Source organism: Streptomyces brasiliensis, assembly GCF_014647875.1.
Taxonomy (GTDB): domain Bacteria; phylum Actinomycetota; class Actinomycetes; order Streptomycetales; family Streptomycetaceae; genus Streptomyces; species Streptomyces brasiliensis.
Genome location: NZ_BMQA01000019.1, coordinates 57,258 through 113,743, shown reverse-complemented (window position 1 = coordinate 113,743; position 56,486 = coordinate 57,258). Strand labels below are relative to the sequence as shown.

53 protein-coding genes (2 of these 53 cut by a window edge) are annotated in these 56,486 nt (G+C 69.0%); 20 read left to right on the top strand and 33 right to left on the bottom strand.

Annotated features, from left to right (window positions below; all coding sequences use genetic code 11):
- Positions 1 to 1,010: the 3' portion of an NAD(P)/FAD-dependent oxidoreductase gene (locus IEZ19_RS26470; RefSeq protein ID WP_189313795.1), read on the top strand. 178 nt of this gene lie to the left of the window's left edge; 1,010 of the gene's 1,188 nt are visible here — the last part of the coding sequence; the start codon falls outside the window, past its left edge; its stop codon occupies positions 1,008 to 1,010.
- A 169-nt stretch (positions 1,011 to 1,179) separates the two neighbouring features.
- Here IEZ19_RS26470 and IEZ19_RS26465 read toward each other — a convergent pair whose 3' ends face one another.
- The 11 genes from IEZ19_RS26465 to IEZ19_RS26415 form a co-directional block, all read right to left on the bottom strand.
- Positions 1,180 to 1,941, bottom strand: coding sequence for an SDR family NAD(P)-dependent oxidoreductase (locus IEZ19_RS26465; RefSeq protein ID WP_189313794.1), 762 nt, complete (start codon positions 1,939 to 1,941; stop codon positions 1,180 to 1,182).
- The gene (locus IEZ19_RS26460) at positions 1,938 to 3,170 is read right to left on the bottom strand and encodes a cytochrome P450 (protein WP_189313793.1); all 1,233 of its coding nucleotides are present in this window, start codon (positions 3,168 to 3,170) and stop codon (positions 1,938 to 1,940) included. Before IEZ19_RS26460 ends, IEZ19_RS26465 begins: the two co-directional genes overlap by 4 nt.
- Positions 3,163 to 4,284, bottom strand: a complete 1,122-nt coding sequence (locus IEZ19_RS26455) for a thiolase family protein (protein ID WP_189313792.1) — start codon at positions 4,282 to 4,284, stop codon at positions 3,163 to 3,165. The genes IEZ19_RS26460 and IEZ19_RS26455 overlap by 8 nt, the downstream gene beginning before the upstream one ends.
- Positions 4,281 to 4,658, bottom strand: coding sequence for a PhlB family protein (locus tag IEZ19_RS26450; protein ID WP_189313791.1), 378 nt, complete (start codon positions 4,656 to 4,658; stop codon positions 4,281 to 4,283). The genes IEZ19_RS26455 and IEZ19_RS26450 overlap by 4 nt, the downstream gene beginning before the upstream one ends.
- A gap of 29 nt (positions 4,659 to 4,687) precedes the next feature.
- Complete coding sequence (locus tag IEZ19_RS26445; protein WP_189313790.1) at positions 4,688 to 5,458, bottom strand: SDR family NAD(P)-dependent oxidoreductase; 771 nt, start codon at positions 5,456 to 5,458, stop codon at positions 4,688 to 4,690.
- Between the two features lie 2 nt (positions 5,459 to 5,460).
- Entirely contained in the window at positions 5,461 to 6,603 is a 1,143-nt protein-coding gene (locus IEZ19_RS26440; RefSeq protein ID WP_189313789.1) for an acetyl-CoA C-acyltransferase, read from the bottom strand.
- A gap of 48 nt (positions 6,604 to 6,651) precedes the next feature.
- Positions 6,652 to 7,077, bottom strand: coding sequence for a MaoC family dehydratase (locus IEZ19_RS26435; RefSeq protein ID WP_189313788.1), 426 nt, complete (start codon positions 7,075 to 7,077; stop codon positions 6,652 to 6,654).
- Positions 7,074 to 7,511: a hypothetical protein gene (locus IEZ19_RS26430; protein WP_189313787.1), complete on the bottom strand. Its 438-nt coding sequence runs from the start codon at positions 7,509 to 7,511 to the stop codon at positions 7,074 to 7,076. The genes IEZ19_RS26435 and IEZ19_RS26430 overlap by 4 nt, the downstream gene beginning before the upstream one ends.
- A gap of 118 nt (positions 7,512 to 7,629) precedes the next feature.
- Positions 7,630 to 8,322: a TetR/AcrR family transcriptional regulator gene (locus IEZ19_RS26425; RefSeq protein WP_189313786.1), complete on the bottom strand. Its 693-nt coding sequence runs from the start codon at positions 8,320 to 8,322 to the stop codon at positions 7,630 to 7,632.
- Complete coding sequence (locus tag IEZ19_RS26420) at positions 8,319 to 8,804, bottom strand: nuclear transport factor 2 family protein (protein WP_189313785.1); 486 nt, start codon at positions 8,802 to 8,804, stop codon at positions 8,319 to 8,321. The genes IEZ19_RS26425 and IEZ19_RS26420 overlap by 4 nt, the downstream gene beginning before the upstream one ends.
- On the bottom strand, positions 8,797 to 9,294 hold the full coding sequence (locus tag IEZ19_RS26415; protein ID WP_189313784.1) for a VOC family protein: 498 nt from the start codon (positions 9,292 to 9,294) through the stop codon (positions 8,797 to 8,799). The genes IEZ19_RS26420 and IEZ19_RS26415 overlap by 8 nt, the downstream gene beginning before the upstream one ends.
- A gap of 109 nt (positions 9,295 to 9,403) precedes the next feature.
- Between IEZ19_RS26415 and IEZ19_RS26410 the strand changes: the two genes are divergently transcribed.
- The 4 genes from IEZ19_RS26410 (at position 9,404) to IEZ19_RS26395 (ending at position 13,217) form a co-directional block, all read left to right on the top strand.
- Positions 9,404 to 10,405, top strand: a complete 1,002-nt coding sequence (locus IEZ19_RS26410) for an alpha/beta fold hydrolase (RefSeq protein ID WP_189313783.1) — start codon at positions 9,404 to 9,406, stop codon at positions 10,403 to 10,405.
- A 96-nt stretch (positions 10,406 to 10,501) separates the two neighbouring features.
- A complete protein-coding gene (gene fdxA / locus IEZ19_RS26405) occupies positions 10,502 to 10,831 on the top strand; it encodes a ferredoxin (RefSeq protein ID WP_189313782.1) in 330 nt (109 codons plus the stop codon).
- A gap of 171 nt (positions 10,832 to 11,002) precedes the next feature.
- Positions 11,003 to 12,013: a zinc-binding dehydrogenase gene (locus IEZ19_RS26400; protein ID WP_189313781.1), complete on the top strand. Its 1,011-nt coding sequence runs from the start codon at positions 11,003 to 11,005 to the stop codon at positions 12,011 to 12,013.
- Positions 12,014 to 12,098: 85 nt separating this feature from the next.
- Positions 12,099 to 13,217: an NDMA-dependent alcohol dehydrogenase gene (locus IEZ19_RS26395; protein WP_189313780.1), complete on the top strand. Its 1,119-nt coding sequence runs from the start codon at positions 12,099 to 12,101 to the stop codon at positions 13,215 to 13,217.
- 234 nt (positions 13,218 to 13,451) lie between these two features.
- Here the strand turns inward: IEZ19_RS26395 and IEZ19_RS26390 are convergent, their stop codons facing one another.
- The 7 genes from IEZ19_RS26390 to IEZ19_RS26360 all read right to left on the bottom strand — a co-directional run bounded on the left by IEZ19_RS26390 (position 13,452) and on the right by IEZ19_RS26360 (position 22,560).
- Positions 13,452 to 13,664, bottom strand: a complete 213-nt coding sequence (locus tag IEZ19_RS26390; protein WP_189313779.1) for a hypothetical protein — start codon at positions 13,662 to 13,664, stop codon at positions 13,452 to 13,454.
- 338 nt (positions 13,665 to 14,002) lie between these two features.
- The gene (locus IEZ19_RS26385) at positions 14,003 to 15,223 is read right to left on the bottom strand and encodes an ABC transporter substrate-binding protein (RefSeq protein WP_189313778.1); all 1,221 of its coding nucleotides are present in this window, start codon (positions 15,221 to 15,223) and stop codon (positions 14,003 to 14,005) included.
- A 493-nt stretch (positions 15,224 to 15,716) separates the two neighbouring features.
- Positions 15,717 to 17,168, bottom strand: a complete 1,452-nt coding sequence (locus tag IEZ19_RS26380; protein WP_189313825.1) for an aldehyde dehydrogenase — start codon at positions 17,166 to 17,168, stop codon at positions 15,717 to 15,719.
- 909 nt (positions 17,169 to 18,077) lie between these two features.
- A complete protein-coding gene (locus tag IEZ19_RS26375) occupies positions 18,078 to 18,863 on the bottom strand; it encodes an SDR family NAD(P)-dependent oxidoreductase (protein WP_189313777.1) in 786 nt (261 codons plus the stop codon).
- A complete protein-coding gene (locus IEZ19_RS26370; protein ID WP_189313776.1) occupies positions 18,860 to 21,109 on the bottom strand; it encodes a molybdopterin-containing oxidoreductase family protein in 2,250 nt (749 codons plus the stop codon). Before IEZ19_RS26370 ends, IEZ19_RS26375 begins: the two co-directional genes overlap by 4 nt.
- A 91-nt stretch (positions 21,110 to 21,200) precedes the next feature.
- On the bottom strand, positions 21,201 to 21,950 hold the full coding sequence (locus IEZ19_RS26365) for an SDR family NAD(P)-dependent oxidoreductase (RefSeq protein WP_189313775.1): 750 nt from the start codon (positions 21,948 to 21,950) through the stop codon (positions 21,201 to 21,203).
- On the bottom strand, positions 21,943 to 22,560 hold the full coding sequence (locus tag IEZ19_RS26360) for a VOC family protein (protein WP_189313774.1): 618 nt from the start codon (positions 22,558 to 22,560) through the stop codon (positions 21,943 to 21,945). Before IEZ19_RS26360 ends, IEZ19_RS26365 begins: the two co-directional genes overlap by 8 nt.
- Positions 22,561 to 23,006: 446 nt before the next feature.
- Between IEZ19_RS26360 and IEZ19_RS26355 the strand changes: the two genes are divergently transcribed.
- The 6 genes from IEZ19_RS26355 to IEZ19_RS26330 all read left to right on the top strand — a co-directional run bounded on the left by IEZ19_RS26355 (position 23,007) and on the right by IEZ19_RS26330 (position 33,010).
- The gene (locus tag IEZ19_RS26355; protein ID WP_189313773.1) at positions 23,007 to 23,777 is read left to right on the top strand and encodes an SDR family NAD(P)-dependent oxidoreductase; all 771 of its coding nucleotides are present in this window, start codon (positions 23,007 to 23,009) and stop codon (positions 23,775 to 23,777) included.
- A gap of 169 nt (positions 23,778 to 23,946) precedes the next feature.
- Positions 23,947 to 24,870: an SDR family NAD(P)-dependent oxidoreductase gene (locus IEZ19_RS26350; RefSeq protein WP_189313772.1), complete on the top strand. Its 924-nt coding sequence runs from the start codon at positions 23,947 to 23,949 to the stop codon at positions 24,868 to 24,870.
- Positions 24,871 to 25,040: 170 nt separating this feature from the next.
- Positions 25,041 to 26,726, top strand: coding sequence for an AMP-binding protein (locus tag IEZ19_RS26345; protein ID WP_189313771.1), 1,686 nt, complete (start codon positions 25,041 to 25,043; stop codon positions 26,724 to 26,726).
- Positions 26,726 to 28,672, top strand: coding sequence for an oxidoreductase (locus tag IEZ19_RS26340; protein ID WP_189313770.1), 1,947 nt, complete (start codon positions 26,726 to 26,728; stop codon positions 28,670 to 28,672). Before IEZ19_RS26345 ends, IEZ19_RS26340 begins: the two co-directional genes overlap by 1 nt.
- 180 nt (positions 28,673 to 28,852) lie before the next feature.
- Positions 28,853 to 32,086, top strand: a complete 3,234-nt coding sequence (gene icmF, locus IEZ19_RS26335) for a fused isobutyryl-CoA mutase/GTPase IcmF (RefSeq protein WP_189313769.1) — start codon at positions 28,853 to 28,855, stop codon at positions 32,084 to 32,086.
- A gap of 60 nt (positions 32,087 to 32,146) precedes the next feature.
- On the top strand, positions 32,147 to 33,010 hold the full coding sequence (locus IEZ19_RS26330; protein ID WP_189313768.1) for a 3-hydroxybutyryl-CoA dehydrogenase: 864 nt from the start codon (positions 32,147 to 32,149) through the stop codon (positions 33,008 to 33,010).
- 165 nt (positions 33,011 to 33,175) lie between these two features.
- Here the strand turns inward: IEZ19_RS26330 and IEZ19_RS26325 are convergent, their stop codons facing one another.
- From IEZ19_RS26325 to IEZ19_RS26300, 6 genes are all read right to left on the bottom strand, one after another.
- Positions 33,176 to 34,753 (bottom strand): acyl--CoA ligase family protein, encoded by a 1,578-nt coding sequence (locus IEZ19_RS26325; RefSeq protein ID WP_189313767.1) that lies wholly within the window; start codon positions 34,751 to 34,753, stop codon positions 33,176 to 33,178.
- Positions 34,750 to 35,421 carry a nitroreductase family protein gene (locus tag IEZ19_RS26320; RefSeq protein WP_189313766.1) on the bottom strand — a complete coding sequence of 224 codons (672 nt, stop codon included), beginning with the start codon at positions 35,419 to 35,421 and terminating at the stop codon, positions 34,750 to 34,752. Before IEZ19_RS26320 ends, IEZ19_RS26325 begins: the two co-directional genes overlap by 4 nt.
- Before the next feature lie 20 nt (positions 35,422 to 35,441).
- The gene (locus IEZ19_RS26315) at positions 35,442 to 36,626 is read right to left on the bottom strand and encodes a flavin reductase (RefSeq protein ID WP_189313765.1); all 1,185 of its coding nucleotides are present in this window, start codon (positions 36,624 to 36,626) and stop codon (positions 35,442 to 35,444) included.
- A 9-nt stretch (positions 36,627 to 36,635) separates the two neighbouring features.
- Positions 36,636 to 37,877: an LLM class flavin-dependent oxidoreductase gene (locus IEZ19_RS26310; protein ID WP_189313764.1), complete on the bottom strand. Its 1,242-nt coding sequence runs from the start codon at positions 37,875 to 37,877 to the stop codon at positions 36,636 to 36,638.
- Between the two features lie 100 nt (positions 37,878 to 37,977).
- Positions 37,978 to 38,280 carry a hypothetical protein gene (locus tag IEZ19_RS26305; protein WP_189313763.1) on the bottom strand — a complete coding sequence of 101 codons (303 nt, stop codon included), beginning with the start codon at positions 38,278 to 38,280 and terminating at the stop codon, positions 37,978 to 37,980.
- A complete protein-coding gene (locus IEZ19_RS26300) occupies positions 38,281 to 38,583 on the bottom strand; it encodes an EthD family reductase (RefSeq protein WP_189313762.1) in 303 nt (100 codons plus the stop codon).
- Positions 38,584 to 38,734: 151 nt separating this feature from the next.
- Between IEZ19_RS26300 and IEZ19_RS26295 the strand changes: the two genes are divergently transcribed.
- From IEZ19_RS26295 to IEZ19_RS26275, 5 genes are read left to right on the top strand one after another with little or no spacing between them, the layout of a single operon-like run.
- Positions 38,735 to 39,541 (top strand): SDR family NAD(P)-dependent oxidoreductase, encoded by an 807-nt coding sequence (locus tag IEZ19_RS26295; protein ID WP_189313761.1) that lies wholly within the window; start codon positions 38,735 to 38,737, stop codon positions 39,539 to 39,541.
- Between the two features lie 45 nt (positions 39,542 to 39,586).
- On the top strand, positions 39,587 to 40,378 hold the full coding sequence (locus IEZ19_RS26290; RefSeq protein WP_189313760.1) for an SDR family NAD(P)-dependent oxidoreductase: 792 nt from the start codon (positions 39,587 to 39,589) through the stop codon (positions 40,376 to 40,378).
- Positions 40,379 to 40,414: 36 nt separating this feature from the next.
- Positions 40,415 to 41,662: an LLM class flavin-dependent oxidoreductase gene (locus tag IEZ19_RS26285; protein WP_189313759.1), complete on the top strand. Its 1,248-nt coding sequence runs from the start codon at positions 40,415 to 40,417 to the stop codon at positions 41,660 to 41,662.
- A gap of 9 nt (positions 41,663 to 41,671) precedes the next feature.
- Positions 41,672 to 42,451: an alpha/beta fold hydrolase gene (locus IEZ19_RS26280; RefSeq protein WP_189313758.1), complete on the top strand. Its 780-nt coding sequence runs from the start codon at positions 41,672 to 41,674 to the stop codon at positions 42,449 to 42,451.
- Positions 42,452 to 42,474: 23 nt separating this feature from the next.
- Positions 42,475 to 43,242: an SDR family NAD(P)-dependent oxidoreductase gene (locus IEZ19_RS26275; protein ID WP_189313757.1), complete on the top strand. Its 768-nt coding sequence runs from the start codon at positions 42,475 to 42,477 to the stop codon at positions 43,240 to 43,242.
- 84 nt (positions 43,243 to 43,326) lie between these two features.
- On the opposite strand, the gene IEZ19_RS26270 is transcribed toward IEZ19_RS26275, so the two are convergent.
- Positions 43,327 to 43,950: a TetR/AcrR family transcriptional regulator gene (locus IEZ19_RS26270; protein ID WP_229840791.1), complete on the bottom strand. Its 624-nt coding sequence runs from the start codon at positions 43,948 to 43,950 to the stop codon at positions 43,327 to 43,329.
- Between the two features lie 92 nt (positions 43,951 to 44,042).
- On the opposite strand from IEZ19_RS26270, the gene IEZ19_RS26265 reads away from it, so the two are divergent.
- Positions 44,043 to 44,666 (top strand): TetR/AcrR family transcriptional regulator, encoded by a 624-nt coding sequence (locus tag IEZ19_RS26265; protein WP_189313756.1) that lies wholly within the window; start codon positions 44,043 to 44,045, stop codon positions 44,664 to 44,666.
- Between the two features lie 66 nt (positions 44,667 to 44,732).
- Here IEZ19_RS26265 and IEZ19_RS26260 read toward each other — a convergent pair whose 3' ends face one another.
- From IEZ19_RS26260 to IEZ19_RS26230, 7 genes are all read right to left on the bottom strand, one after another.
- Entirely contained in the window at positions 44,733 to 45,485 is a 753-nt protein-coding gene (locus IEZ19_RS26260) for an SDR family NAD(P)-dependent oxidoreductase (protein WP_189313755.1), read from the bottom strand.
- Positions 45,482 to 46,525, bottom strand: coding sequence for a phosphotransferase family protein (locus IEZ19_RS26255; RefSeq protein ID WP_189313754.1), 1,044 nt, complete (start codon positions 46,523 to 46,525; stop codon positions 45,482 to 45,484). Before IEZ19_RS26255 ends, IEZ19_RS26260 begins: the two co-directional genes overlap by 4 nt.
- The gene (locus tag IEZ19_RS26250; RefSeq protein WP_189313753.1) at positions 46,522 to 47,730 is read right to left on the bottom strand and encodes an acyl-CoA dehydrogenase family protein; all 1,209 of its coding nucleotides are present in this window, start codon (positions 47,728 to 47,730) and stop codon (positions 46,522 to 46,524) included. Before IEZ19_RS26250 ends, IEZ19_RS26255 begins: the two co-directional genes overlap by 4 nt.
- A gap of 279 nt (positions 47,731 to 48,009) precedes the next feature.
- The gene (locus IEZ19_RS26245) at positions 48,010 to 48,804 is read right to left on the bottom strand and encodes an SDR family NAD(P)-dependent oxidoreductase (protein WP_189313752.1); all 795 of its coding nucleotides are present in this window, start codon (positions 48,802 to 48,804) and stop codon (positions 48,010 to 48,012) included.
- Positions 48,805 to 48,864: 60 nt separating this feature from the next.
- Positions 48,865 to 49,920, bottom strand: coding sequence for an ABC transporter permease (locus IEZ19_RS26240; protein ID WP_189313751.1), 1,056 nt, complete (start codon positions 49,918 to 49,920; stop codon positions 48,865 to 48,867).
- Positions 49,917 to 51,461, bottom strand: a complete 1,545-nt coding sequence (locus tag IEZ19_RS26235) for a sugar ABC transporter ATP-binding protein (protein ID WP_189313750.1) — start codon at positions 51,459 to 51,461, stop codon at positions 49,917 to 49,919. The genes IEZ19_RS26240 and IEZ19_RS26235 overlap by 4 nt, the downstream gene beginning before the upstream one ends.
- Complete coding sequence (locus tag IEZ19_RS26230; RefSeq protein ID WP_189313749.1) at positions 51,458 to 52,642, bottom strand: substrate-binding domain-containing protein; 1,185 nt, start codon at positions 52,640 to 52,642, stop codon at positions 51,458 to 51,460. Before IEZ19_RS26230 ends, IEZ19_RS26235 begins: the two co-directional genes overlap by 4 nt.
- A 200-nt stretch (positions 52,643 to 52,842) precedes the next feature.
- On the opposite strand from IEZ19_RS26230, the gene IEZ19_RS26225 reads away from it, so the two are divergent.
- Positions 52,843 to 53,637, top strand: coding sequence for an alpha/beta fold hydrolase (locus tag IEZ19_RS26225; protein WP_189313748.1), 795 nt, complete (start codon positions 52,843 to 52,845; stop codon positions 53,635 to 53,637).
- 206 nt (positions 53,638 to 53,843) lie between these two features.
- On the opposite strand, the gene IEZ19_RS26220 is transcribed toward IEZ19_RS26225, so the two are convergent.
- Positions 53,844 to 55,115: a bifunctional 3,4-dihydroxy-2-butanone-4-phosphate synthase/GTP cyclohydrolase II gene (locus IEZ19_RS26220; protein WP_373297051.1), complete on the bottom strand. Its 1,272-nt coding sequence runs from the start codon at positions 55,113 to 55,115 to the stop codon at positions 53,844 to 53,846.
- A 571-nt stretch (positions 55,116 to 55,686) separates the two neighbouring features.
- On the opposite strand from IEZ19_RS26220, the gene IEZ19_RS26215 reads away from it, so the two are divergent.
- Both IEZ19_RS26215 and IEZ19_RS26210 read left to right on the top strand, forming a co-directional pair.
- Positions 55,687 to 56,148, top strand: coding sequence for a transposase (locus IEZ19_RS26215; protein ID WP_308429009.1), 462 nt, complete (start codon positions 55,687 to 55,689; stop codon positions 56,146 to 56,148).
- A 282-nt stretch (positions 56,149 to 56,430) separates the two neighbouring features.
- A protein-coding gene (locus IEZ19_RS26210) for a SpoIIE family protein phosphatase (RefSeq protein WP_229840787.1) crosses the window boundary here: on the top strand, positions 56,431 to 56,486 show its 5' portion. 2,347 nt of this gene lie beyond the right edge of the window; 56 of the gene's 2,403 nt are visible here — the first part of the coding sequence; its start codon is at positions 56,431 to 56,433; its stop codon lies beyond the right edge, outside the window.

The window sequence follows — 56,486 nt, the reverse complement described above, 5'->3', positions numbered from 1 at the left end:
AACTGCGCCGACGGCCGGACACCGGCGCCGTGGACTGGCGCTTCGGGGTATCGGCGGTCCACGCAGACCTCGAGGCCCGCCGCCTCACCCTGTCCGACGGGAGCGTCATCGCTTATGACGGCATCGTGGCTGCCACGGGCGTTCGCCCACGACGACTGCCGGAACACCTGACGGACAACGGGTTCACGCTGCGCACGCTCGACGACTGCACGGCACTGCGGCCGTTGCTGAACCAGGGCACCCGCCTGGCGATCGTGGGTGCCGGCTTCATCGGCTGCGAGATCGCGGCCACGGCATCGGGCCTCGGGTGCAGCGTCGACGTCATCGCACTCGACAGGACGCCGATGGTCCTGCCGCTCAGTGAGGTCGTCGGGACCGCCATTCGACGGCGCCACGAGGCACGTGGCATCCGGTTCCACCTCGGCCGCTCCGTCCAGGCCGTCGACAGCTCTCCCTCGGGCCACGTCCTGTCGCTCGACGACGGCTCCCGGGTCGAGTGCGACGTCTTCGTCGAGGCCATCGGCTCCCAGCCCTGCGTCGAGTGGCTCGAGGGCAACGGCCTGGACCTGGCCAACGGCGTCGAGTGCGACAACTCGATGCGGATGGGCGGCAGGTCCGGTGCCGTCGCCGTCGGCGATGTCGCCCGCTTCCCGAACCCGCTGTTCGACGACGTGCCGCGCAGGGTAGAGCACTGGCAGATGGCCACGGAGACCGCCGCTCGCGCTGCGGCAACACTGCTCGCCGACCTGTCCGGCACACCCACCGAGCCCAAGCCGTTCCGGCCGCTTCCGTGGTTCTGGTCGGACCAGTTCGAGATGAAGTTGCAGTCCTTCGGCTCACCCGCTCTCGGCGAGCACATCGAGGTGCTCGAGGGCGACCTCGCCGGCGAAGCTGCAATCGGCTACTACCGCGGCAAGCAACTCGTCGGTGTCGTGCTGCTGGGGATGCCCAAGGCCGCTCCGCGTCTTCGCAGGGAGATCCTCGACTCGCTCACGCTGGAGCCTGCCTGAGACAGCGGGCCATCCGGCGACAGCAGGGGAGATCGCCGACGCCACAAGGCGCCGGCGATCTCCCCTTTTCCGGGCCGGTGCCGGCCGACTGCGTGTCATTGCCTCATCACGGCAAAACCGCCCGGCCCCGGCACGTGTCAGGCGTGCGGGGCCGGGCGGTCTGCGTGCGTCAGGCGACGGTGCCACCGTCGACAAGCAGGGACGCTCCACTGATGTACGACGCGGCATCCGACGCCAGGAACACCACGGGTGCGGCGATCTCCTCGGGACGCGCCCACCGTCCCAGAGCGGCCTGCTTGGAGTACAGGGCCGCCATGGCCGGGTCGTCCGCGTAGTGGTCGTGGGCTCCGGAGTCCACGAGGCCCGGCACCACGAGGTTGCAGCGCACTCCGTGGTGGCCCCACTCGCGGGCCATGCTCCTGGTGAGCATCTCCAGGCCCGACTTCGCCACCGCATAGTGGGAAAGACCCGTGAGAGCCTGTTCACCGACGATCGAGCCGATGGTGATGACCGATCCCCCGCCGCGTCTGATCATCCCGGGAAGTGCGGCCTTGGCCAGCACGAGCGGCGCCCTGAGGTTGAGACTCACGGTCTTGTCCCAGCCGGGCAGTTTCATGTGTGCCAGATCCGACACGAATCTCGCGCCACCGGCGTTGTTGACGACGATGTCAGGATCGCCCAGCGCCGCCGCGACGGAGGCGACGGCCGACTCGACCTGGTCCTCGTCGGTCACGTCGCACTGGGCGACGGAGGCCCGTCGGCCGAGGCCGGTCACGAGATCGGCCGTCTCCTCCAGGGCGTCCTTGCGCCGGGCCAGCAAGCCCACATCGGCGCCGGCTTCGGCGAGGGACCGGGCGATGACCCGCCCGATCCCCCCGCTTGCGCCGGTGACGATGGCGACCCGGCCCGCGAGGACCCCCGCGCCCGTCATCGGCGTCCCGTCCGCACGACAGGCATGCTCTTCATGCCGCGGCTCATCATCGTCGGGTGCCAGGTCTCCCCACCCGCAAGGGCGAGGTCCGGCATCGCGTCGATGACCGCGAGATAGGCGACCTGCGCCTCAAGACGCGCCAGGAAGTTGCCGAGGCAGTGGTGCACCCCGAACCCGAACCCGACGTGCGGGTTGGGGTGGCGGGTGATGTCAAGGGTGTCCGGGTTCTCGAAGACATCGGGGTCCCGGTTGGCCGCGCTCTGCACGAGCAGGACGTTGTCGCCGGCGCGCAACCGCTTGCCGCGCAGCTCGACGTCCTCGACGAGCAGGCGGGCTTCCATGCGGGAGGGTCCGTCGAAGCGCAGCATCTCCTCGACAGCGGTCCCGACCAGTGCGCGGTCGGCCTTCAACAGCTCCATCTGCTCCGGATGGAGCAGGAACTGCCGTGTACCGTTCGCGATGAGGTTGGTGCTCGTCTCATGCCCGCCGAACACGAGCAGTGCGCAGGTGCTGAGGATCTCCTCGTCGCTGAGTGGAGGCTCGACGTCACGGGCGGACACGAGCGAGGAGATGACGTCGTCACCCGGCTGCTTGCGGGCCTTCGCGATCATGTCACGCAGGTAGTCGGTGAGTTCGACCAGCCCTTGCTGGGCACGCTCACGGCGATCGGCACTCCCCTCGGCACCGAACACCAGGGTCAGGATGTCGTCGGACCACTTCTTGAACAGGTCGCGTTCCCCGGCGGGGACGCCTATGAGCTCCGCGACGATGATCGCGGGGATCGGGTAGGCGAGGTCCTTCACGAAGTCGAAGGAATCACGGTCCGCGAGCGTCTGAAGCGTCTCGCGGACGACCTCCTCGACCCTGGGCCGCATCCTGGCCACGGCCTTCGGCGAGAAGGCCGGCTGCACCAGTTGGCGCAGCCGCGTGTGCTCGGGCGGGTCGAGGAAGACCATCCAGTGCGACAGCACGTCGAAGGTCGGCTGCCGGGCGGCGCGCTGCTCGTCGGTGAGACGGTCGGCGTACACCGGCCGGACCCGGTCCGAGGAGAACGCCGGGTTGCGCAGTGCCGCAAGGACATCCTCGTGCTTGTGGACGAACCAGGCCCGATACCGCTCGTTCCAGCGCACCGGGTCGGCTTCCCGCACCTGGGCGAAATAGGGGTACGGGTCCGCAAGACGGTCGTCCCGCAGGACCTCGTCGTCGATCGCCGTCGTCGTCTCAACCACCTAGCACCACCACAACACATCCGTTTCCGTCGATACCCGCGGTGCCGCCGCCCATGGTCTCCACGGCTGCGACCCGCGCTCCTTCCACCTGCCGGCCGCCGGCGTCACCACGCAACTGCCACACGGCCTCGGCGATCTGCGCGAGACCGGTGGCGCCGAGGGGGTGTCCCCTGCTCAGCAGTCCCCCGGAGGGGTTGACCGGCTGTCTGCCGCCCAGGGCGGTGTGCCCGGACAGCACGAGATCGGCGCCGCCGCCCGGGGCGGTCAGCCCGAGCGCCTCGGTGGCCGTGAGCTCACCGATGGTGAAGGCGTCGTGGACCTCGAAGAGGTCGATCTCCTCGGGACCGATTCCGGCGTCCTCCCAAGCCGCCGCGGCGACCTCGCCCATCAGCTCGTACCCCCACGGCTGGGTGCTGCGGTGGTCCCACAGCCGGCCCGAGCGCAGCGCGGAGCCGGCGATGCGCACATCTCGGTCATTGCCGCGGGGCACCCCCACGACCGCCGCGGTGGCGGCGTCCGAGATGTCGCAGCACTGGTACAACGTCAGCGGATCGGCCACCATGCGGGAAGCGAGCACCTCCTCGAGAGTGACCTCCTTGCCGTGCTGGGCGCGGGGATTGAACGATCCGTGCCGCCGGTTCTTGACGGCCAGCTGAGCCAGGGCCTTGGTGTCGAGGCCGTGGAGATACGCGTACCGGCTGGCGACCAGGGCGTACACACCCGGCAGAGCGAGTCCGGCACGCCCCTCGCTGTCGGTGACCTCAGGTGTGATGGGGCCGTCGAAGCTGCTCGTCATGGTCTCGATGCCGAGGCAGAGCACCCGCTCGTACCGGCCCGACATGACGGCGTGGCGGGCCTCGTGGAAGGCGGTCGACGAGGTGGCGCACGCATTCTCGAAGGTGAGGACCGGCACTGCCGTGATGCCCGCGTCCTGAAGGGCGCGCTGCGCGGTGCCCGGGGCACCGAAGACGGTGCCGGCGTACACGGCGTCGACCGAGTCGACTCCGGCATCCCCCAGGGCCTCCAGAATCGCCTCCTGGCCGAGGGAGGACCCCGAGCGGCCGGGCTGGCGCCCGAATTTCGTGGTGCCGACCCCGTACACGACGGCGCTCATGATTCCTCCTGCTCGCAGCCCGCGGCGACCAGGTCGCCGTCGGCAGTGATCGACGTGATGACGGCCCGGCTGCCGACCCGGAGCGGCTGTTCGCCCTCGGTGTGGACGAGGACCCGGGGTCCGTCGTCAAGGAGCAGGTAGGCCATCGCGAACGGCGGCTCATGACCGGGTACCCGGATGCGCAGGCACGTCGACGCGAAGACCTCGCCCTGGGGGGAGAAGGCCGCCGCCCCCGTCCCGCCGCGGCAGACCGGGCACCGCAGAACTTCGTGCGTCATCGGGTGGGCGCAGTCGCGGCACCGCCATCCGGCGACCGTGACCGCGCCACCGGACACCACGGCGCGGGGCCGCGGGTCGGCTGTGGCCGAAGACATGCTCTCCACCTCGTTCTCGCGTTGGGGCATCAGCGCGGCGCCATCCGGACGGCCGCGTCGACGCGGATCACCTCACCGTTGAGGTAGGTCGTCTCGATACAGGTGCGGACCACCGCCGCGATGTCCTCGGCGGCGCCGAGCCGCTTGGGGAAGACATTGGCGTCGCGCAGGTAGTCGCGGATCTCCTGGCTGGCCTGCCGGACCATCGGCGTGTCGATGGTGCCGGGGCAGATGGTCATGACCCGCACGCCATGGGACGCGAGGTCCCGGGCGAGCGGCAGGGTCATCGCGACCAGCCCGCCCTTGCCGGCGGAGTAGGACGCCTGACCGACCTGCCCCTCGAAGGCCGCGATGGATCCGATGTTGACGACGAGTCCCCGCTCCCCCTCGTCGCTCGGCTCGTTGCGGGCCATCACACCGGCGACATTGCGCAGGACGTCGAACGCGGCGATGAGGTTGACCTCAATACCCCTGCGGTAGAGGTCGAGTGGGAAGAGGCTGCCGTCCTTGGCGACGACGCGGCTCGCCGGGCTGATACCGGCGCTGTTGACAAGGACGTCGATCCGCCCGAAGCGCTCGACGACCTCGGAGACGGCCGTCTCCACCTGCTGCGGGACCGTGATGTCGAGGGGGAAGAACGCGACCGACGGCCCGAGCTCCTGGGCGAGTTCCGCCCCCTTGCTGCCGGGCAGGTCGAAGATGGCAGCCGAACCGCCATGGGCGACGAGCATCCGTACGACGCCCTCCCCGATCCCCGACGCGCCGCCGGTGACGACGGCGACCGTGTGGGTGAGTTCCATGGTCACACCCGCTCGATGACGGTGGCGTTCGCGAGCCCGCCGCCTTCGCACATGGTCTGAAGGCCGTACCGGCCGCCGGACCGGACGAGTTCGTGGACGAGGGTCGTCATCAGCCTGGCGCCGCTCGCGCCGAGGGGGTGCCCCAGAGCCATGGCGCCGCCGTTGACGTTGACCCGGGAGAGATCCGCTCCGATCTCCTTGGCCCAGGCGAGGACGACGGCAGCGAAGGCCTCGTTGCACTCGAACAGGTCGATCTGGTCCGGTGTCAGCCCACTGCGCTCGAGCGCCCTGCCGGTCGCGGGGATCGGGCCCGTCAGGATGAGCACCGGATCGGCACCGACGACGGTCGTCGTGTGCACGCGTGCCAGCGGCGTGAGTCCGTACCTCTCCACGGCGCGTTCGGAGGCGAGCAGCACCGCCGCGGCTCCGTCGGCTATCTGGCTCGCGAGGGCGGCGTTGTGCATGCCTCCGGGCCGGATCGGTGCGAGCCCGGCCATCTTCTCCTTCGTCGAGTCACGCCGGACGCCTTCGTCCCGACGGACCCCGCCGACCTCGATGATCTCGCGGTCGAAGCGGCCCTCGTCCTGGGCGCGGGCGGCGTTGCCATGGCTGCGCAGGGCGAGGTCGAACATCTCCTCGTGTCCGATCCCCCACTTCTCGGCGATGAGGTCCCCGCCACGGAACTGGTGGATCTCCTGGTCCCCGAACCGGTCCGCCCAGCCCTGGCCCCCGAAGGGGTAGCCGAAACCGAGACCCGGGTCGCCCGAGCTGTTGAGCGGAACGGTGCTCATCGCCTCAACGCCGCAGGCGATGACGAGGTCCTGCTCGCCTGCCTTGATGCCGTACGAGGCGAACGTCACCGCCTGTTGCGACGAGCCGCACTGCCGGTCGATGGTCACCGCGGGCACGTGCTCCGGCAGGCCCGCCGAGAGCCATGCGTTGCGACCGATGTTCCACGCCTGGGCGCCCATTTGCGCGACGCAACCGGTGATGACGTCGTCGACCGCTCCGGGGTCGATCCCGGAGCGGTCGACGAGCACCTTCAGCACGGAGCCGAGCAGGTCGGTCGGGTGCAGGGAACTGAGGCCGCCGCCCCTGCGCCCGGTGGGGGTGCGGACGGCGTCGACGATGTACGCCTCGGTCATATGGGGTCTCCCAGTGTCGTACGGATGTGTGCGTGCGGTGACACGGGCTCAGGGCCGTTCGGTCATGTGCGTGACGTCGACGGTGGCCGTACCGCTCAGTGCCGTGTCCCGCCCCTCGACGAGGAGCTCGACCTCGCAGTCGGCGAGGACACGGCCGTCGTTCTCGCGGACGTCGGTGACGGTGCCTCGGGCGATGACGTGGTCGTCGCCGAGCACGTTGCTGCGGAAGCGCACCGTGATCTTGCGCAGGTGTTCGTGGCCACCCGTCCAGACCGCCAGCATGTTCATCAGGTAGGCGAGGTTGTTCGGGCCCTGGTTGATGGGCCGGTTCCCCATGCCGAGCTTGCGCACCGACTCGAGGTCGAAGTGGATCGGGTTCGAGTCGGCCAGCAGCGCGGCCATCGTCTTCATCTTCTCTCGGGACACGTCCGCGATCTCCCAGGAGGGGATCGCGTCGCCGGGACGGACCGTCATGCCGCTGACCTCCTGGGGAAGACGATGGAGTTACGCGTGCGGGCCGCCAGCGCGCCGTCGGCGCCTCGCAGCTCGACCTCGAAGCCGATGACGTCGAAGACGCCGGTGCGCCTGCCGTCCTTGCGCACGGCCGAGGTGAACCGGCCCGAGACCTTCACCTTCTCGCCGACCTCGAGCGGACGCAGGAGCTCCGTCTCGTGCTCGCCGAACATCGGGCCGTCCGCCGCGGTGGCACCGCAGATCTCGAAGACTTCGTCCCAGGTGACTCCCTTGCCCCGCGCCGTCGCCATGTAGGCGAAGAGGGGGTGCGCCCAGTGGCCGTCGACCACTCCGCCGACGACGTCGTTGAGGAGCCAGTCCACGTACGGCTCGATGACGTACTCCCCACCAGGGAGCGGCCGGCCCACGATGGCGCCGAGTTCTTCTTCGGTCATGCTGCTCCTTTCAACCAATCGATTGTTAGGTTAAATTTAGCCCACGGCAGTCACGGTGCCAAGGGCGAATACGCCGAAGGCCCGGCACCCTCGACAGGTACCGGGCCGCAGTGCGGGATCAGGCCTGGGCGGCCACGTCTGCCCGAGGGGCCGCCCGGATGCTGCGCCGCAACCCCTCGACACCCTCGCCTTGAAGGCCCCGATCGGAGATGACGGCGCTCACCACGGTGCGCGCAAAGACGTCGGCCAGCTGCTCGGGCGTGTACGGGCCGTCCTCCCGGTACCACCGGGTGAGCGCGTTCATCTGGCCGAGAGCGATCGTGGTCATGAGGTCGACGTCCATGCCCGCGTCGAAGACGCCCTGTTCCTGCCCCTGGACGAGGACGTCCCGCATGACCTTGTTGTAAGCGGCTCCGTCGGCCTGGATCTTCTCACGCCGCTCCTGACCGAGCTCCCGCATCTCCCGAAGACGGATCGAGTAGGCGGTGAGGTGACTGGTGGCGAAGCGAACGTGCGTGCCGACGAAGGCAGTCAGCTTGTCGACCGGGCCGGCCTCCATCCGGGCCACCGCTTGGATCTCCTGCAGCGCAACCTGGGTCGCACCGTCGATGATCGCGTAGAGGAAGTCCTCCTTGGACTTCACGTAGTGGTACAGACTCCCCTTGAGCACGCCGACGGCCTCGGCGATGTCCTGGATGCTCGTCGCGCTGTAGCCCTTCCGATGGAAGATCTGCGCAGCGGCATCGACGATCTCGTGGAAGCGCTCAGGGTCCGGACCGCGACGCGGACGTCCTCGCTTGGGTGCGGTCATGTGTGTCGCCCCTTCTGAGGAGAGTCGGACGGCTCGAAGCGCCCTCGATCGGCCATCCACGGAAGAATGTCCCGGTTGCCCCGCGTCCACAGCCCCCGCGTGCGCCGTTCCGCGATCCGCCAACCACCGGCGACCCGGACGATCCGATCGTCGTAGCGCGCGCCGACGGTGAGGCTGCTGCCCCCCGGAAGACCGCGCCTGACGAGGGTCGCCTGCACGTGGCTGCGCACGCGGACGCCGCCGGCCCGGTCGGTGACGAGCACCGAACCGACGAGGTGCTGAGTGGCGTCGAGGCCGGCATGGATGGACTCCATCCGACTGCCGAGCGCGTCGGCGCCACGGCATGTGAACGCCTCGTAGTCCGCGACGACGTCATCGGTGAAGACCTCGCCGAAGTCGGTCCAACGACGGTCGTCGATGAGCCAGGCGTATGCCGCGAGCAGCTGGGGCGCGGCAGACGCCGCCGCGGGGACCTCAGTCACCTTCGATGGCCGCCGGGTACACGGCGCCCTCGAACCACGCCTCGAGCTCGGCGCGCCGGGTCGCGTCGACGATCTCGACGATCGTCCCGTTGGCCATCCGGTGATAGGCGAAGCGCACCGCCCTGCCCGAGCCGTCGTCATAGGTGAGCACCCGGGGGCAGCCCGCCGCCTCGAGTCCCTCCGAGGTCTTCTGGAAGTCGTCGGCCCACACGCCGATGTGGTGCGCGGAACTCGGGCCGCCCACGGGTTGGACCGGCTGCTCCCAGATGGTGCCGGCGACCGGCTCGAGCAGCTCGATGCGAGGCTCTCCGCCCTGGGAGTAGGCGAAGCGCATCTGCGCGAGGACCGGTCCGTCGGGGGTGAGGACGGGCATCTCCCGCTCCTCGACCCCGGTCCATGTCACGCCGAAGACGGCGGTGAACTCCTTCATCGCGCCCTCGATCGAGGGCACGACGAATCCGGCGTGGTAGATGTTCGCCGTCGAGAGCATGACACTCCAAGCAGCTCGGGGCCCACGGCAGGATCCGGCGGGCCAGGCCGCGGTCTCGGGTCGCACGGCTCCACCATACAACCGACCGTCTGTTTGGTAATTTACCATCATGCTGCATCACGCAACCCACTCACCGCCCACGCAGCCGGCACCCGATGAGGGCACCGAGGCCCGATACCTTCCGGACCCCCTGCGCCACGAGGCCACCGACGCCCCGCAGTGGTTCCGGCGCGCCGGCCTGGACGAACCGACGGTCGGGGAGGTGGAACACGAAGGCGCCCGCATCCGCTACCTGCGCTGGCCCGGCGGGCCGGGACCGGCCACGCTCCTCGTCCATGGCGGCAGCGCGCACGCGCACTGGTGGAGCCCGCTCGCGCCGCTGCTCCGGTCCCAGGGGCCGGTCGTGGCGATGGACCTGTCCGGCCACGGCCTGAGCGACTGGCGACCGGACGGCTACACCGTCGCCCAGTGGGCCCGGGAGGTTCGCGCCGTCGCGCTGGCCACGTCCACGGCGCCACCCGTCGTCATCGCCCACTCCATGGGGGGCATCGTCTCGGCCCACCTCGCCGTCACGGCAGGCGACACCATGGGCCGGCTCGTCGTGGTCGACTCTCCGGTGTGGGACAGCGCCCCGGCCCCGGAGGGTGAGATCGCCGCCCGGGCGAACGCACCGACGCGATACCACGCCGACCCGGAGGTCCCCATCTCACGCTTCCGCCTGATTCCACGCCAGGAGTGCTCCAACAACTGGTATATGCGACACATCGCCTGGCACGGCCTCACGGCGACCGCGCAGGGGTACCGCTGGCGCTTCGACCCCCAGATCTTCGCAGGCAACGACGGAGGCGCCGACGCCGGGAACCGGATCGCCCGCTTCGAGGGCTCACTGAGCGACAGCACCTGCCCGTATGCCGTCGTCATGGGCGAGGACTCCTACCTGACCCCGCAGGCCGTCGAGGTCTTCGGGGCAGCCTCGCGGTCGCCGGCCGCCGTCTCCCGCCACGGCAGAACACCACTGGCCCTCGTACCGTCAGCCGGGCACCACGTCCTGCTCGACCAGCCGCTCGCCCTCGTCGCAGCCGTCCGCGGAGTCCTCGCCGCCTGGCGCTGAGGAGCCACAGACACGCCGGACCGAGGGTGGACGCAGCGTCTCGCCGTCGAATATATTCAACCAACTGTTTGCTTGAAATATGAGGGGTGCTGCTGAATGACCTACGTCATCGCCCAACCGTGTGTCGACGTCAAGGATCGAGCTTGCGTCGACGAGTGCCCCGTTGACTGCATCTACGAGGGCCCGCGGATGCTCTACATCCATCCGGACGAGTGCGTCGACTGCGGCGCCTGCGAGCCGGTGTGCCCCGTCGAGGCGATCTTCTTCGAGGACGACGTGCCTGAGGACTTCAGCCACTACGCCTCGATCAACGTCGAGTTCTTCGCCGAGCTGGGCAGTCCGGGCGGCGCGGCCTCCCTCGGCCCCACCGAAAGGGACCATCCCGCGGTGGCCGCCCTTCCCGCGCCGGTGACCGTTACCGACTGAAACTCTGCACACCGGTCCGGCGCGGAGACCCCGGCCTCAAAGCGCCGGACCCCGAGGCCACTCCGGAAACCGGGCAGCGCGCATCTTCGTCATCGCCTGACCGCCCACACGCCTGCCATCGGACCCGGACAGCACGCCTCACCACCCGTGACCCTGGCACCGAGGAGGACCATGCACTCCGCAGCCCGCACCACCGAGCCGTTCGCCATCGGCCTCAGCACGGTCGAGCCCCCTGAGCTCTCCGACGGAGACGTCAGACTGCGCGTCGAGTGCGTCGGCGTCTGCGGCACCGACCTGCATGTCTTCGACGGCTCCTATCCCGTCGACTACCCCGTGGTCCAGGGACACGAAATCAGCGCCCGGGTCGTCGAGGTCTCCCCGTCCGCGGCTGCCCGCCTGACCGTCGGCGACCGGGTCGCGGTGGAGCCGGTCACGTCCTGCGGGCAGTGCCGAGCCTGCCGCAACGGCCGCCGCAACACGTGCCAGAACATGATCGCCATCGGGATCCACCGTCCGGGAGGATTCCAGGAGGAACTGGTCCTACCGGCCGTCAACTGCCACTCCGCAGGCTCGCTGTCCCCCACGGCCACCGCCCTGGCCGAGACGCTGTCGGTCAGCCTCCGCGCGGTGGCCCGGCCCTCCGTCACCGAAGGGGACCGGGTCGTGGTCCTCGGCGCCGGCCCGATCGGCCTCGGCGCGGTGCTCGCGGCCACCGATCGCGGGGCACGCGTACTCGTCGTCGACCAGCACCAGGCACGCCTCGACCTCGCCGTGGAACTCGGCGCCGAGGAGACCGTCCCGGGACTCGCCGAGCTCCCGGAGCGCGTACTGCGCTGGACCGACGGCGACGGGGCCGACGTCGTGATCGAGGCCACCGGAGCACCGACCGTCGCGCGGTCGGCCTTCGAGGTGGTCGCCGTCGGCGGCCGAATCTCCATCGTCGGTGTCTCGGAGCAGGAACTGCACGTGAACATGCGGCTGTTCACCAGCAAGGAGCTCGATGTCTACGGCAGCCGCGCGACGCTCGACTTCCCCGGCGCCATCGCTCTGAGCCGGCGCTACGAGTCGAAGGTCATGAGACTCGTCAGCCACCGGTTCGCGCTGTCCGACACCCAGCAGGCGCTCCGGTACGCCCTGGACGAGCCCCAGTCGGTGGTCAAGACGGTCATCGACGTGACCTGACTGGTTCCTGCAGTACAGGTTCAAGATCAACTGACCGCACCACGGCGAGGCACGGGGCAACGTCGCCCCGGGAGAAGGGAGAAGCATGAAATCACGCGGAGCACTGGTCTGGGGGCCGGGGCCGACCGAGTGGGTCGTCGAGGACCTCATCCTCGACGACCCCAAGGAGGGCGAGGCGCTCGTCCGGCTCAAGGCGGCGGGCCTGTGCCACTCGGACGCGCACCTGTCCTTCGGTGACCAGAGCCGGGAGTCCTACCCCTTCCTCGGGGGCCACGAGGGCGCCGGCATCGTAGAGAAGGTGGGCCCCGGCGTCACGAGCCTCGCGGTCGGCGACCACGTCACGACGACGTTCATGCCGTCGTGCGGCACGTGCGCATGGTGCGTCAAGGGCCGCGGCAACCTCTGCGACCGAGGCGCGGAGCTGATGTCCGGGTACATGCTCGACGGCACTCACCGGATCCACACCGCCGGCGGCGACCCGGTCGGCCCGATGACCTTCCTCGGCACCTTCAGCGAGTACATCGTCAGCCCGGTCGAGTCGCTCATCAAGATCGACAAGGACATCCCGTTCGAGGCGGCCGCCATCACCGCGTGCGCGGTGCCGACGGGCTGGGGCACCGCCGTCAACATCGCTGGCGTCCAACCGGATGACGTCGTCATGGTCATCGGTGTGGGCGGTGTCGGGATGAGCGCGGTCCAAGGAGCCAGGATGGCCGGCGCACGCGAGATCATCGTCGTCGACCCGGCCGAGTTCAAGCGGCAACAGGCCCCGCGGTTCGGCGCCACCCACGTCGCCGCCGACCTCGAGGAGGCCCAGCCGCTGGTGCAGGAGCTCACCCGCGGAGTCGGCGTGGACCGGGCGATCCTCACCATGGGTGTCGTCGACGCCGACCTCATACAGCCGATCCTGAATCACGTCTCCAAGGGCGGCGTCCTGGCCATCGGCGGCGTCTCGGCGGAGACCCAGACCGACGCCAAGCTCGGCGTGCTCGGCTTCGTCCTGCTCGAACAGCAGATCCGGGGCGGGATCTACGGCGGCTGCCAGCCGGCCGTGGACGTCCCCCGCCTCCTCGGAATGTACAAGCGGGGCGCCCTCAAGCTCGACGAGATGGTCACCCGAACCTACAAGCTCGAGCAAATCAACGAGGCCTACAAGCACATGGCTGAGGGCAGCAACATCCGCGGGGTCATCGTCTACGACTGAGGTTTTCCCCGTGCAGCGATCTCCACGAAGTGGCCTGAACCGCCCCGATCGGTACGCATCGGACGTGCGGGGCCTGGCCACTGACAGACGTGAAGCCCCTGGTAGGACAGAGTCTGCCAAGATCACGCCCGTAGCAACCAGGGGCTTCACGTCGGTCAGCTTTGTCGCCACGCTCGACGTCTCGCGCCACGCCGTCGAGTGCCTCGGCCGACGCCGGCCGCCATCCCCGATGCATCAGCGGCGCGCTATGCGCAGCACGTCCAGCACCCGTCGGCGCTTCAGGGTGGCGAAGGGCCGCTCGACTGCGGCGCGGAGCTTGGCCAGGGCGGCATCGGCCCCTTCTCCCAGCCGTCGTGCCGGGGGATGAGGATGCCGCAGCACCGAGTGGCGCTTCGCCGGCGGCGGCCACCGCCTGCTCCAGGATGGGGCCGCGAGCGGGGCCAGCACCTGCACCGCCTCGGTGACGTAGCGCCAGGCGGTGTCGTAGACACTCCGAAGTGCGCACCGAGCTGGGTGAACGCCTCCCCCTTGGCGAACCACACCAGGAACACGGCGGGTTGGTCATAAGAGGCCGCGGCACTCCAGGGCTGCCTGGTTCACTGCTTCGGACAGCGATGAGTTTCCCCAGCAGGAATCCGCGTCCGCAGGAACGTCGAGAGTGCACGACAGCTGACCACAAAGCTCCTTGCTCCGCAGGTTGGTTACACCCTGCGGAGCAAGGAGCTCCGGTGCGTCACGGGCCACCCCATCACCCGACGTCCGCGGTCTCGGGCTGGTTGCCGCTGTCAGCCGAGCACCTTCACCAGCTCGACGTCCGGAAGCTTCGTCGGCGCGACGTCCCCGCCCTTGACCTCGAGGAATCGATAGATCGTGTTGGCTCGCACGCGTGGGAAGGCAGCGGGGCCGCTGGAGCCCGGGCTCCACTCCGTGATGCCTTGGATGCTGACGTTCCGTGCGGCATCGAGGGCCTCAGTCACGCTCTTCGCTGTGATGGCGCCGGTGATCGCGGGATTGCTGCCCTGGCCCTCCAGCAGATCCTTGAAGGCGTACACCGACATCCATGCGTTGATCGCGCCGGGCCGCTTCTGACCGGGCTTGCTGAAACCAGCGGCGTCCATGTCGGCGTTGAACTTCTTGATGCCGTCGCTCTTGTCGTCACTGTACGCCGGCGTCGGGCTGACGAGGAGCAGGCCGTCGCACAGGGCTCCGCACCCACTTGCCTCGTTCGCGCCGAACACATCGGCTTGGTAGGACCAGGTGGCCCGCTGCAGGCCCATGGCACGGGCCGCCTTGATGACCCCTTGCAACTGACCCACCGTGGTGTTGAAGTAGACGCCGTCCCCGCCCATCTCCTTGATCTGCTGCGCATAGGAGGAGTACTCGCTGACACCGCTCGTCGGCACCTTGACGATCCCGCCGAACTTCAGACCCGACTTGATCGCGCCCTTCTTGACGAGCTTGGCGTTCTCGATGGCGGACGGCACGTCAGCCGAGACCGCCACGATGGTGGTGGCGCCGGAGGACTTGAGACCGAACGGCGCGATGTGGGAGGCCGCGGCTGTGCCTCCGTCGAAGGGGAAGGACGACTTCGAGGTGTAGTCGATCGGGTTGCCGAGGGACTCCAGGCCGATGTTCGGGATGCCTGCCTGCTCCAAGAGCGGCAGGGTCTGTGTCGTGAAGTTGTCGAGATAGCCGAGGACGACCACGACGTTCTCCCTCACGGCCTTGCGCGCGCAATTGAGCGCGGTGTTGGGGTCCGAGTTGGTGTTGCAGGTGATGAGCTCCAGTCGACGCCCGTGCACACCGCCGTGGGCATTGATCGCCTTGACGGCCGCTACCGTCCCGTCCTGAACGTCGGGGAAGTTCTGCAGTTCGGTGCCGAAGGCCGTGATGTTCATGACCTTGATCGATCCGGCGGCGCCGGCCTCTCCGTGCGCTTGAGCGCAGCCGGCCAGCACGGCCGTTGTCAGTGAAAGGGCCACGCCGGCCCGCAAAGCACGCGTCATTGCGTTCTCCTGGTCTGGGAAATGACCGAGACTCGCCGCCCGGCCGTTGCTGGGAATGGGCCTCGGGATTCGGCCGAGAGAAACTGTTCATCGGCTGTGGCCTGGGGCTGCCCTGGCCGGCGGAGTGCCGGGAGCGCGCACGCAACGGTTCGCGCGTCCCCAGAGATTCTCAGGCGCATTGTGTGGATCGACACAGGCGGGAGGAGGTGACGAAGTCAGCGCTCAAAGAGGGTGCGGTGCCGATACCGGCGCGGCCCGGATCCCGCCCGCAGCGACGCCGCGGTCCTCGATCTCATCCTGGCCGGCACCTGCGCGGTGTGAGCATCGGGGTCCCTGAGGACAGCCGGCATGAGAAAGAGGTCATCGGCCAACTGGGGCCGGCCCACCGCCCCGCGCATCCCTTGTGGGAACTGCTCCCCTCGCGCCGTTGCGTCCTTGTGCACCTACCCTGCTGACTCCAGGGATGGCCGACCGAGGCACTGCATAACACGCCTCAGGCGTACTGGATCAGCTTGGTCTCCAGAAATGGCTCGAGGCCCTCCACGCCACCTTCACGGCCAAGACCTGACTGCTTGAAGCCGCCGAAGGGCTGGACTACACACATGCCCCAGGAGTTGATGGAGATCTGCCCCGTGCGAATTCGACGAGCGATGCCCTCGGCGAGCTTCTCGTTCTTGGCGTATACGGCTCCGGACAGGCCGTACATCGAGTCGTTGGCGATCCGCACCGCTTCGTCGATGGTGTCGAAAGGAATCACGCAAACGACCGGGCCGAAGATCTCCTCCTGCGCGATGCGCATATTGTTGCTGACATCTGCGAAGATCGTCGGCTCGATGTACCAGCCCTTGTCGCGCTCCTCGGGACGGCCTCCGCCGAACACGACACGGGCCCCCTCCTCCCGCCCCAATCGGATGTACTCCTCGACGCGATCGCGCTGCCGCTCGGAAACGAGGGGGCCGAGCATCGTCTCGGGGTCGTGCGGGTCACCAACCTTGACCTGTGCGAAGGATGCCTTGAGCGCGGCGAGCAGCTCGTCCTGCCGCTCGCGGGGCACGAGGATACGGGTGATCGCCGCGCAGACCTGGCCGGAGTTGAGAATGCCCGCGAATCCCAGGCTCGGCATGACGTCCTCGAGCGGAATGTCGTCGGCGATGATGCCGGCGGACTTGCCCCCGAGCTCCAGCGTGACGCGGGCGATGCGGTCCGCGCAGAGCGCCATGACGCGACGCCCGGCTGCTGTGCTCCCCGTGAAGGTGACCTTGTCGACATCCGGATGCCGGACGAGGTACTCGCCCACTTCCCGGCCCGCCGGCAGGACGCTGATGACGCCCTCGGGCAGCCCGGCAGCCTCCAGAGCCTCGGCGAGCAGGTTGGTGCCGATCGGTCCCTCGGGTGCCGGCTTGAGCACGACGGTGCATCCGGCGGCGAGCGCCGGCGCGATCTTCAACGAGGCAGTGCCGACCGGGCCGTTCCAGGGAATGATCGTCGCCACGACACCGACGGGCTCCCGCACGATCTTGCCGTGCCCACCGTCCCACGTGCGCTCTTCCTCGAACGAGAACCGCTCGTGCAGGGTTGCCCCGTCCTGCCAGTTCTGAGTCGCGAAGCCGAGGAAGCCGCGGCTCAATCCCGTTGGGGCACCGATCTCCTCCGTGAAGGCGGTGATCATGTCCTCGAGCCGCTTACCGACCTCTTCGCCGACTCTGGCGAGGATCGTCGCGCGCTCGGCCGGGCTCATCCGCGGCCACGGGCCTTCGTCGAACGCCTTGCGCGCCGCAGCAACGGCCGCGTCGACGTCCGCCTCCCGAGCCTCGGGGACCGTAGCGATCAGTTCCTCGGTGCTCGGCGAGATGACCTGAATCTTCTTGTCGCTGCTGGGTTCTACCCACTTGCCACCGATGAAGAGCTTGTCGTAGCTCTTGAGCCGGGGCGTGGTGGTAGTCATCGGGTCGGACATCTGGTTCCTCCCGGCATGCACTGCCAGAGACGGTCCGACGCTCCTGCACGAGACAGGTCGGGCACTGCGACTCTGGCGTTGACAAGGATGTCCCATCGATCGATGGGGTGCTCCGAGAATTCCAGCCGGCCGCTACTTCTGTCAACCAACCGTTTGTCTTAATGCTTTCGGGCAACAGTCCCCGGTCACACGTCTCTTGCCGTTCTGTTCACCACACGCGCGGGGCGCACGTACACCAGGCCCAGTGCGCGAAGCGTTGAGGTGGCCCCTCGAACATCCCGGGTCACCCTGATCAGGCAGCAGGGTCCCGGTCGCCGAAGACCCACCGGACGGCAGCCGTGGATGGCAAGGTCGTACTGGTGTCATCGATCGCATGCGCCTCCGGGGTGATGTGCGCCGCCGCCCCGGGCCACCCGCCGCCGGGGCCGGCGCCTACTCCGATCGTCGACGAAGCACGCCATAGGGGGTGCTCCCCGCCTCCGAGCGGGCCGTGGACAGCTACGGACTCTGGCCGCCGGCCCACGTGCACACGATGACGGTCGCCGCATCACGTCGACCAAGCCCGGGTGCTCCAGCATGTGATGGTGCACGAACTCCACCATGGTGTCGCCCCGCTGACCGAGCGCGCAGCGCGAGCCCCGGTCGGTGGCCAAGACGGTGATCGACGTGACCTGACCCGTCTCAGTTCCGGACCGGCCGCTGAGAACTACGGCCGGCCCGCGATGCTCAGTGCGTGACGAGCCCGGTCGTTGATCACCTTCACTACCGAGCTCCGCCGACGACGAGGGGCCGGCCACCCCGCCCCGCGGCACCGGTCGCCGACCAGGGTGAGTCCCCCGGAACGCCGCAGCGGCGGGTGGACACGGCCGCAGCCGTGTCCACCCGCCCACTTGCGTGTCACAATCCGTACCCACCGTCGACATCGATCCATTGACCCGTGACGTAGCGCGCGTCGTCGGAGGCCAGGAACGCCACAGCCGCCGCGATGTCCCTCGCCTTCCCGTAACTGCGCAGCGGTATCCGGGTCAGTGCGTGCTCGAGATCCCCGGGTCGGATGTCGCCGCTGTCGACGAGAACCTGCGTCATCCCCTCGTCGAGGATGCCCACACCGACCGCGTTGGCCCGCACGCCGAAACGTCCCTCCTCCGCGGCCACCGCACGCACGAGAGCCTCGTTCGCCGCCTTGGGGCCCGAGGACAGAACGTCCCGCAGGACGAACCGGCGGTTGGCCACCGTGCTCACCACGACGACCGAGCCCCGGCGCTCCCGCAGCGTCGGGAGCACGGCCGAGACGACGCGGAAGGTGCCGCCCGAGTCGACCGCGAGCTGCTCGGCGTACCGCGCGGGATCGAGTCGGCTCACGTGGACCTGGTGGTTCGTCGGCGACGCGGCCAGGACCACGGTGTGCAGGCCGCCGTGCTTGTCCACCGCGTCCTCGACGACGGCCCGCACCTGGTCGGCGTCTCCCATGTCCATCCTGGCCGCCCGAGCGACGCGGCCCCGGCCTCCGAGACGGTCCGCGAGGGCGTGAGCCCGCTCGGCGCTGCCGCTGTACGTGAGGGTGATGTCGGCGCCCATCTCCGCCAGCCGCTCGGCGACCGCGCCGCCGATGGCACCGCTGCCCCCGACGACCAGAGCCCCGCCCGCACGCCCGCCGAACGCCTCGGCGGCCGACCCGCTCATGGCGTCACCGGCATGACCGCAACAGGCGCCTGGGCGGCCCGGATCCGGCAGCGGGCACCGCGCAGGGGCTGGTCCCCCGCGAAGTTCGAGAGCTTCGGGTCGCCGGGTGTGATGGCATTGGCGTTCGAGACCCAGACACCCGACAAGTGCGGTTCGTTGGGCGCCTGGCTCGGCTCCCACCAGTACCCGTCGGGGTTGATGGTGTCCTTGCGCATCGTCGCGTCGAAGCGGGCACGCTGGCGGATCTCGCCCTCCGGCCGTTGAATGACCATCCACTCGCCGTCGGTGATGCCCCACCGCTCGGCGGTCTCCGGGTGGATGTCACAGAGCGGCTCGGGGTGGAGCCGGTTGAGCCGTCGGCTCTGCCGCAGGTTCGACGCGGTCAGCTCGCGGACCCGGCTGCCGGGGATCATCTGGAGCGGGTACTCGTCCTCCGGCGCGTCCGGGATCGAGTAGGGCGGCCCGGTGTAGACGGGCGAGGGATCGATGTCGAACCTCTCGAACATGCTGGGCACGAGCTCGACCTTGCCCGACGGGGTGGCGAAGCCGTGCTCCTCGTACTTGCGCCACTTCGGCCGGGTGAAGTGGTGGTTGACCTCACCGTCGGCCCACTCCCGGTACGTCCTGCCCGACGGAGCGAGGAACCGGTCGAACATCCCCTCGACCGTCTCGGGCCAGTTGTCGGGGTCCAGGAGCCGACGGCCGAGGCCCGCCCAGAGGTCGTAGTCGTTGCGGCGCTCACCGATCGTCTGCGCGGACTGCTGCCCCACAACGAAGAAGTTGCCGATGCCCCAGTGGGCGCTGAGGTCCGCCCGCTCCATGAAGTCGGCGGCGGGCAGGACGTAGTCGGCCAGCTGCGCCGTCGGCGTCATCCACATGTCCATCGCGACGAGCAGCTCGAGCTCAGGACTCGTGAAGGCCTTGTAGGCGGCCTGACCGGCTCCCATCGACAGCAACGGCTCACCGCACTGGACGATGATCGCGCGGATCGGGTACGGGTCCTGCTCGACGACCGCGCGGTAGATGGCCGGCTGACTCGCGAAGAGGACGTACGCCGTGCCGGTGTGCCCGTCGGGGTAGATCCGCCGAGTGGCCTCCCGGAACGCCTTGTAGCCGGTGATCGAGGTGATCCGGGTCTCGTGGGCGTTGACGCTCTCACGTGTCCGCAGCGGGTGGTCGACCAGCTTCTCGAAGTTCATGTTCTCGAGCCAGGCGAAGTGCGTCTTGTCGTAGGGGTTGCCCAGTGGCTCACCACCGGGGATGTCGAGGTTGCCCGAGATGGCGCGCAGGATGGCCCGGCCGAGGACGGCGGAACGGGATGCGCCCTCACCGAGCTGGGTCGCGGCGACACCGAACATGAGGCGGGCCGGACCGCTCGTGGCATAGATGTGCGCGGCCTCGACGATGTCGGCGGCGGGCACGCCGGTGATCTCCTCGGTACGCTCCGGCGTCCACTTCGCGGCCTCGGCCTGCACCTCGTCGAAGCCCAGACACCACCGCTCGACGAACTCCTTGTCGTAGATGTCGTCGCGGATCATGACATGGATCAACCCGAGGGCGAGCGCGCCGTCCGTGCGCGGACGCAGCTGGAGGTGGAGGTCCGCCCGCGCGGCGGTCTTGGTGCGCCGCGGGTCGACGACGATCAGCTTGGCACCCTGCGCCTGGCACGCCCGGAGCCGCTCGAAGGACGGCGGAGAGGACTCGGCCGGGTTGGAGCCCCAGATGACGAGGCACTTCGTGACGCCCGGGTGCGGCGACTGGTACACGGTGTCCCAGCCGTAGACCGACACCTCGGCGATGTACTCGCCGACACCGCAGTTGCGGCCCTGGCTGACGAAGTTCGGGGTGCCGAAGTCGCACGCGAAGCGCCAGCTCGCCCAGTCACCGGGGGTTTTGTGCGTACCTCCGAGGGTGGCGAGCGCCTCGGGTCCCTCACGGTCGCGGATGTCGGCGAGCTTCTCGGCGATCTCGTCGAGGGCCTGCTCCCAGGAGATGCGCTCCCACTTGCCCTCACCCCGTTCGCCGACCCGCTTCATCGGGTGGTTGAGCCGGTCCGGGTGGTTGTGCACCTCGATCGCGGTGGTGCCCTTGATGCACAGCTTCCCCTTGGCGACGGGGTTGTGCAGGTCACCGTCGAACGCGATCGGGTGGCCGTCCTCGTCGATCTGGATGAGCATGCCGCAGTGCTGCGGGCACAGCGTGCAGAAGGTACGTTTGACGTCTCCGCCAAAGGTCAACTTGGCCACAGTTCCGCTCCCTAATATTCAACCGAACACGTGCTGGCGGGGGCCCTGCCCTGCGACGGGGAGCGAACAAGACCCCGACCGGGCTCAGCGCTCAGAACGCCAGCGACCCCGAGTCGACGGGCAGCGCGACCCCGTTGATGCGCGCAGCGGCGTCCGACGCGAGGAACATGACAACCGAGGCGATCTCCTCGGGCAGCGCCGGGGCCGGCTTGCGCCTGTCGCGCGAGAGCGCCTCGAGCGCGGACGGGAAGGCGTCGGTGACGTCCTGCATACCCGTCTGGATGGATCCAGGGCACACGGCGTTGCTCCGGATGCCGCGGTCCCCCAGGGTCGCGGCGATGTTCTTCGTCAGCCCGACGAGACCATGCTTGGAGACGGTGTACGCCGCCCCGGCGCGGCCTCCGCGTACCCCGGCGACCGAGGCGACGTTGACGATGACGCCGCGCCCGCGCTCCAGCATGCCCGGCAGGACGGTGTTGCAGAAGAGGAAGGGCCCGGTCAGGTTGATGTCGAGCAGTCTGTGCCACTCCTCCACGGCCACCTCGTGCGCCATGCCGAGGCGATCGATGACACCGGCGTTGTTGACCAGGATGTCCACCTCGCCGGCCTCGCCCACGACGCGCCTGACGTCCTCGGCCTTCGAGACGTCGGCCGGCACGCACACGACGTCTGTGTCCGCCTTCAGACGGTCCAGCGCCGCGGTGTCGCGGTCGACGGCCACGACACGCGCTCCCTGCCCGCCGAAGCCGCGCACCAGGATCTGACCGACGCCTCCACCGGCGCCGGTGACGACCACCGTCCGTCCGGCGAACACCTCAGTCTCCGTGGCACCTTCAGTCATGAGACACCCCCTCGATGCGCTGCGGGACGTCATCAAAAGCTGCGCGAACGGCATCGGCAGGCCTCTGGGCGGCGCGGCGCACACAGGGAACGGCACCGCGGAACACCGCGCCGCCCCGCAGCACGGTGTCGAGGTCGACTCCGTCGACGCCCTGGCTCCAGTCGCGAGTGGTGTCGACGAACTGGACCAGGGCGCCCTGGGTGGCCGACGGTCTGACGAACGTCTCTCGCCAGACCGGGTTGGACAGGTCCGTGCCGGTCAGCGGATAGCCCGCGACCGGAAGGACGTCGACGGTCGTACCGAGGTCGTCCACCACGAAGGTCACATGGTGCATTCCCTCGCCGCGCCGATCGAGCGTGTGGGACACGAGCGAGTCGGCACGCAGCGGCTGCATGAGCTCGATCTTGAAACCACCGAGGTGCAGGTGCAGCAGCCGGATGCCGGTCTCGTCGTTGTCCCCGCCGGTGACGAACCGACCGCCGAGAGTCTCGCCGAACATCGCCCAGGCACGGTCGAGGTCCCGGACGGCGAGAGCGACATGATCGAGCCGACGGACCCCGACCGCGTCCCCAACTGCTTCCGGAACCGCGTCCGGAACTGCCTCAGACAAAACCTTCGGCACCGCTGCCTCCCGGGGCGCACCGACCATTACCAACCAACCGTTTGATAGTATCTTAGGGTCCGGCCGCGAGGAGAGACAAGGTGTCGGGCGGCGACGCGACAGCGACCGCACGGGGCCGGCCAAGCAGTCACGCCGGACGCAGCACGTTCTCCGCCACTGCGGCTGACGTGCGGTGCAGACGTGTAAGACCGTCGCCGCCGGCGCGTTGGATCACCTGCTGGACCGGATCCCGGCCCGGCACGGCAAGCGCTTCGCCTGCGGTCCTCGATCCTCATCGACAGCACCAGCCAGAAGCGCGGCTCCCTCCAGCCCGGCAAGACCGTCGCCGCCCTCCCCCGCCCCTGGGCGGCTGAGACGCCCCCGGCCGACGGCTCACCGCGGCCCCGCGCGTCGCCGCGTCCAGAGAAGAACCACCTCACCGAAAGGGCCCAGCCATGGAGACCCCGCCCCGTCGGCCTCGCGTCCTCGTCACCGGCGGTACCGGCGCGATCGGTTCCGAGACCTGCCGGCTCCTCGCCGGGAGCGGCAACGACATCGCCTTCACCTACCGCTCGAACGCGGAATCGGCCCAGCTGCTGGCGGCACAGCTCCACGACGAGACCGGCCGGCCGGTGGAGTCCCGCGCGGTCGACCTGTCCGACACCGACGCCGCCATGCGATGCGTGGCGGAACTGGCGACGGCGCTCGGCGGCCTGGACGCCGTCGTGCACGCCTCCGGACCGCTGATCCCCCAGCGCTACCTGACCGACATCGACGCGGACCTGTTCCGCAGGCACGTCGACGACGAGTACGTCGCCTTCTTCAACCTGGCCAAGGCCGTCCTGCCCCATCTGCGCGCCTCCCGGGGGTCGCTGGTCGCGGTGACCACCGTGGCGGTCCGCCAGTACCCGGTGCGCGACTGCCTGTCGGCGAGCCCCAAGGCGGCTGTCGAGGCCCTGGTCAAGGCCATCGCCGCCGAGGAGGGGCGCTACGGCGTCCGGGCGAACTGCGTCGGGCCCGGAATCCTCGAAGAGGGCATCGGCGGAGCGATCATCGACAACGGCGACTTCGGCGAGCAGGCGCAGGAGTTCGCACTCAAGCGCGTCCCGCTCCGGCGGTTCGGCAAGGCTCGGGACGTGGCGGAGGCGGTCGTCTTTCTCGCATCCTCGCGCGCCCGGTACATCACCGGGCAATGCCTCGACGTGGACGGTGGTTTCAGCGTCTGACGCCCGGGCCGGCCGACGTTCCCGCGGGTGTCGAGTCCACGGGGCCGACGCCCCTGTTGACATTCGATGTCGGATGGACCTAGAAAACATTACACCAAACGGTTGGTCGGACTATTGCGTCGATTCTGCGTGCAGCGTCCGAAGAAACCTCGGCGGAAGAGGATTCCCCATGCAGGGCAGGACCGTCATAGTCACCGGTGCCGGAAAAGGACTCGGCCGCGCCTACGCCGACGCATTCGCCCGCGAGGGTGCCCACGTGGTGGTCAACGACATCGCCACCGACGAGAGCGGTGAGCCTCTCGCCGAGCGGGTGGCGGAGCAACTGCGCGGCACCGGCGCGGCCGCGGTGAGCGCGCCGTACTCGGTGGCCGATCCGGAGGGTGCCGAGGCCGTCGTGGACACAGCGGTCGCGCACTTCGGCAGGGTGGACGCGCTCGTCAACAACGCCGGGATCGTCTACGGAGGTTCGCTGGTCGAGCAGGCCCACGAGGATTTCCGGCGCATGGTGGACGTGCATCTGATGGGCACGTTTCTCACCTCCCGGGCCGCGTTCAGGCGCATGGCCGAGCAGGGCGGCGGGAGCATCCTCAACACCGTCTCCACCATCGGCCTGTTCGGGATGGCGGGGATGGCGTCCTATGCCGCCGCCAAGGGAGGAATCCTCGGCCTGTCCCACGTGCTCGCCATCGAGGGAGCCGAGCATGGAATCCGGGTGAACGCCCTGGCGCCGATGGCGGACACCAATCCGGGGCGCACCAAGGGCGCCGAGGAGTTCTTCGCCCCCATGGGCCGACGGGCCGCAGCGGAGTACGTGGCCCCGTTCGCCGTCTTCCTGGCCGGATCCGACGCGGCGGGTACAGGCGGTGTCTACTCGGCTGCGGGAGGCCGCTATGCGCGGGTGGCCACGGTGCTCGGGGACGGCTGGATCTCACCCGGTCCGAATCCGCCCACGGTCGAGGAGATCGCGGCCGGCTTCGACACCATCCGAGACCTCCGCCCCGGCCACGAACTGGAGCGTATGCAGGAGGAGGTCCGCCTGATCAATCAACGGCTCGCGGAGCTCGGCAACACCCGCGCACTCGTCGGCGAATAGCGGCGCGCGGTCCAGGGAGAAACCCACGCTCTCCCGTCCCTGGTTGCCGGCTGACCGCCCGGCCCGACGTTGGCGCCTGCCGCACGTCGCCGTACCCGCTCACCGGAACGATCAGCGACGTACTCGGCATTGCGCGCCCGGACACCTCAACTGCTGGAAGGAACACGGTGATGACCGAGTTGCCAAGGGCCGACGTCCTGCCCAGTCTGCTCGAGGAGCGGCTGGCGGCCGATCCCGGGGCGGAAGGCCTCGTCTTTCCCGAGGCCAGGCTGACCTGGCGGGAACTCTCGGAACGGGCGGACCGCCTCGGCCGCGCGCTGGTCTCACTTGGTGTCGAGGAGGGCGACAAGGTCGCCGTCATGCTGCCCAACAGTGCGCTCTACGCGGTCGCGATCCTCGGCACCGCCCTGGCCGGTGCCACCAGCGTCCCGATCAACCTGCGGTTCAAGGAGACGGAGCTCGGCCATGTCGTCGCGGACTGCGACGCCAGAGTGCTGCTCACCGCGGGTAGTCCGACGGACGGCCCCGACGCGTCGGCGGCCCACGGACTTTTCCCGTCCGTCTTCCCCGACCTCGCGGAGCAGGACCCGAGGGCGTTGCAGCTGCACGCGGCGCCGTCTCTCACCGCCGTGCTGTGGCTGGACGGAGAGCCCCTGCCCGGAACGGTGCCGCCCGACGAGGTCGCCGCGGCCGCGGAACATGTCGACGGTGCGGAACTGACCGAGCGGCGCGGCCGGATACACGCCGACCAGCCGGCGATGATCATGTATACATCCGGGACCACGGCGAGTCCGAAGGGGGCGGTGCTCACGCACCGCGCCGTAGTGGCGCAGGCTCGCTGCGTCGGCGCACACTGCTACGGGCTGACGCCGGACGACAGGTTCTGGACACCACTCCCGATGTTCCACACGGGCGGGCTCATGTCGTTGCTCGCCTGCCTGTCGGCCGGCGCCACGTACATACATGCCAGGACCTTCGAGGCCGGCCGTGCTCTTCACCAACTGTCGGCAGAGCGTGTCACCGTCGCCATGCCGGTCTTCGAACCGCTCTGGCTTCCGGTCCTCGACCACCCCGACTTCGCGTCCACCGACCTCTCGGCACTGCGGATCGTACAGACCGCCGGTGTGCCGGAGAAGCAGCGCATCATGCAGGAGCGACTGCCGACCGCGGTCAACATGCAGTCCAGCGGGATGACGGAGACGGCGTCGTACTTCGCCTTCAACCGGCCGACCGATCCGCCGGAGATACGGCTCACGACCGGCGGCTACCCGATGCCCACGGTCGAGGTGCGCGTGGTCGACCGTGCCACGGGAGAAGACGCTCCTGCGGGCACGCACGGTGAGACGCTGCTGCGGGGGGCGGGCTGCTTCGTGGGCTACTACAACGCCCCGGAGCTGACGGAGGCGGTGATCGACCAGGACGGGTGGTTCCACACCGGCGACATGGGAGTGCTCGACGAGGCGGGTCGCTACACCTTCGTCGGGCGAATCAAGGACATGCTCAAGGTGGGGGGCGAGAACGTCGCCGCCGCCGAGGTCGAGGACTACCTCAGCCGGCATCCGGCCGTCCGGCTCGTCCAGGTGGTCGCGGCCCCGGACCGCCGCTACGGCGAAGTACCCGCGGCCTTCGTCGAGCTCAACGACGGCACAGTGGTGACCGAGAAGGAACTGATCGAGTACTGCGTCGGCAGGATCGCGACCTTCAAGGTCCCGCGGTATGTGAGATTCGTGACGGAGTGGCCCATGTCGGGTACGAAGATCCGCAAGTTCCGTCTCCGTGAGGAACTGGCGAAGGAGCTGTCCGAGAAGGGAATCACAGAGGCTCCCCGCCTCTCGTCCCGTGCGGGTGTCGCGTGATGGGCGAGGTCTTCGCGGGTGACTCGCGGCCGGAAGACGTGCTGTTTCAGCCTCTGCAGCTCGGCGGTGTCGTCCTGCGGAACAGAGTGATGCTCTCCGCGATGACGACCGGTTTCGGATACGAGGACGGCCTTCCGGACGGCCGGCTGGCCGACCACTTCTCGATGATCGCAACGGATGTGGGCCTCGCCACAGTCGCGTTCGGTGCCGTCCGTCCGGAGGGGCGCGTCGAACGCAAGATCCCCTGGATGTGGGCGTCCGGAGTGGTCGAACGACTTGCGCGCGTCACGGAGGTCATCCACCGGCACGGTGCCCTGGCGAGCCTCCAACTCGGCCACGGCGGCCGCCAGGTGTCCCCCAAGGTCACACGAACCGCACCGGTCGGGCCGTCGGCGATCGCGCCACCCGTCCACGTGTCCGACACCCCCCGGGAACTGTCGACCGCCGAGGTGGAGGAGATCGTCGAAGCCTTCGTGGATGCTGCCGTACGGGCTGCGGCCGCGGGCTTCGACGTCGTGGAACTGCACGGCGGACACGGCTATCTGATCCAGCAGTTCCTGTCCGCACAGAGCAATCAGCGCACCGATCGCTTCGGCGGGGCCGGCCTGCGCGAACGCGCCACGTTCGGCCGTGAACTGATCACATGTGTGAAGGAGCGAGTACCGGGACTCTCCCTTCTGGTCCGCATCAACGGTGACGACCTGGTTCCCGGAGGGATGCGTCCGGACGACGCGGCCGCGATCGGGCAGATCTTCGCCGAGGCCGGGGCCGACGGACTGATCGTCTCGGGAGGCGTGTACGGGTCCGTCCCGTGGACCATTCCGGTCCTCGACGACCCCGAGCCGGCGTTCCTCCACGCAGCGGAGGTCGTCAAGCGAGCCGTGGCCGTGCCGGTCGTCGCCGTCGGCGGGTTCCGTGATCCGATGACAGCCCGGGCCGCAATCTCCGCCGGCTCCTGCGACGCGGTCGGCGTGGGGCGCCAGTTGCTCGCCGACCCCAGGTGGGTCGCGAAAGCGCGCGCCCGGCAGGACGCCGCCATTCGGCCGTGCGTGGGAACGCTGCAGGGTTGCGCGGGACCGCTCCAGATCGGCGGTGAGATCTCCTGCACGGTCAATCCGGACATCGGGCGTCCGCCGGGACTGCGCACGACGGCTGCCACGCACAGGCGGAGGGTGGCCGTCGTGGGTGGTGGACCAGCGGGGATGGAGGCGGCCCGGGTCGCAGCCGAGGCCGGCGACCACGTGACACTGTGGGAAGCGCGTGAGCGACTCGGCGGCGCCGCCGCGCTCGCGGGCATGACGCCTCCCATGGCCCACTTCGGCGAGTTGGCCGCATGGTACGAACGCGAACTCGCACGCCTCCGGGTCGACGTCGTGCTCGGGCGGGAGGTCCGCCCCGACGCGACCGAACTCGCCGACGCGGACCTGGTGTTGTGCGCGGTCGGCGCCGAGACCCTGATCCCACCGCTGGACGGCTACGAGAAGTTGCAGGCCTGGGTCGTCGACGACCTGTTGGCGGGACTTCCCTCGACGCACGGCTCGTCACTGCGGCCCAGCCGTCCTGTGGTGCTGGGATCGGGTTCGGAGGCGCTGAGTGTGGCGCTCTGGCTGAGCGATCGTGGTTCCTCGGTGACTCTTCTCGCCGACACACGCGTCGGCGACGACATGAGTGGCGTCGCCCGCCGTGCCCTCAGGGCCAGGCTGGACCGGGCCGGCGTAGCTGTCCGTCCGGGTCGTCCAGTGGCCCTGACACCCGACGGGGTCCGCGCCGATGACGGTGACGTCCTCCCGGCCGACGCGGTCGTACTCGCCGGGCGCCGCGGACGGGTCCGCTGGGGTGGAACGGGTGTGAGCACGATCGGCGACGCGCGGGATCCCCGCGGGCTCGGACAGGCCATCGAGGAGGCTCGCATGGCCGTGAGATCCCACACGCGGAGGAGGGCGTAGCCCTGCTTCGGGAAGGGGTTGAGCCGAGGGCGAAGGCCTGTCCGGCCCCGTAACCCGGAATGGAGGCCCCGGCTCACTCCACACTGTGCTTCTGTTCACACCACGATCAGCCACCGCAATTTACTAGGACGTCCTACTATCTCTTCGTCAGCGCCTGTTGACCTGTCCGGGAAGGCCCCCATGAGCGATCTGCACCGTCCTGTGCACCCTGTCCGCCTGGTCACCGCATCGGCCCTGTTCGACGGGCATGACGCGTCGATCAACATCATGCGGCGGATCTTCCAGTCCCAGGGCGCCGAGGTCATTCACCTCGGACACAACCGATCGGTGCAGGAGGTTGTGGACGCGGCGCTCGAGGAGGACGTGCAGGGCGTGGCGGTCTCGTCCTACCAGGGCGGGCACGTCGAGTACTTCGAGTACCTGGTCCAGTCGCTGCGCGAGCAGGGAGCCGAGCACGTCCGCGTGGTGGGCGGTGGTGGCGGCGTCATCGTGCCCGACGAGATCACACGGCTGCGCAAGAGTGGCGTTACCATATTCTCCCCCGAGGACGGGCAGCGGATGGGCCTGGCGGGGATGGTCAACTCGGTGGTGCGGCAATGCGACTTCGACCTCTGGGAAGCCAGGCCGGCCGACGCCGACGCGATTCTTTCCGGCGATCGAGTCGCCATCGCCCGCGCTGTCACCGGGGCCGAACTCGGAAAGCTGCCGCCGGATCTGCTGGGACAACTGCGTGCAACCGCCGCGGCACAGGTCACGCCGGTGCTCGGCATCACCGGCACCGGCGGCTCCGGAAAGTCGTCCCTGACCGACGAGTTGGTCCGCCGGTTCCGGATCGATCAGCAGGACAAGCTGCGGATCGCGGTGATCGCGGTCGATCCGACCCGCCGCCGTGGCGGGGGCGCGCTGCTGGGTGACCGGATACGGATGAACACCCTCGACGGGCAACGCGTCTTCTTCCGGAGCCTCGCCACCCGCGGCAGCCACGAGCTGCCCGAGCACCTCTCCGATGTGATCGACGTGGTCAAGGCTGCGGGGTTCGACCTGGTGATCGTGGAGACGCCGGGCATCGGCCAGGGCGATGCGGCGATCGTGCCCTTCGTGGACGCCGCCATGTACGTGATGACACCGGAATTCGGCGCCGCCTCGCAGTTGGAGAAGATCGACATGCTCGACTTCGCCGACGTCGTGGCGATCAACAAGTTCGAGCGCCGCGGCGCCAAGGACGCGCTGCGCGACGTGGGCCGCCAACTGGTGCGCAACCGCGAGGCATTCGGCATGAAGCCCGAGGACATGCCGGTGTTCGGCACGTCCGCGGCGACGTTCAACGACGACGGTGTCACCGCGCTCTACCAACACCTGAAGACCGTCCTGGCCGAGAAGGGGCGGCCGCAGTCCGAGGGCGCCCTGCCCGCGGTCGACGTGCGCCACTCCTCCGGCATCCGGCAGGTGGTGCCTGCCGGCCGTGTGCGCTACCTCGCCGAGATCACCGAGACCGTCCGCAGGTACCACACCGAGAGCGAGCGGCTCGCCGAGGCGGCCCGGCGGGTTCAGCGCATGGAGATGGTCAGGGACGAGCTCGTCCAGGCCGGCTCCGAGGCGGCAGACGTGGAGTCGTTGCTCAAGCTCGCCCGCGAGCAGCTCCCGAACGACGTCGCGGAGCAGATCAGGAACTGGCCTTCCGTCGTTGCGTCCTACTCCGGAAACGAGCAGGTCGTAACGGTCCGGGACCGGGAGATCCGTACCAGACTGACCCGCCAGTCCCTGTCGGGCAACGAGATTCCCCGCGTGGCGTTGCCGAGGTTCACCGACCACGGGGAACTGTTGCGGTTCTGGCGCAGCGAGAACCTGCCCGGCTACTTCCCGTTCACCGCCGGGGTGTTCCCGTTCAAGCGCGACGACGAGGACCCGGCGCGGATGTTCGCCGGCGAGGGCGATCCGCTCCGCACCAACCGACGGTTCAAGCTGCTCTCCGAGGGCCAGCCGGCCAACCGGCTCTCCACGGCGTTCGACTCGGTCACCCTCTACGGTCGTGACCCGGACCGGCGTCCCGACATCTACGGCAAGGTGGGCACCTCCGGCGTCTCGGTCGCGACCCTGGTGGACATGAAGGCGCTCTACGACGGCTTCGACCTGGTGGCGCCGACGACCTCGGTGTCGATGACGATCAACGGTCCGGCGCCCACCGTGCTGGCCTTCTTCCTCAACACCGTCATCGACCAGCAGACGGACGCCTTCCGCGCTGCCGAGGGCCGCGACCCCTCTCCCGAGGAGGCGGCCGAGCTGCGTGCGCACGCGCTGGCGAACGTGCGCGGCACCGTGCAGGCCGACATCCTCAAGGAGGACCAGGGCCAGAACACCTGCCTGTTCTCCACCGAGTTCTCGCTGCGGATGATGGCCGACATCCAGGAGTGGTTCATCGCCAACAAGGTCCGCAACTTCTACTCGGTGTCCATCTCCGGCTACCACATCGCCGAGGCCGGCGCCAACCCGATCAGCCAGCTCGCGTTCACCCTCGCCAACGGCTTCACCTATGTCGAGGCCTACCTGGCGCGCGGCATGCACATCGACGACTTCGCCCCCAACCTGTCGTTCTTCTTCTCCAACGGCATGGACCCCGAGTACTCGGTCCTCGGCCGGGTCGCCCGCCGGATCTGGGCCGTCGCGATGAAGGAGAAGTTCGGCGCCAACGAACGCTCCCAGAAGCTGAAGTACCACGTCCAGACCTCCGGCCGCTCCCTGCACGCCCAGGAGATGGACTTCAACGACATCCGCACCACCCTGCAGGCGCTGATCGCCATCTACGACAACGCCAACTCGCTGCACACCAACGCCTACGACGAGGCCGTCACCACCCCGTCCGAGGAGTCGGTGCGCCGCGCGATGGCCATCCAGCTGATCATCAACCGCGAGTGGGGGCTGGCGATGAACGAGAACCCGCTGCAGGGCTCGTTCATCATCGACCAGCTCACCGACCTGGTCGAGGAAGCCGTGCTGACCGAGTTCGACCGGATCAACGAACGCGGCGGTGTGCTGGGCGCGATGGAGACCGGCTACCAGCGCGGTCGTATCCAGGACGAGTCCATGCTGTACGAGCAGCGCAAGCACGAGGGCAGCCTGCCGATCATCGGCGTGAACACCTTCCGCAACCCGCATGCCGACACCGGCCCGAGCCAGGGCACCCTCGAACTGGCCCGCGCCACCGAGGAGGAGAAGCTCTCCCAGTTGCAGCGGGTCCAGAGCTTCCAGGCCGAGCACCGGGAGGAGGCCGGGGCGAACCTGGAGCGTCTGAAGCAGGCCGCGATCTCCGGCGAGAACGTCTTCGCCGTACTGATGGACGCTGCCCGCGTGTGCACTCTGCAACAGATCACGGAGGCGTTCTTCGAGGTCGGCGGCCAGTACCGACGCAACGTCTGAGTCACCGGCCGAGGCCGTGGATACGGCCGCCATCACCCTCCCGACCACGAAAGGTCCCGCATGGAACCCGTCTCCCGTCTCGGCGTCGTCGGCTGCGGCCTCATGGGCTCCGGTATCGCCGAAGTCGCCGCACTGCACGGCCTCGAGGTGATCGTCGCCGAGTCGAACCCGGACCAGGCCGCCGCCGGCCGCGACCGCATCACCGCCTCCCTGGAGCGCGGCCTGCGGCACGGCAAGCTCACCGCAGCCGACCGCGACCAGGCCCTGGCCCGCCTCTCCTTCACCGATGACTTGAGCGAGCTGGCCGACCGGCAGATCGTCATCGAGGCCGTCGCCGAGAGCCGCGAGGTCAAATCGGAGGTCTTCCGCCGGCTGGACAAGGTCGTAGTCTCCCCGGACGCCATCCTCGCCACGAACACCTCCTCCATCCCCATTGTCGATCTCGCCGTGGCCACCGGCCGGGCTTCCCACGTCGTGGGACTGCACTTCTTCAACCCTGTACCGGTCCAGAAGCTCGTCGAGGTGATCCCAGCCCTCACCACCAGTGCCGACACCCTGGCGCGCATCCGCGACTTCACCGCCAGGCAACTCGGCAAGACGGTCGTCCAGGCCCCCGACCGATCCGGTTTCGTGGTCAACGCCCTGCTGGTGCCCTACCTCCTCGCGGCCGTCCGCATGCTCGAGTCAGGAACGGCGCGCGCTGAGGACATCGACAGCGGCATGGAACTCGGCTGCGCCCACCCCATGGGACCGCTGCGACTGCTCGACCTCATCGGCCTGGACACCGCACAAGCCGTCGCCGAGTCGATGTACGAGGAGTTCAAGGAGCCGCTCTACGCAGCTCCGCCACTGCTGCGGCGCATGGTGGCCGCCGGCCGCCTGGGCCGCAAGAGCGGTCACGGCTTCTACTCCTACGGCGCCTGAATACCCGAGTTCGCCGGCGCGGCCCGGAACTGGGCGGGTGCGATGTCGGGCAAGGCTCATCACCCGACCGCACGACCGTGTCGACGACCACTCACGTGGTGCGGCCGGGGCACACGAGCCAGAACGACCGAGGCGCCCCGGCCCCTCGCCCGGCCGGCCGGATCGCTACTGAATCCTGCGTTCCGCCCCGGCCCAGGCCCGATCGCGCAGGACGAACTTCTGGATCTTGCCCGTGGACGTCTTGGGCAGCTCCCCGAACACCACGCGCTTGGGCGCCTTGAACCGAGCCAGCCGGGCCCGGACGAACTCGATGATCTCGACCTCAGTGACCTCTGCGCCGTCCAGCAGGCTCACGTACGCGGCAGGCACCTCCCCCCAGCGCTCGTCGGGTACCGCGATGACCGCGACCTCCGAGACGGCCGGATGGTCGGCGATGACCTGCTCGACCTCGACCGACGCGACGTTCTCTCCGCCGGAGATGATCACGTCCTTGCTGCGGTCGCGCAGTTCGACGTACCCGTCCGGATGCACGACGCCGAGGTCGCCGGTGCGGAACCAGCCGTCCGGTGCGGCCTTCTTCGTGGCCTCCTCGTCCTTGTAGTAGCCGAGCATGACGTTGTTGCCGCGCAACGAGATCTCCCCCACCGACGTCCCGTCGGCGGGAACGTCGGAACCGTCCCCGGCTATCACGCGCACCGCGCACGAGATCATGTTGCCGACGCCCTGGCGCGCCTTGAGACGGGCCCGGACCCGGTCGTCGAGGGCGTTCCACTCCGGGCGCCAGTCGCAGATCATGGCCGGGCCGAACGTCTCGGTCAGCCCGTACAGATGCGTGACCTCGAACCCCAGTTCCCCCATTCGTCGCAGGATCGCCGGGGACGGCGGCGCGCCGCCGGTCGCGACCTTCACCGTCTGCGCCAGCCGCGACGCGTCCGGCGCGTGGGCGAGCATCGACAGCACCGTCGGAGCACCCTCCAGATGCGTCACTCCCTCCGTACTCAACAGCCGCCACACCTCGGTGGGTTCGACCTTCGGCAGGCATACGTGCGTGGCCGCCGCCGCGGTCACCGCCCACGGGAAACACCAGCCGTTGCAGTGGAACATCGGCAGGGTCCACAGGTGCACCGCGGACGGCGACAGCCCGGTGTGCCCCACCATCGCCAGCGACTGCAGGTAGGCACCGCGATGGTGGTACATCACGCCCTTGGGCCGTCCGGTCGTCCCGGACGTGTAGTTGATCGACAGCAGCGACCGCTCGTCCTCCGGACGGATCGCGGTGGGTGTCGCGTCGGCCAGCAGGCGCTCGTACTGCTCCCCCGCACGGATCCGGTGCGGGAGCTCGGGCAGGTCGGCGACCGCGGCGTCGACCAAGTCGTCGAAGAGGGGGTCGTGCACCAGCACCGACGCCTCGGAGTGCCGCAGGATGTAGGCGATCTCGCGGGCCGACAGCCGGGTGTTGACGGCCACCAGCGGGACACCCGCCCACGGCACCCCGAAGCTCGCCTCCAGCAGCACGTGTGTGTTGGGCGCGAGCACCGCGACCGGCCGGCCCTGCGCCAGAGGTGCCAGCACGCCGGCCAGCCGGCGGCAGCGGTCGTGGAAGTCCGTGTACGACCAGCGCCGGTCGCCGTCCACGACCGCCGTCCGCTCTCCGTGCGCCGCCGCGGCCCGGTCCAGGTACGACACGGGGGTGAGCGGCTCGAACGACAGGGTCGACGCAGACCTCCACTGTGGTTCGGTCATCGGTTCCGGCCCTCCGATCGGGCGCGGGTAGCGCCCCAGCGGTTGAAGTGCACGACGTCTTCGACCGGCTTGCGCCTGGGTTGCGCCCACCGTCCCTTGGCGGGGCTGCCCATCGGGATCAGCGCCATGGTCAGTGCGTCGGGCGGCAAGCCGAGCAGGTCACGCAGGTCGTCCTCGTGCCCACGGTAGAGCGTGGTGAGCGAAGTGCCGATACCGTAGGCGCGTGCGGCGAGGCAGAGTTGCTGCACCGCACCGTAGATGGACGCGCCGACTCGGGGGTCCTGTTCATCCGCCGCATGGCGCAGTACCGGGAAGACCCACACCGGGGCCTCCTCGATGTGGTGCGCGAGATGCTCCGCGCCGAGGAAGCCCCGCGGGCTCAGCCCGTCCGAACCGGCCGGGGAAGCGAGGATCCGCTCGCGGTGCCGGCCGTAGGCCCTCTCCCAGTTGTCCCGGTACCAGGTCGCGACGCGGTTCTTGATGTCCTGATCGGTCACCACGACCCAGCCCCACTGCTGAGCGTTGCCACCGGACGGGCCCCGGATGGCCGCGTCCAGGACCGCCCAGAGCACGTCCTCGGGGATCGGATCGGGGTCGAGGTAGCGACGGGCGGGCGTGGAGTGCAGCGCCTCCATTATGGTGAGGGCCTGCCCGGTCGGTGGCAGCATGACGGTCCTCCATGGGGTGATCACGGCAGGGTACGCAGCCCCTTGCCTGCGGCATCGCAGGCTGCCCGCAACCGTCTCGCGCAGTGGGCGATCTCGGCGCCGGACATCCGGGGCGGGAATCCGAACAGGATCAGCGCGTAGCGGGCGCGGCCGCCCGGGTCGAACACCGGCGCGCTCATCGCGCGCACCTCGTACACGGTGTCCGGGCCGAGTTCGGGCTGTCCGTACTCGACGGTCGGTTCGGGGTCGAACAGGTCGTGGAAGACGCTGCGCCGCCATCGGGCGTCGGCGATGGTGGACAGCCTCTTGATCCTGGCGTCGAACTCGCGCTGGCTCGGGCCGCCGAGCCGGACCCAGAAGCCGCGGTCGCGCACCCGGTCCAGGGCGACGCGCCAGGCTTCGGCCTGCCCGGGGCTGAGTGGTGTCGGTGCCTGGGCCAGCCAGCGTCGCACATCCGTCTCGTCGGCCCAGGGCAGCCAGCTCATGCCCAGCGGGGGCGCGAGCGGGGAGCGCATCCCGACGCGGACGGCAGGCCGGCCGCCGGACGGTGTCCCCGCGCTTGCCACGTGCACGATCTCATCGCCGACGATCGCGCCGGCAACGCACTCGACGGACATCTCCCGTGCGATGCGTTCCATCTCCGGCCGTCCGGGATCCACGTTGCGCAGCACGTCGAAGAGGTCGGCGTCGGCGGCTGCCCGGGACGACGGCTCGAAGCGACCGTAACCGCCCTCGAAGAAGACGAGGGGCATGGTCGGGTTGCCGAGGCTCATCTCCCTGACGCGCCCGATCACGATGTCGTGATCGCCTGCGGTGTACACGGCGTCCAGGTCGCACTCGATCCAGGCGACGACGCCGTCCAGGACCGGCAGCCCGCTCGGACCGGGCCGCCACCCGAGCCCGGCGAACTTGTTCGGCGCCTTCGACGCGAAGGCGCGGCAGACGTGTTCCTGGTCGGCACCGAGGATGTTGACGCAGAACCGTCCGGCCGCGCGGATCTTCGGCCAGGACGTCGACGAGTGGTCCGGCAGGAATCCCACCAGCGGCGGGTCGAGGGACACCGAGGTGAACGACCCGACCGCCATGCCGACCGGGGTGCCGTCCGGGTGGATCGCGCTGATCACACAGACACCGGTCGGATAGGTACCAAGCACCTGCCGGAACCACCGGGGGTCGGCGGCTGTGGTGCTGTCCGTGGTGGTCATCGGCGTCTCTCAGGCCGACTGGTCGGTCAGCTGAAGTGCCGCCACCCGCTCCTGGCTCACCTTGGGCGTCCAGCGGTCCTCGTGCTCCGCCCAGATGTCGCGCAGTTTCGGGGCGACGCGCGTACCGAAGAGGTAGTTGTTCTTCGCCGCAACCTCCTCGGGCAGGTTGCCGACGTGCATGCAGGTGATGAGCTGGCCGATGCGCAGGTCGGTGACGAGTTCGCGCACCCGCTGTTCGACCCGCTCCGGCGTGCCGGCGATGATGTATCCGAGCCGGTCGTAGTCCCAGAAGCTCAGCTCGCCCTTGTTCGCCTTCTCGCGTTCCTCGGCGGAGATGGTCTTCTCCCGGCTCAGCATGGCGCGCAGGGACTCCTGGGAGGTGTAGCCCGGGGGGTTGCCGAACTCCGGCGCGACGGGGTTCTGCCGGTAGAAGTAGCGGACGGCGTCGTAGTACTGCTCCTCGGCTTCCCTGTCGGTGTCGGCGCAGCAGATGACCTGGGTGAAGGCCATCCGGTTGGGGTTCATGTTGCCGCCGGTGGACTCGGTGTAGTCCCAGAAGCCGTTGACGATCGGGGTCGCGCTCTGCTTGCCCGAGAAGGACAAGTAGCCGTAGCAGTAGTCGAGTTCGTTGACGACCGACCAGGTCTCGACGCTGCCGCTGCCGGGGATCCATATGGGCAGCTCGCTCTGGACGGGCCGCGGCCACGGGTTGACGTAGCGCAGCTGGCTGTACTTGCCGTTGAAGGCGAAGGGCTCCTTGGCCTTCCAGGCGCGGTGCACGAGCTCGCGCGCCTCGTGGAAGCGCTCGCGCAGCTCGATCGGCGGGACGCCGTAGGAGAACGCGCTGTCCATCGGCGTGCCGAAGACGATGCCGGCGATGACCCGGCCGCCGGACAGGCAGTCGAGCATGGCGATCTCCTCCGCGACCCGGATCGGCGGGTTGTACAGCGCGAGAGAGTTGCCGCACAGCGCGATCGCGGAGTTCTCCGTGGTGGCGGCCAGCACGGCGGCGAGCAGGTTGGGGGACGGTGTCATCGCCAGCGAGGTCTGGTGGTGCTCGTTCAGCAGCAGCGAGTCCCAGCCCAGCTTGTCGGCCTGCTGCATCAGGCGCAGGTACATGTGGTATTCCTCGCCGACCTGACTCGGGTCGGCGTAGGACGCGGGTGGGGTGACCCAGGCGCTGCGCACCGTGTCGCCGTAGTCCTCCGGCAGGTGGGTGTGGAACTGCTGCGCGAACCAGTGGAACTTCATCTCTGTCCCCTTCGATGCGTTGGGTGCCGCCGCGGCCCGCCCGGTCGCCGCGGCTGACACATATGAACGTTAGTTTGTGTTCGGCTCGTGCGGGTCTGCCTCACAGGTACTCGAGATGTGCCCTGACCGCCCCGCGCCGCTCGTCGTACCAGCCGCGGCTCAGCGCGTAGGCGATCATCCCGGACAGCGAGGCCTCCCAGTCCGAGTCCACGGCACGGCCCGCCAGCGTGCGCAGCAGCTCGGCGGGGATCCACACATGCTCGCCGTCGCCCGTGACGCCGGCCCGGCCGAGCCGCCGCAGCGCCTCGTCGCGATCGCCGTCGACCACGACCTTCAGGGCGGTGAAGTCCTCGGGCGCGACCAGCTCGGGCGCGGCCCGCACGGCTGACTGACGCAGTTCCATTCAGCTGATCTCACTCAGCATCGAAACGGACTTCGTACTGGTGACGTTGGGTGCGTCGGCTGCCAGTGCGGCTCCCTCCGGGGAGGCCATCGCCGCCTGCATGGCCTGCGCGTCGGGGAAGTACAGCTCGGCGATCAGGTGGTACAGGGCGGGCGCGCCGTCCGCGTCCGGCAGCGTGAACGCCACCTCGAAACGGTCCAGTCCGGGCAGCGCCCGCACCAGCGGGGTGTGCGTCTGGAGGTAGTGCTTGTCGAACGCGTCGGCGTCGGCGGGCTGTGCGTAGAGCACGGTCAGCTTGATCACGGAGGTCTCCTCGAAGGACGGTGCGGATCCGATCCGCAGGGGACGGGATGCGGTCGCTCGACCGAACTATTGCGCAGACGAACTACTAGTCGTTAGTTTTCACCGTACACGAAAGCCCCGAAGAGAAGAACGGCCCGAAGCGAGGTTCGCGATGGGAAAGTTGTCCGGCAAGGTCGCACTGGTCACCGGAGCCGCGGCAGGCATCGGTGCCGCCACCGCCGAGGTGCTCGTCGGTCACGGCGCCCAGGTGGTGCTCGGCGACATCCGCGGCGATCTGGTGGAGGAGACGGCGAAGCGCATCGGCGACGCCGCCTCCGCCGTCACGTACGACGCGGCCGACACGGCGTCCGTGGAGCATCTCGTCGACGAGGTGATCGCGCGGCACGGCCGACTGGATGTTCTGCACAACAACGCGGCGATCACCGCGCAGGCGTGGACCCGCGACACCACTGTGCTCGACACCGAACTGGACTGGTTCGACCAGACGTTGCGCGTCAATCTGCGCAGCGGCTACGTCGCGGCGAGGCGAGCGCTTCCGCACATGATCGCCGGCGGTGGCGGCGCGATCGTCAATATGGCGTCGATCGCGGCGTTCAGCGGCGGTCCGACTCTCGTCGGCTACGGCATCTCGAAGGCCGGGGTGGCCGCGATGACTAAGTACCTGGCCGCGCAGTACGGCCGGCACAACGTCCGGACCAACTGCATCGCGCCGGGTGCCGTGCTCACCGAGCAGGTGCTGGAGAACGTGCCCGGCGTCACCGAGGCCGCGGTGGCCCAACTGCCCTACACACGCGCCGGCCAAGGCACCGACATCGGCAACGTGGTGGCCTTCCTCGCCAGCGAGGACGCCGCCTACATCAACGGCCAGGTCATCACCGTCGACGGGGGCGGCACCGCCGGGACGCCGCCGCCCCTGGACACCGCGCCGGAGGCCGGCAGCGGTCCCGTCCCGGCCTGACCTTCTACGACACCCCACCACATCGGATTCCGGAAGGGAGCGGCCATGCGGCTGCAGGACAAGGTTGCACTGATCACCGGCGCCGGCTCGGGCATCGGCCGGGCGACGGCCGAGGCGTTCGCCCGCGAAGGCGCCAAGGTGGTCATCCTCGACATCAACGCCGACGCCGGCAAGGACGTGGCCGACGCCATCGAACGTGCAGGGGGAACAGTCGAGTTCCAGCACGCCGACGCGTCGAACCCGGAGGACCTCGAACGGGTCGTCACCTTCACCACCGACACGTTCGGCCGCCTGGACATCCTGCACAACAACCACGTGTGGTTCGAGTCCGGCCGTATAGGCGACCTCAGCCTGGACGGCTTCCGCAAGTCACTGGACGTCAGCCTCATCGCCTACTGGTACGCAATCAAACTCGCCCTCAAGCCCATGCTCGCCCAGGGCAAGGGCTCCATCATCAACACCGCCTCGGTGTCCGGCGTCGCCGCCGACTACGGCATCGGCGCCTACAACGTGCTCAAGGCGGGCGTGGTGAACCTGTCCCGGATCACCGGCATCGAATACGCCCGCAAGGGCATCCGCTGCAACGCGGTGTGCCCCGGCCCCATCGCCACACCGCCCATCGGCCAGCTGCACGAGCAGGCGCCCGGCATCTGGGAGGACATCCGCGACGCGATCCCGATGGGCCGCTACGGCAAGCCCGAGGAGATCGCCGCGGCCGTGCTGTTCCTCGCCTCCGACGAAGCCGGATTCATCACCGGCTCCCATCTGGTGGCGGACGGCGGGCTCTGGGCGCACTCCGGCATGCCCCCGATCGGCGGGCTCGGCCCGGATTTCTGACCCGCCCCACCACCTCACGCCTGAACCGGAGCCCTCATGAAGTTCCATTGGTTCGCCGAAGCCACCTACAACGACCTGCCCGCGCGGTTGCCGCAGAAGCACCCCTCGTCGGCCGTCGACCTGCCCATGAACCTGGTGGACTCGCGGAAGGTCGGCGAGCACTACAAGATGTTCATCCGGCTGATGCAACAGGCCGACACGCTCGGCTGGGACGGCCTGGCCGTCAACGAACACCACCAGACGACGTTCGCGATGACACCGTCACCGAACCTGCTGGCTGCCAGTCTGGCGGGCACCACCGAGAACGCCGCGATCCTGATCATCGGTGACTCGCTGGCGCTGTACAACCCGCCCAACCGGGTGGCCGAGGAGATGGCCTATCTCGACTGCCTGTCCGACGGCCGGGTGATCGCCGGATTCGTCTTCGGCACGCCGATGGACACGGCCTTCGCCTACGGCATCTCCCCCGCCGAGCTGCGCGACCGCTTCCACGAGGCACGCAACCTGATCACCCGCGCCTGGACCGCGGACGAGCCGTTCACGTTCAACGGCAAGTACAACAAACTGCGTTACGTCAACGTCCTGCCGCGGCCCGTCCAGGGGCGGCCGCCGATCTGGGTGCCCGGCTCGGGCAGTCTGGAAACCTGGGACCTGGTGCTCGACGAGGACTACTGCTACGGCTACCTGTCGTTCTTCGGGCTCGACAACGCGCGCCCCATCGTCCACGGCTTCTGGGACCGCGTGCAGGAACGCGGCTTCGAGATCAACCCGTTCCGCATGGCCTTCACCCAGCTCATCTGCGTCGCCGACACCGACAAGGAGGCCGAGCGGGAGTACGCCGAGGCCGTCAACTACTTCTTCACCCGGCAAAAGGCACCGCTGCACTACGCCACACCACCGGGTTACATGACCATCGCATCGCAGCGCGAAGGCCTGCGCCGCCAGCGCGGTATCGGCCCCGAGGTACGGCAGCGGGCCGCCAACGGTGAGCTGAGCTTCTGGGAAGCCGACGAACTCGGGTTCATCGTCGCCGGCACCCCGGAACGGGTCCGGCAGCGCATCGAGACACTCGCGACCGAGCTGCACGTCGGCCAGCTCATCACCTGCATGCACATGGGCAACCTGCCCGAGGAGACCGCGGCCAAGAACAACGAGCTGTTCGGCCGCCAGGTCGCCCCCCATCTGCGCGATCTGTTCTCGGAGCACGAGGACCACTGGACCCCCGAGGTCAGCCGACAGCGCGTCGCAGCACACGCGCCCAAGATCACCGTTCCCGCGAACTGAGGAGGACAGATGCGCACGCTCGACATCGCCAACGTCGGAACGTTCGACGTCAATCTGTGGACGGCCGGCAGCGGCAGTCCCGTGCTGTTCCTGCACGGCTACGAGCGCCACCCCGGCGGCGCGCCCTTCCTGCAGCGGCTCGCGCAGTTCCACACCGTCTACGCGCCGGAGCAGCCTGGCTACGGCACCTCGACCGGGTTCGAACACGTGCAGGACATCTTCGATCTCGTCCTGTTCTACCGGGAGCTGGTGCGTTCGCTGGGGTACGAACGCATCGACGTCATCGGTCACTCGACCGGCGGCATGGTCGCCGCCGAACTCGCCGCGCTCAGCCCGGAGATCGTGGGCGAACTGGTGCTCGTCGACGCGTTCGGACTGTGGCTGGACGACCAGCCGGCTCAGGACCCGTTCGGGGCCGCCGACGAGGTCAAGGGCGCGAAGTGGCACGACTCGGCCGCCATCCCGAGCCCCGAGCCGACCATCTTCGTCCCCGACCCCGACGATCCCCACGGTGAGATCTTCTTCCAGGCCCAGAATCTCGCCACCGCGACCAAGTTCATGTGGCCGATCGCCGACCGGGGCCTGCGCCGCCGGCTGCCGTACGTGCGGGCACGGTCCCTCGTCGTGAACGGTGCGTCGGACGGGCTGGTGCCGCTCGCCTACGCCAAGGAGTTCGTCCGGCTCATCCCGCAGTGCGAGCTCGCGGTCATCGACGACGCCGGCCACTACCCGTTCATAGAGCAGGAAGACGAATTCATCGCCACCGTCGAGAAGTTCCTGAGCGCGTGAGCTCACCGGACAAGGAGGATCGCATGGGTCGGGTAGCGGGCAAGGTCGCCATAGTCACCGGCAGCGCGGCGGGCATCGGCCGCGCCACCGCACAGGCACTGGCCAGGGAAGGGGCGCAGGTCGTCATCGCAGACCTCAATCTCGACGGCGCGAAGCAGACCGCCGAGCAGATCGGCGAGGCCGCCACACCCTTCCAGTTCGACGCGACGAAGCAGGAATCCATCGCAGAACTGGTCGACTTCACGATGCGGCGCCACGGCCGCATCGACGTCCTGCACAACAACGCCGCGCTCGTCGGTCCTGACGCGTGGTTCACCGACGGATCGGTGCTGAGCACGAGCGTGGAGATGTGGGACCGCGCGTTCGCCACGAACGTCCGCAGCATCTTCCTCGCCTGCAAGTTCGCCCTGCCGCACATGGTGGCCGGCGGTGGTGGATCCATCATCAACATGGCTTCGGTCGGCGGCCTGAGCGGCAGCAAGGCACTGACCGCGTACGGCACGACCAAGGCCGCCGTCGTGGGCCTGACCCGCTACGTCGCGGCGCAGCACGGCAAGGACGGAGTGCGCTGCAACGCCATCGCGCCTGGCGTCATCCGCACCCAGCAGCTGCTGGACGCGGTGCCGGACCTGCCGCAGCAGACACTGCCGTCCATCGCGACGCCGCGGGTCGGTGAGCCCGAGGACATCGCGAACCTCGTCGTCTACCTGGCGTCGGAGGAGTCGGCGTTCATGACGGGTGAGACGCTGCGCATCGACGGCGGCGGCATGACCACCTCCAGCGGCGGCTGACGGGATCGGGGGTTCCCTCGGGGGAAGGCCGTCACCGCGACGCGGCCGGACCGGCTGTACCGGTCCGGCCGCGTCGCCCTTCGTTCAGCCGGATTCGGCGGACACCAGGCGCAGCGCCATGTCGCCGTAGTAATAGGCCAGTTGGGACTCGGAGAGCCGACCGCCCTCGTGGTACCAGAGCGAGATGCCGATACCCATCTCCAACATCGCGTAGCTGGCCAGCTGCGGCGACGGCGTCTGGAACCGGCCCTCGTCGACGCCTCGGTTGATGACGTCCTGCCACGAGCGGGCGTAGTCGCGGCGCAGCTTGCGGACCCGGTCCTGGGCGGGCTGCTCCAGGTTCCAGATCTCGGCGTTGCCGATGCGCACCTCGCGCGGATGGCGCGCGTGGTAGCGGACGTGCGCCTCCATGGCCCGGCGCAGCTGCTCGGCCACGTCGTTGGTGGTGGCAACCGCCATCTGGTGGTCGGCGACCAGGTTCTCCATCGTGCGCAGCATGATGTCCTGGAGCAGCTCCTGCTTGGACTCCAGGTGGTTGTACAGGCTGGGCGCCCGCATACCCAGCTGCGATGCGATGTCACGCATGCTGGTCCCGAGGTATCCGCGCTCGGCGAACAGCGTCAGCGCGGCATCCATGATGTCGCCGGCACGCCCGGCCGGGGCCGGCCGGGTCGACTTGCGAGCGTTAGCAGCTGACTGTGACGGCACATACCCATGCTAGTACACCAGGGAGTCCCTTGGCGAACGACCGTTCAGACGTCCCGTCGGGCGCCGACCGACTGGGTAGTAGCATGGCGCCCATGGGTCGCCCTTCCGCCACGAACGCCGCCGCGGGGTCCCGTGGCCCGGGAAGGCCGCGTGACCGCGCGATCGACAACATCATCCTGGAGGAAGCCCGGCGCGAGGTGGCCGAGAACGGCATCGCCCGCTTCAGCTTCCACGCGGTGGCCCGGCGTGCCGGCGTCGCCCGGAACACCATGTACCTGCGCTGGGCCAAGCGTGAGGATCTGATCAAGGCCGCCCTGTTGGCCGGTCACAACCCCGCCGCGCCGAAGCTGACCGGAACGCTCCCCAAGGACCTTGCGACCCTCGCCGACATCTTCGCCGCGTCCTTCGCGGCCGACGGGGCGCTCAGCGCGTACTACCAGTTGTCGGTGACCAGTCTGACCGATCCGGAGATGTGGGACTGGGCACGCCAGAACATCATCGAGCCCGCCCACGCCATCCCGGAGAGGGTCATTCGCGAGGCCCAGGAGCGCGGCGACGCGCGGACCGGCGTCGACGCCGGAGTGGTCGCCCGCATGATGGTCGGCGGCATCTTCGCCGAGGCCATCCTGCGGGTGCCGCACGGCCACGTGAGCGAGGAGTTCCGCCGCATGCTGGTCGCCAACGTCCTCGCACTCGTGGAGCCCGAGGCGTCCTGAGGGCGACCGCACAGGTGTCACCGCACGTGGAGCCCGAGGCGCCGACGGGCCGGAGCGCCGGTCGGCTCAGGCCCGCCAGAGCTGGTCGCCGGGGCGGGTGACCACGATCTCCGGGACCACGGCGCAGGCCGAGAGCCGGGTCACGGACAGCGCCAGTTCGACCACGTCCTCGATCCGGATCATCCGCGAGGGATCGATCCGGTCCCGCACATGCGCGGACATGTCGGTGTCGACGTATCCCGGGCAGATCGCGGTCGCGCAGACGCCCTGGGCCGACGCTTCGCTGTTCACGGACCGGCACAAGGAGATGAGCGCGGCCTTGGCGGCGCCGTACGCGGCGAGGTCCGGCTCGGCAGCGACGCCGGTGATCGAGGACAGGGCGATGACCTTCGAGCCGCGTTCGGGGTCCGCCGCCGCGGTCTTGCGCAGCAGTGGCAGGCTGTGCTGCAGCAGCACGAAGGGCGCCCGCACATTGACCGCGAACTGCAGGTCGTAGCGCTTCGTCGTCGTCTGTTCGAGCGCCCCGGCGCTCCCCACGCCCGCTCCTATCACAAGCACGTCGAGCCTGCCGTGGTGCTGTGCGTGCTCTGCCGCGAGGCGTCGTACGTCGTCCTCGACGGCCATGTCGGCGGGTACCCGGTGGACGCGCCCGCCCGCGTCGGCGAGTGCGCCCGCGGACTTCTCCAGGCGTGCCGCGTCCCTGGCGGACACGGTCAGGTCGTACCCCGCGTCCGCCAGCCCGCGGGCGATGCCCAGGCCGATGCCGCGGGAGGCACCGGTGACGAGCGCGGCCCGACGGCCGACGTGGGTGGGGGTCACAGCGGGGTCTCCTTTCCATTCAGCGCGCGCAGTCCGGCGGCCGCCAGCAGCGGAACCGCCTGGCCGACGGTCTCGAAGCCGTCGCCGAGGGTGAGGCCCTGGCGGTGGCGGGCGTGAATGCCCTCGGCGATCACGGCGATCTTGAAGTAGCCCAGGCCGAGGTAGAACCCCAGCCGGGTGAGGTCACTTCCGGTGACGCGGGCGTAGTGCTCGGCGAGGTCCCGCACGTGCGGCAGCCTGTGGCTGGTGGACGCCGCCGAACCGCCGAGCACCGGGTCGAAGGCCGGATCCCGGTAGACCAGGTGCAGAGCGAGGTCGGCGAGCGGATCGCCGACGGTGGCCATCTCCCAGTCCACCAGCGCGCGGACCTCGGACGGCTCGGCGGGGTCCAGGATGGCGTTGTCGATACGGTAGTCACCGTGCACGATCGAGGCGCCGCTCTCGGCCGGCACCACGGCGGCCAGCCGGGCGTGCAGCCTCTCGATGTCGGCCAGCGGTCTGGTGCCGACCCGCTCCCACTGGTCACACCACCTCCTCACCTGCCGGGCCAGGTAGCCCTCCGGGCGCCCGAAGTCACCGAGTCCGACGGCCCGGTGGGATACCGCGTGCAGCCTGGCGAGCACGTCGATCAGCGCGTGTCCGCAGTGCAGCGTCTCGGCCGGGGACAGGCACTCGAGTTCGGCCTGGGTGCGGATGACCCGGCCGGGTACGTGCTCCACGACCGAGAACGGCGTGCCGATCACCGAAGCGTCCTCGCACAGCGCCACCGTCCGGGCCACGGGGACACCGCTGCCCCACAGGGCCGCGGCGACGCGGTACTCGCGGCCGATGTCGTGGGCCGAGGGGGTGAGGCCGCCGAGCGGTGGCCTACGGACCACCCAGGTGGACGTGCCGTCGGTCACGCGGTAGGTGAGGTTGGACCGTCCGCCGTGCAGCAGCTCGGCGTGCAGCGGCCCGGCAGTGCCTTTCACCGCGCTCTCGAAGAACCTGTGCAGGGCGGCGACGTCCAGCCCCTCGGGACCTGCTTCGCTCGCGCTCATGCGCCGGACCGGGAGGGGCCGTTGAGGTGGCGGCTGACGACGCGCCTTGCGATCGCCCAGCGGTGGGTCTCGGACGGCCCGTCATAGATGCGGAAGGGGCGGACCTCGCGCAGGAAGCGGGACAGCAGCGCATCGCCGGAGATGCCCAGCGCCCCGCACATCTGCACCGAGCGATCCACGACCCGCCAGACCGCTTCGGCGGTGAACGTCTTGGCCATGGCGCCGGCCTGGGCGGCCGAGCGGCCGTTGTCGAGTTCCCAGCACGCCTGCCGGATCAGTCCACGGGAGGCGGCGATGTCGATCTCGTTGTCGGCGATCATCTGCTGGACCATGCCCAGTGCGGCCAGTGGAGAGCCGAACAGCCGGCGGTCGGCGGCCCGGGCCACGGCGATGTCCTGGGCGCGGCGGGCGATGCCCAGCCAGCGCATGCAGTGGGTCATGCGGGCCGGCCCGAGGCGCACCTGGGCGTACGCGAAGCCCTTGTCGACCTCGCCGAGCACAGCATCGTCGGGGACGACGCATCCGTCGAACACGACCTCGCAGTGGCCGCCGAAGAGGCTCTCGTCGAGCGTCTCGATGTGGCGGATCACCTTCATCCGAGGATCGGAGGCATCGACCAGGAACATCGTCGCTCCGCCGCGGTCGCCCGGTTCGCCGGAGGTACGGGCCATGCAGATCGCGTACGCCGCTCCGTCGGCGCCGGTGATGAACCACTTGCGGCCGTCGATCCGCCAGCCGCCCGGTACGCGCCTCGCCCGCGTCGACAGGGCCGCCGGGTCCGAGCCCGCGCCCGGTGCCGGCTCCGTCATCGCGAAGCAGGAGCGGACCGTGCCGGCCGCCAGCGGGCGCAGGTACCGCTCCTTCTGCTCCGGCGTCGCGACATGCTCCAGCAGGTGCATGTTGCCCTCGTCCGGGGCGGCGCAGTTCAGCGCCAGCGGTCCGAACAGCGAGTGGCCGGCCTCCTCGAAGACGACGGCGCGCGCCCGCATGTCAAGCCCGAGTCCGCCGTACTCCAAGGAGACGTGCGGAGCGAACACCCCGGCGTCCTTGGCGGCCTGCTGCAACCGGACGCGTACCGCGTCGCCCGCCCTCGCGGTGACGCCGGCGTACTCCTCCTCGACCGGGATGACGACGTCTCGGACGAATGCCGCCGTGCGCTCGGCAAGGTCGGCGACCTCGGGATCAGGGGCCAGTTCGATGGACACAGGACCTCCTCGCTCGGCAGGTCAGAACCTAACTAATGCTCATTAGTCTCCTTGCAGGATAGCAGATGCACTGCTCAAGCGAGGGCTGGTTGACACTTCAAGGCAGGCCGTCAGCCATCGCGGACCCGAGGCCACTACCAGCCGCTAGCAGGGCCGGTGGAAAAGCTGGAGGCGTTTGCGCGAGCCCTGTCCTCGTGCGTCGGCGAACGGCCGACACGCAGGCGAGCGCATGCGTGGTCCGGACCACGCATGCGCTCGCACGTACGACCGGCGCGGAGGTCAGCCGGTGAACTGACCGCCGGCCGGGTGCAGGATCTCGCCGGTGAAGAACGACGCGGACTCGCCGGCCAGGAACAGGCAGGCCTCGGCGATCTCGGACGGCCTGCCCAGCCGGTTCATCGGGGTGATGCTCATCGCGGAGGCGTACGCTGCGGCGTTGTCCTCGAGGCCCTCGATCATCGGTGTCTCGGTGTAGCCGGGCCCCACCGCGTTGACCCGGATGCCGCGCTGCGCCAGTTCGAGACCCATCACCTTCGTCAGCATCCAGACGCCGGCCTTCGACGTGCAGTACGGCGCCGCGCCGGCCAGCGGGATCCTGGCGGCGGAGGAGGCGATGTTGATGATCGAACCGCCCGTCCCCTGCGCGAGCATCTGCCGAGCCAGCGCACGGTCGGTCATCATCACTCCGACGAGATTCACTTCCAGCACGCGGCGGAAGTCGTCCACCGACAAGCCGACCACCAAGCCGGCGTCGGTCTCGGTCTGGCGTGTCTGGACGTTGCTCGGCCCGGCGGCGGTGGCGATGCCGGCCGCCGCCACGCCGACGTCGACGTGGCCGAACTCCTCGACGGCACGCCGGACAAGGGCGTCGCAGTCCGCCTCACTGGTCGTGTCGGTCCGGACGAACACCGCCCGTCGCCCCGTCTGCTCGACCAGCTTGGCACTGGCCGTGCCGTCGGCGAGGTCGCCGATGACGATGTCGGCCCCCTCCTCGGCGAAGCGCACGGCACACGCCCGCCCGATTCCACTGGCGCCGCCGGTGATGACGGCCACCTTGCCTTCCAAAGCGCCCATGTCAGTCCTCTTCTGCGTCGAGTGAAGGATCCGTCTTGTGCGTCGGGGGAGGGATCGCGGTCAGCTGACCGACGTGGTCACCGCCCCCCTGTTCGGGCCGCTGCCGGTGGTCGCGGCGGGGTCGACGTCCGCTTCGCCGCCCTCGCCCTTGCCCATGTTCTGGCGGCCCAGGCCGGACCAGACGGAGATGCCGACGGCCACGATGAGTGCGACACCGTTGAACATGCTCGACACCCAGGGCTTCGCGCCGAGGAAGGTCAGTCCGCTGACCGTGGCGGCCAGGAAGTAGACGGCGACGAGGGTTCCCGGCACGTTGAACCGGCCCGGATTGATCGTCGTGGCGCCGAGCAGCGCCGCCGCGAGCGCCGGGAGCAGATAGCCGGGTCCGACGGACGGGTTGCCCGAGCCGGACACCGCCAGCAGGAGCACGCCGCCGATGCCGGCGAGGGCGCCGCCGAGGATGAAGCTCTGCAGGGTGAGACGGTTGACCGGGAGGCCGACGATCTCGGCGGCGCGCGGATTGGCACCGACACCCTGCAGGGAGCGTCCCCATGGCGTGTGCTGGAGCAGGTACCAGGAGATGATCGCGACCACCGCGAGGAAGTACAGCGGACAGGGAATCCCGAGCCATTCACCCGTGCCGAGGTTGGTCAGCGCCGGCGACACCCCGTCGATGATGGAATTTCCTCCGGTGTACCAGGTGACCAACGCCGCGATGATGCTTGTCATGCCCAGCGTGGTCACGATCGAGGACACCTTGATCTTGGTGACGGCCAGGCCGTTCACCGCGCCCACCAGCATGCCGGTCAGGATGGCGGCGATGACGGCCACCCACAGCGGCAGGTCCATCTTCGACATCACGCCGGCACAGATCAGCGAACTCAGACCCATGACGGGGCCGAGCGAAAGATCGAACTGGCCGCCCACCAACGGGAATATGCTCGCCAACGCGATGATGCCGGTCAGGGTCTCATTGCTCAGCACCGACTTGATATTGGCGATCGAGGCGAATTGCGGGGTCGCCGGGTCGAGCGTGAAGAATGCGATGACGACGACCAGCAGGATCGCGAGTCCGTACTTCTCCAGCAGTTGGAGGCTGTCCCCGAACCTCTTCATACCGTGATCTCCCTCGGTCCGATCGACGCTTCGAGAATCTCGTGTGCGTTCATGGGCTGCCGCATCTCGGTGACGATCCGTCCGTGGGACAGCACGAGCACCCGCCCGCAGATCTGGGCCAGTTCCTCGAATTCCGAACTGACCACGACGATGGCGCAGCCCTGATCGGCCGCCAGCGCGATGAGCTTGTAGATCTCGTCGCGGGCTCCCACGTCGACGCCCTGGGTGGGTTCGTCCAGCAGGAGCAGCCGGGGCTGTTGCCGAAGCCACCGGGCGAGGATCACCTTCTGCTGATTTCCGCCCGAGAGGCTCTCGATATAGGCCGTGGGGCCCGATGTCCGGATGTTGAACCGCTGGATGTCCCGCAGCGCGTCCTCGCGTTCCACGCGGTCACGCAGCCACAGCCGCCTGAAATACTGGTGCTCGTGTCCCTGAACGAGGTTCTCCAGGACGGTGCTGGCGGGGAAGACCGCCTCGGCGGCACGGTCCTCGGGAACGAACGCCATGCCTTTGCGGCACGCCTTGCTGGGATTGAGCGCGTGGGCGGATTTCCCGAGATAGGTCACCGTGCCGGTCCGCCTGGGCAGCAGGCCGTAGATCAGCTGAAGCAACTCCGTACGACCGGAACCGAGCAGGCCCGCGATGCCGAGGACCTCACCCGCCGCCACATCGAAACTGACCTCCGCCAGCGGTCCGCCGCTGAGGTCGCGCACCTCGACCACATGATCGGCGGTCGATGTCGTCGGCGAGGCGACGCTGGCCGCCTGGTCCAGCTTACGGCCCAGGATCAGCTCGACGAGCATGCTCTCGGTCAGGCCTGCGCCGTCGATCGTGTTGACATAGCGCCCGTCACGGAACGCGGTGACCCGGTCCGCGACTTCGCGCACCTCGTCGAGACGGTGGGTCACGATGAGGATGGCGTGTCCCTCCTGGGCCAGCCTGCGGATCCAGCCGAGCAGCACCTGGACTTCGGGCGCCGGCAGCGCGGCTGTCGGCTCGTCCAGGATGAGGACGCCGCCGTGCTCGGACTCCTGGTCCTGCAACGCCCGGGCGATGGCGAGCATGGCCCGCTGCGGTACCGACAGCGCCGCCGCCGGCGTACGCGGATCGTGCTCGATGCCGAACCGGCGCAGCACCTCACGGGCCCGCTGATGCGCCGCCCGCCAATTGATGCGCCGTGAGCTGCCTTCGAAGCGCCGGCCGAGCGAGAGGTTCTCGGTCAGTGACAGCGCCGGGAAGATGCCTGGATCCTGGTGCACGAAGCGCAGACCGGCGTCACGGGCCCGGTCCGGGCTCTGATCGGCCAGGTCGTACTCGGCGCCGTTGACCGTCAGCGTGCCCGCATCGGCCTGGTGCACGCCCGCGAGACACTTGATGAGCGTCGACTTGCCGCAGCCGTTGCCCCCGATCAGGGCGTGCACCTCGCCGGCCCGCAGTTCGAGCTGTACCGAACGCAGGGCCTGCGTCGCACCGAAGTTCTTGGAGACCCCGGCCACTGCGAGCGCGATCGGGGGATCGTCGGCTGGTGTTGCCGCACTCATGACACGCCCCAGGACTTGCGGTAGACGGACCGGAAGTCGTCATTGCCCTGCCAGATGGTTTTGCCCTTCGGCATCTGGTCGGGATTGGAGTTGTCGATGATCTGCCAGCCGATCCCCTCGTCCCGCCGGGGCCGTCCGGCCAGGATGCTGTTGATCGAGTCCATCGCGGCGTACCCGATCCACTGCTGCGGCCAGGCGGTCGTGGCGTTCAGTCCCCGCCCGGCCTTGATCAGATTGAACTCGTCGGGCAGTCCGAGACCGGCGATCACCTTCATCTGCTTGGCCTTCGCGCCGAGCGACAGAATGGCCTGGTTGTAGCCGGACGTCACCGTCGATCCGAACATCGACGAGTTGATCTCAGGATGCTGCAGGGACGCATTCTTCATCAGCGCCGCCAGCGCGGCCGGCGTGCCCGATGTGGTCGCGTCCCAGGGGATGTTCACTGTCTTGCACGTCTTGCACTGCGCCATCCGTTCCTCGAAGCCCTTCTGATAGCTGATCAGGACGGCGATCTGCTCGTTGTGCAGCACCAGCGGGCGAGCCCGGCCCTTGGTGGCCGAGATGATCCAGGCCGCGGTGTCGGACCCCCACTGCTGCCAGGCGTCCAGCAGGCTCTTCCAGCGCTTGCCGAAGCTGAGATCCGCGCTGAACAGGCGGGGTGATCCGGGGTTGGTGTCCGCGCAGTCGAAGGCGTACACCTCGCTGACCGCGATGCCCCGGGACTTGGCCTGCTGAAGCTGGTTCTTCACGTATGTGCAGTCGATGGCGACGAGCACAATTCCGTTGGCGCCGTTGGCTATCGCGTCGCTGAGACCCTTGGTGTAGTTGCCGGGATCACCCTTGGCGTCGTAGAGGGTCGTCTTCCACCCGAGTGCCTTGCCGGCCTCCTGTGCGGCCAGCGCGGGGATACTCACCGAGGGCGCTGCCGCGCTGGATTGGATGATCCAGACGTTCTTGCCCTTCACAGCCGGGTTCGGCGCGGACGGCGGTTGCGTCATCCGCCCCTTCCGTGCGACCGCCAGCTGAGCGTCGGCCGCCTTCACGGCGGCGCCGGCATCGGAATCCGATCCGCTCCCGCCCGTGTCCGCCGCGGCCGAGCAGCCGGCCAGAACTCCGAGGGCCACCAGAGCGGCTACGGGACCGAGGAGCACCCGTTTGCCTCGTCTCACAAGGTTACCCATCTCGATCTCCTCTGGTCAGACGAACGAACGGAAGTTAGTGTGGCTAGACGCCAGGAAGCACGTCAACAGTCGTGCACCGGTATCTCCATGAGATCCGGGGAAATATGCAGGTGGAAGACAACCGGAAGAGACGACTGGCCTGCATGACCAAGCATTAGTTTCCGTCCCACACAACGGCATGGAACGATCAAGGAGTCGGCGTGGCAGAGTTCGATTCGGCAGGCGTCAAGCTGCACTATGAGATCACCGGAAGCGGGCCCGAGCTGCTGCTCATCTCGGGACTCGGCGCGAACCGCAATGCCTGGGCCGCCGTGCTGCCCGAGCTGCGCGAGCGCTACACCTGCATCACCTTCGACAACCGGGGCACCGGTCAGAGCGACGTGCCCGAGGGGCCCTACACCATCGAGCAGATGTCCGACGACACCGCGGCGCTGATCCGGCATCTCGGGGTCGGTCCAGTGCCGGCCGTGGGCTGGTCCATGGGTGGGGTGATCCTCCAGTCACTGCTGATCGACCACCCGGACTCGGTCAGCAAGGCCGTGCTCCTGAGCACGCTGCCGGCCTACACCGACGTACAACACGCTTGGCTCGACGGACTGCTGGCGCTGCGCGCGGCCGGCGCGGATGCCATCACCCTCGCCGCGGCCGGCATCCCGTGGGGATTCACGCCCTACACGCTGGTCGACCACACCGCCACGTACGCCGGGCTGAAACTGGCGGGCGAGGATCCAGAGCCCACGAGCGACGCGGGGTTCGCCGCCCAGGCGCAGGCGATCCGCACCTTCGACCGGCGTGCCGAGCTGCACACGATCTCGACGCCCACGCTCGTGCTGGTCGGTGCCGAGGACATCCTCACCCCGCCCGGCCAGGCGGTGGAGATCGCCGAGCGGATCCCCCGTTCCCGCCTGGCCGTGCTGCCGCGCGGCAGCCACGGCATGCTCAACGAATTCCCGGCCCCTGTACTTGCCGCGATCGGGGCATTCCTGGCCGGCTGACTCGGGCGACGTCCGCGGTGACGCCCTACGGGGTCTCGCACGTCACGTGTTCGGCGGCCCGGCAAGGCTGCCGGACCGCCGAACGCCCCACCTGTCACGCGGCCGGCCAGGCGGCCTCGCCCGAGGAAGCATCAATACCGCGCGGCACGTCCGGTCACGTGGGCGGCAAGGCTCGCGCAGGGCCGGCGCGACGCCCGGAAGGAGTTTCAGAAGACGCCGACCGGTAATTCGAACTCGTCAAGCAGGTGTCCGAGCTTGGTGCGCTTGGTCTTGAGGTACCGCGCGTTGTCGCGGTTGGCCCGCACCTGTATCGGCACCCGCTCGGTCACCGCGATACCCATTTCCGCCAGACCGAGCTGCTTGTACGGGTTGTTGGTCAGCAACCGCAGGCGGGTGACGCCGATGTCGTCGAGAATCTGCGCGGCATCGGCGTAGTCCCGTGCGTCGACGGGCAGTCCGAGCGCACGGTTGGCCTCGACGGTGTCCAGCCCGCGATCCTGCAACTGGTAGGCGCGCAGCTTCTCCCCCAGGCCGATGCCGCGACCCTCGTGGCCACGCAGGTAGATCAGTGCGCCCGCGCCCTCGTTGACGATGCGACGCAGGGCGAGATCCAGCTGCTGCCCGCAGTCGCAGCGGCGCGAGCCGAAGAGATCGCCGGTCATGCATTCGGAGTGCACCCGGACCAGGGGAGCCGTACGGCGGGCCAAGTCACCGTACAGTAGGGCGAGATGCTCTACGCCCATGTGCTCATTGCAGTAGGCGACGCCCCGGAAGGTGCCGACCTCCAGCGGCAGGAGTGCCTCCCCGGATCGCGCGACGCGGTGCTGCTGCTTCTTCCGATACGCGATCAGGTCACTGATCGAAACGACGAGCAGTCCATGCTCGGAGGCGAATCGCCTGAGGAACGGCAGCCGCGCCATCTCACCGTCAGGAGTGGCGATCTCGCAGATCACGCCCGCCTGGGCGCGGCCGGCCAGCGTGGCCAGATCGACCGACGCTTCGGTGTGCCCGGCCCGGGTGAGCACTCCCCCGGGCAGACTGGCCAGTGGAAACATGTGTCCGGGCCGGGTGAAGTCGTCCGGCCGTGCGCACTCGTCGACGAGGGCCATGATCGTGGCCGCTCGGTCGCGTGCCGAGATGCCCGTCGAGGTCCGGGTCCGGTGGTCGACACTGACATGAAAGGCAGTTCGAAGTGGATCGGAGACGTCCTGCACCATGGCGGGGATCCGTAGCTCACACAGCCGCTCCTGAGTGAGCGACACACAGATCAGCCCACGCCCGTGAGTGGCCATGAAGTTGACGGCCTCCGGCGTCACGCAGTCGGCCGCCATCACCAGATCGCCCTCGTTCTCACGGTCGGGCGAGTCGACCACCACGACCATCCGACCTGCCGCGACAGCGGCGATCGCCTCGTCCACGGTGGCGAATCCCAGCTCGGGGTCATCATCGGCGGCCCGTCGAACAGGGAGGGAGATCAGCCCGGCTTCCTGTTGTTCCATCATGAGACCTCTATTACTGAACGGGGTGCTCAGTATTACACCGGTCGAAGCCGCGAAAAAGAGTCTTGCGACGATGAGGCAGGAGACCTACCGAAAGCCCAGGTTGCGGAGTTGGGGTGGGTTGTGGCCGTCTCCTGGCTGCCACCGAGATCGGGCCGAGGCGGGCACGAGGCGGCCTGTCGGCCCGCTCCGAACACCGGCGGCGGGCGGACTCGGTGACGCTTGACCCCTCGGCGTGGCCGCGTCCGAGAAAATCGACGTGCTCCGCAAACGCCTGGAAGCCGCACCATGCCGGTGGGCAAGACGGTGATAGCCGCCGAAGACCGCGTCGGCGGATGGTGTCCCGCCGGGTGGTGTAGCAGCGATCACTGCATTGCCCCTGATCATGGATCAGCCTTCGCGCAACTCTCGGATGAACGAAGCTCGTTGTGAGGCTACGCGATGGCCTTGTCCCAGCATGACTTACTCCGGCTGATGGAGTCACTGCGCACCGGGGGACGGGATCAGGCTCGGCGCCGCCCTGGACGCCGAGGCCTTGGGGCACCACGAAGTGGCGCTCATCCGGCAGGTCGACACCGCCGGCGCCGGCGTCGTCGAGCTTGCGGTGGCGACGGAGGAAGCATTCCTGGCGCACCCGGATACCGACATCATCACCAGCTTTGCGGGCTTGTCCGTGCTGTGCGGAGCACGCGTCCTCGCCGAGATCGGAGACGACCGAGAACGCTTCGCGGACGCCCGAGCCATGAACGCGTACGCCTGCGCGGCCCCCGTTACACGGGCCTTTGCAGCCCTCCGCTCTCGAGCTCCACGCGCCCACTATGACCGCCGACGTGCTGGTGGAGAACCGACATCGCAGCTCTCAGGAAGCTGTTCGACAAAGCGCCCGGCTGCCTCTACCACTACCTACGGCGCCGCACTCTATTCGCCGCCGGTCGCACCTTCGCACCACCCATGGACCTCGCCGCCAGGGCCCGTGCCGGCAGGCGCATCCGGTCGGCCTCAAGCACACTGAACACTTTGTCGCCCAGAGACGACCACATACCGCCATCTGCCCTTCATCCGCGATCCCAGGCAGGCAACGGGCCCGCCGGTGTTGATCAGCGATCATCGCCAGCCCTCGATCGTGCGATGTCCGGCCCCGGACGCCTTCGCCACGACCCGGCCCCGCTTGTCCGGTCTGTCTGCGTTTGGGTTTTACAAGTGGTATGGGAGAAACTGAATTGCTGGACAACCCATCCATATTTGTATGACGTGATGGGCGAGATTGTGTGGCGTGATGGGCGAGGTGGTTCCGGTGCAGAGCCGCTACACGGCCACCGTATTCGTGGACGCCAAGGGCACGGTCTCCCT

Bases quoted from the DNA above. Each gene is read 5' to 3' on its own strand.
- IEZ19_RS26465 (WP_189313794.1), bottom strand. From the start codon at position 1,941: ATGACGGGCGCGGGGGTCCTCGCGGGCCGGGTCGCCATCGTCACCGGC.
- IEZ19_RS26455 (WP_189313792.1), bottom strand. From the start codon at position 4,284: ATGAGCGCCGTCGTGTACGGGGTCGGCACCACGAAATTCGGGCGCCAG.
- IEZ19_RS26450 (WP_189313791.1), bottom strand. From the start codon at position 4,658: ATGTCTTCGGCCACAGCCGACCCGCGGCCCCGCGCCGTGGTGTCCGGT.
- IEZ19_RS26445 (WP_189313790.1), bottom strand. From the start codon at position 5,458: ATGGAACTCACCCACACGGTCGCCGTCGTCACCGGCGGCGCGTCGGGG.
- IEZ19_RS26440 (WP_189313789.1), bottom strand. From the start codon at position 6,603: ATGACCGAGGCGTACATCGTCGACGCCGTCCGCACCCCCACCGGGCGC.
- IEZ19_RS26435 (WP_189313788.1), bottom strand. From the start codon at position 7,077: ATGACGGTCCGTCCCGGCGACGCGATCCCCTCCTGGGAGATCGCGGAC.
- IEZ19_RS26430 (WP_189313787.1), bottom strand. From the start codon at position 7,511: ATGACCGAAGAAGAACTCGGCGCCATCGTGGGCCGGCCGCTCCCTGGT.
- IEZ19_RS26425 (WP_189313786.1), bottom strand. From the start codon at position 8,322: ATGACCGCACCCAAGCGAGGACGTCCGCGTCGCGGTCCGGACCCTGAG.
- IEZ19_RS26415 (WP_189313784.1), bottom strand. From the start codon at position 9,294: ATGCTCTCGACGGCGAACATCTACCACGCCGGATTCGTCGTGCCCTCG.
- IEZ19_RS26410 (WP_189313783.1), top strand. From the start codon at position 9,404: ATGCTGCATCACGCAACCCACTCACCGCCCACGCAGCCGGCACCCGAT.
- fdxA (WP_189313782.1), top strand. From the start codon at position 10,502: ATGACCTACGTCATCGCCCAACCGTGTGTCGACGTCAAGGATCGAGCT.
- IEZ19_RS26400 (WP_189313781.1), top strand. From the start codon at position 11,003: ATGCACTCCGCAGCCCGCACCACCGAGCCGTTCGCCATCGGCCTCAGC.
- IEZ19_RS26395 (WP_189313780.1), top strand. From the start codon at position 12,099: ATGAAATCACGCGGAGCACTGGTCTGGGGGCCGGGGCCGACCGAGTGG.
- IEZ19_RS26385 (WP_189313778.1), bottom strand. From the start codon at position 15,223: ATGACGCGTGCTTTGCGGGCCGGCGTGGCCCTTTCACTGACAACGGCC.
- IEZ19_RS26380 (WP_189313825.1), bottom strand. From the start codon at position 17,168: ATGACTACCACCACGCCCCGGCTCAAGAGCTACGACAAGCTCTTCATC.
- IEZ19_RS26375 (WP_189313777.1), bottom strand. From the start codon at position 18,863: ATGAGCGGGTCGGCCGCCGAGGCGTTCGGCGGGCGTGCGGGCGGGGCT.
- IEZ19_RS26365 (WP_189313775.1), bottom strand. From the start codon at position 21,950: ATGACTGAAGGTGCCACGGAGACTGAGGTGTTCGCCGGACGGACGGTG.
- IEZ19_RS26355 (WP_189313773.1), top strand. From the start codon at position 23,007: ATGGAGACCCCGCCCCGTCGGCCTCGCGTCCTCGTCACCGGCGGTACC.
- IEZ19_RS26350 (WP_189313772.1), top strand. From the start codon at position 23,947: ATGCAGGGCAGGACCGTCATAGTCACCGGTGCCGGAAAAGGACTCGGC.
- IEZ19_RS26345 (WP_189313771.1), top strand. From the start codon at position 25,041: ATGACCGAGTTGCCAAGGGCCGACGTCCTGCCCAGTCTGCTCGAGGAG.
- IEZ19_RS26340 (WP_189313770.1), top strand. From the start codon at position 26,726: ATGGGCGAGGTCTTCGCGGGTGACTCGCGGCCGGAAGACGTGCTGTTT.
- icmF (WP_189313769.1), top strand. From the start codon at position 28,853: ATGAGCGATCTGCACCGTCCTGTGCACCCTGTCCGCCTGGTCACCGCA.
- IEZ19_RS26330 (WP_189313768.1), top strand. From the start codon at position 32,147: ATGGAACCCGTCTCCCGTCTCGGCGTCGTCGGCTGCGGCCTCATGGGC.
- IEZ19_RS26325 (WP_189313767.1), bottom strand. From the start codon at position 34,753: ATGACCGAACCACAGTGGAGGTCTGCGTCGACCCTGTCGTTCGAGCCG.
- IEZ19_RS26320 (WP_189313766.1), bottom strand. From the start codon at position 35,421: ATGCTGCCACCGACCGGGCAGGCCCTCACCATAATGGAGGCGCTGCAC.
- IEZ19_RS26315 (WP_189313765.1), bottom strand. From the start codon at position 36,626: ATGACCACCACGGACAGCACCACAGCCGCCGACCCCCGGTGGTTCCGG.
- IEZ19_RS26310 (WP_189313764.1), bottom strand. From the start codon at position 37,877: ATGAAGTTCCACTGGTTCGCGCAGCAGTTCCACACCCACCTGCCGGAG.
- IEZ19_RS26305 (WP_189313763.1), bottom strand. From the start codon at position 38,280: ATGGAACTGCGTCAGTCAGCCGTGCGGGCCGCGCCCGAGCTGGTCGCG.
- IEZ19_RS26295 (WP_189313761.1), top strand. From the start codon at position 38,735: ATGGGAAAGTTGTCCGGCAAGGTCGCACTGGTCACCGGAGCCGCGGCA.
- IEZ19_RS26290 (WP_189313760.1), top strand. From the start codon at position 39,587: ATGCGGCTGCAGGACAAGGTTGCACTGATCACCGGCGCCGGCTCGGGC.
- IEZ19_RS26285 (WP_189313759.1), top strand. From the start codon at position 40,415: ATGAAGTTCCATTGGTTCGCCGAAGCCACCTACAACGACCTGCCCGCG.
- IEZ19_RS26280 (WP_189313758.1), top strand. From the start codon at position 41,672: ATGCGCACGCTCGACATCGCCAACGTCGGAACGTTCGACGTCAATCTG.
- IEZ19_RS26275 (WP_189313757.1), top strand. From the start codon at position 42,475: ATGGGTCGGGTAGCGGGCAAGGTCGCCATAGTCACCGGCAGCGCGGCG.
- IEZ19_RS26265 (WP_189313756.1), top strand. From the start codon at position 44,043: ATGGGTCGCCCTTCCGCCACGAACGCCGCCGCGGGGTCCCGTGGCCCG.
- IEZ19_RS26255 (WP_189313754.1), bottom strand. From the start codon at position 46,525: ATGAGCGCGAGCGAAGCAGGTCCCGAGGGGCTGGACGTCGCCGCCCTG.
- IEZ19_RS26245 (WP_189313752.1), bottom strand. From the start codon at position 48,804: ATGGGCGCTTTGGAAGGCAAGGTGGCCGTCATCACCGGCGGCGCCAGT.
- IEZ19_RS26240 (WP_189313751.1), bottom strand. From the start codon at position 49,920: ATGAAGAGGTTCGGGGACAGCCTCCAACTGCTGGAGAAGTACGGACTC.
- IEZ19_RS26235 (WP_189313750.1), bottom strand. From the start codon at position 51,461: ATGAGTGCGGCAACACCAGCCGACGATCCCCCGATCGCGCTCGCAGTG.
- IEZ19_RS26230 (WP_189313749.1), bottom strand. From the start codon at position 52,642: ATGGGTAACCTTGTGAGACGAGGCAAACGGGTGCTCCTCGGTCCCGTA.